This window comes from Shewanella gaetbuli (assembly GCF_023284065.1).
Taxonomy (GTDB): domain Bacteria; phylum Pseudomonadota; class Gammaproteobacteria; order Enterobacterales; family Shewanellaceae; genus Shewanella; species Shewanella gaetbuli.
Genome location: NZ_JAKIKP010000006.1, coordinates 1 through 57,671, shown reverse-complemented (window position 1 = coordinate 57,671; position 57,671 = coordinate 1). Strand labels below are relative to the sequence as shown.

Annotated in this window: 43 protein-coding genes and 1 tRNA gene (1 of these 44 running past the window's edge); 36 read left to right on the top strand and 8 right to left on the bottom strand. The window is 41.5% G+C overall.

All coding sequences use genetic code 11. From position 1 onward, the window contains the following. The 18 genes from L2672_RS09650 to astB form a co-directional block, all read left to right on the top strand. Window positions 1-563, top strand: the 3' portion of a protein-coding gene (locus L2672_RS09650; RefSeq protein ID WP_248995642.1) for a coiled-coil domain-containing protein. Its footprint begins 136 nt before the window's first position; the window shows 563 of its 699 coding nt (coding positions 137-699); its start codon lies beyond the left edge, outside the window; its stop codon occupies window positions 561-563. A gap of 68 nt (window positions 564-631) precedes the next feature. Then, a complete protein-coding gene (locus tag L2672_RS09645; protein ID WP_248995641.1) occupies window positions 632-928 on the top strand; it encodes a hypothetical protein in 297 nt (98 codons plus the stop codon). Continuing rightward, window positions 928-1,257, top strand: coding sequence for a hypothetical protein (locus L2672_RS09640; RefSeq protein ID WP_248995640.1), 330 nt, complete (start codon window positions 928-930; stop codon window positions 1,255-1,257). The genes L2672_RS09645 and L2672_RS09640 overlap by 1 nt, the downstream gene beginning before the upstream one ends. After that, window positions 1,226-2,119, top strand: coding sequence for a DUF932 domain-containing protein (locus L2672_RS09635; RefSeq protein WP_248995639.1), 894 nt, complete (start codon window positions 1,226-1,228; stop codon window positions 2,117-2,119). Before L2672_RS09640 ends, L2672_RS09635 begins: the two co-directional genes overlap by 32 nt. Window positions 2,120-2,256: 137 nt before the next feature. Next, window positions 2,257-3,408, top strand: a complete 1,152-nt coding sequence (locus L2672_RS09630) for an ATP-dependent DNA ligase (RefSeq protein ID WP_248995638.1) — start codon at window positions 2,257-2,259, stop codon at window positions 3,406-3,408. A 261-nt stretch (window positions 3,409-3,669) separates the two neighbouring features. Next, window positions 3,670-6,300 carry a primase-helicase family protein gene (locus L2672_RS09625; protein WP_248995637.1) on the top strand — a complete coding sequence of 877 codons (2,631 nt, stop codon included), beginning with the start codon at window positions 3,670-3,672 and terminating at the stop codon, window positions 6,298-6,300. A gap of 3 nt (window positions 6,301-6,303) precedes the next feature. Continuing rightward, window positions 6,304-7,410, top strand: a complete 1,107-nt coding sequence (locus L2672_RS09620; protein WP_248995636.1) for a PD-(D/E)XK nuclease family protein — start codon at window positions 6,304-6,306, stop codon at window positions 7,408-7,410. Further along, a complete protein-coding gene (locus L2672_RS09615) occupies window positions 7,394-7,606 on the top strand; it encodes a hypothetical protein (protein ID WP_248995635.1) in 213 nt (70 codons plus the stop codon). Before L2672_RS09620 ends, L2672_RS09615 begins: the two co-directional genes overlap by 17 nt. Continuing rightward, window positions 7,590-8,978, top strand: coding sequence for an SNF2-related protein (locus tag L2672_RS09610; protein ID WP_248995634.1), 1,389 nt, complete (start codon window positions 7,590-7,592; stop codon window positions 8,976-8,978). The genes L2672_RS09615 and L2672_RS09610 overlap by 17 nt, the downstream gene beginning before the upstream one ends. Before the next feature lie 51 nt (window positions 8,979-9,029). Then, complete coding sequence (locus L2672_RS09605) at window positions 9,030-9,419, top strand: hypothetical protein (RefSeq protein ID WP_248995633.1); 390 nt, start codon at window positions 9,030-9,032, stop codon at window positions 9,417-9,419. Window positions 9,420-9,421: 2 nt separating this feature from the next. Beyond that, window positions 9,422-9,829, top strand: a complete 408-nt coding sequence (locus L2672_RS09600; protein WP_248995632.1) for a hypothetical protein — start codon at window positions 9,422-9,424, stop codon at window positions 9,827-9,829. Window positions 9,830-10,030: 201 nt separating this feature from the next. Then, a complete protein-coding gene (locus L2672_RS09595) occupies window positions 10,031-10,771 on the top strand; it encodes a hypothetical protein (protein ID WP_248995631.1) in 741 nt (246 codons plus the stop codon). Between the two features lie 61 nt (window positions 10,772-10,832). Beyond that, entirely contained in the window at window positions 10,833-11,258 is a 426-nt protein-coding gene (locus tag L2672_RS09590) for a hypothetical protein (protein ID WP_248995630.1), read from the top strand. Window positions 11,259-11,625: 367 nt separating this feature from the next. Further along, window positions 11,626-12,249: a hypothetical protein gene (locus tag L2672_RS09585; RefSeq protein ID WP_248995629.1), complete on the top strand. Its 624-nt coding sequence runs from the start codon at window positions 11,626-11,628 to the stop codon at window positions 12,247-12,249. 40 nt (window positions 12,250-12,289) lie between these two features. After that, window positions 12,290-12,751, top strand: a complete 462-nt coding sequence (locus L2672_RS09580) for a DUF3310 domain-containing protein (RefSeq protein ID WP_248995628.1) — start codon at window positions 12,290-12,292, stop codon at window positions 12,749-12,751. Window positions 12,752-12,767: 16 nt separating this feature from the next. Further along, the gene (locus L2672_RS09575) at window positions 12,768-12,938 is read left to right on the top strand and encodes a hypothetical protein (protein ID WP_248995627.1); all 171 of its coding nucleotides are present in this window, start codon (window positions 12,768-12,770) and stop codon (window positions 12,936-12,938) included. Between the two features lie 261 nt (window positions 12,939-13,199). Beyond that, window positions 13,200-14,381, top strand: a complete 1,182-nt coding sequence (locus tag L2672_RS09570; RefSeq protein WP_248995626.1) for an Arm DNA-binding domain-containing protein — start codon at window positions 13,200-13,202, stop codon at window positions 14,379-14,381. Between the two features lie 260 nt (window positions 14,382-14,641). Continuing rightward, window positions 14,642-15,976 carry an N-succinylarginine dihydrolase gene (astB, locus tag L2672_RS09565; RefSeq protein ID WP_248995625.1) on the top strand — a complete coding sequence of 445 codons (1,335 nt, stop codon included), beginning with the start codon at window positions 14,642-14,644 and terminating at the stop codon, window positions 15,974-15,976. A gap of 108 nt (window positions 15,977-16,084) precedes the next feature. Here astB and L2672_RS09560 read toward each other — a convergent pair whose 3' ends face one another. Next, a complete protein-coding gene (locus L2672_RS09560; protein ID WP_248995624.1) occupies window positions 16,085-18,562 on the bottom strand; it encodes an Ig-like domain-containing protein in 2,478 nt (825 codons plus the stop codon). Between the two features lie 222 nt (window positions 18,563-18,784). On the opposite strand from L2672_RS09560, the gene L2672_RS09555 reads away from it, so the two are divergent. From L2672_RS09555 to L2672_RS09540, 4 genes are all read left to right on the top strand, one after another. Then, window positions 18,785-20,098: a dicarboxylate/amino acid:cation symporter gene (locus tag L2672_RS09555; RefSeq protein WP_338055589.1), complete on the top strand. Its 1,314-nt coding sequence runs from the start codon at window positions 18,785-18,787 to the stop codon at window positions 20,096-20,098. A gap of 108 nt (window positions 20,099-20,206) precedes the next feature. Further along, window positions 20,207-20,890, top strand: a complete 684-nt coding sequence (locus tag L2672_RS09550) for a LysE family translocator (RefSeq protein WP_248995623.1) — start codon at window positions 20,207-20,209, stop codon at window positions 20,888-20,890. A 74-nt stretch (window positions 20,891-20,964) separates the two neighbouring features. Next, entirely contained in the window at window positions 20,965-21,639 is a 675-nt protein-coding gene (locus L2672_RS09545) for a response regulator (protein ID WP_248995622.1), read from the top strand. After that, window positions 21,630-23,000, top strand: a complete 1,371-nt coding sequence (locus tag L2672_RS09540; protein ID WP_248995621.1) for an ATP-binding protein — start codon at window positions 21,630-21,632, stop codon at window positions 22,998-23,000. Before L2672_RS09545 ends, L2672_RS09540 begins: the two co-directional genes overlap by 10 nt. Before the next feature lie 56 nt (window positions 23,001-23,056). Here the strand turns inward: L2672_RS09540 and L2672_RS09535 are convergent, their stop codons facing one another. Further along, window positions 23,057-23,743: a 2OG-Fe(II) oxygenase gene (locus L2672_RS09535; RefSeq protein WP_248995620.1), complete on the bottom strand. Its 687-nt coding sequence runs from the start codon at window positions 23,741-23,743 to the stop codon at window positions 23,057-23,059. Between the two features lie 141 nt (window positions 23,744-23,884). Here L2672_RS09535 and L2672_RS09530 point away from each other — a divergent pair, with 141 nt between their 5' ends. After that, the gene (locus tag L2672_RS09530; RefSeq protein WP_248995619.1) at window positions 23,885-25,132 is read left to right on the top strand and encodes a cyclic di-GMP phosphodiesterase; all 1,248 of its coding nucleotides are present in this window, start codon (window positions 23,885-23,887) and stop codon (window positions 25,130-25,132) included. 91 nt (window positions 25,133-25,223) lie between these two features. Here L2672_RS09530 and corA read toward each other — a convergent pair whose 3' ends face one another. Together corA and yejK are read right to left on the bottom strand one after the other, a co-directional pair. Further along, the gene (corA, locus tag L2672_RS09525; RefSeq protein ID WP_248995618.1) at window positions 25,224-26,171 is read right to left on the bottom strand and encodes a magnesium/cobalt transporter CorA; all 948 of its coding nucleotides are present in this window, start codon (window positions 26,169-26,171) and stop codon (window positions 25,224-25,226) included. A gap of 228 nt (window positions 26,172-26,399) precedes the next feature. Next, window positions 26,400-27,428: a nucleoid-associated protein YejK gene (yejK, locus tag L2672_RS09520; RefSeq protein ID WP_248995617.1), complete on the bottom strand. Its 1,029-nt coding sequence runs from the start codon at window positions 27,426-27,428 to the stop codon at window positions 26,400-26,402. A 154-nt stretch (window positions 27,429-27,582) separates the two neighbouring features. Between yejK and L2672_RS09515 the strand changes: the two genes are divergently transcribed. From L2672_RS09515 to L2672_RS09505, 3 genes are all read left to right on the top strand, one after another. Next, window positions 27,583-27,795 carry a YejL family protein gene (locus L2672_RS09515; RefSeq protein ID WP_248995616.1) on the top strand — a complete coding sequence of 71 codons (213 nt, stop codon included), beginning with the start codon at window positions 27,583-27,585 and terminating at the stop codon, window positions 27,793-27,795. 51 nt (window positions 27,796-27,846) lie between these two features. Then, window positions 27,847-29,640 carry a DUF3413 domain-containing protein gene (locus L2672_RS09510; protein WP_248995615.1) on the top strand — a complete coding sequence of 598 codons (1,794 nt, stop codon included), beginning with the start codon at window positions 27,847-27,849 and terminating at the stop codon, window positions 29,638-29,640. A 162-nt stretch (window positions 29,641-29,802) separates the two neighbouring features. Further along, window positions 29,803-29,879, top strand: a tRNA-Pro gene (locus L2672_RS09505). Between the two features lie 648 nt (window positions 29,880-30,527). Here the strand turns inward: L2672_RS09505 and L2672_RS09500 are convergent. Then, on the bottom strand, window positions 30,528-33,167 hold the full coding sequence (locus L2672_RS09500; RefSeq protein ID WP_248995614.1) for a TonB-dependent receptor: 2,640 nt from the start codon (window positions 33,165-33,167) through the stop codon (window positions 30,528-30,530). 471 nt (window positions 33,168-33,638) lie between these two features. Here L2672_RS09500 and L2672_RS09495 point away from each other — a divergent pair, with 471 nt between their 5' ends. Further along, on the top strand, window positions 33,639-35,195 hold the full coding sequence (locus L2672_RS09495) for a sulfatase family protein (RefSeq protein ID WP_248995613.1): 1,557 nt from the start codon (window positions 33,639-33,641) through the stop codon (window positions 35,193-35,195). Between the two features lie 129 nt (window positions 35,196-35,324). Here the strand turns inward: L2672_RS09495 and L2672_RS09490 are convergent, their stop codons facing one another. Then, on the bottom strand, window positions 35,325-37,259 hold the full coding sequence (locus L2672_RS09490) for a B12-binding domain-containing radical SAM protein (protein ID WP_248995612.1): 1,935 nt from the start codon (window positions 37,257-37,259) through the stop codon (window positions 35,325-35,327). A gap of 233 nt (window positions 37,260-37,492) precedes the next feature. Between L2672_RS09490 and L2672_RS09485 the strand changes: the two genes are divergently transcribed. Continuing rightward, window positions 37,493-37,837 carry a hypothetical protein gene (locus L2672_RS09485; protein ID WP_248995611.1) on the top strand — a complete coding sequence of 115 codons (345 nt, stop codon included), beginning with the start codon at window positions 37,493-37,495 and terminating at the stop codon, window positions 37,835-37,837. A 78-nt stretch (window positions 37,838-37,915) separates the two neighbouring features. Here the strand turns inward: L2672_RS09485 and msrQ are convergent, their stop codons facing one another. Continuing rightward, window positions 37,916-38,509: a protein-methionine-sulfoxide reductase heme-binding subunit MsrQ gene (gene msrQ, locus L2672_RS09480; protein WP_248995610.1), complete on the bottom strand. Its 594-nt coding sequence runs from the start codon at window positions 38,507-38,509 to the stop codon at window positions 37,916-37,918. Then, on the bottom strand, window positions 38,509-39,543 hold the full coding sequence (gene msrP / locus L2672_RS09475; RefSeq protein ID WP_248995609.1) for a protein-methionine-sulfoxide reductase catalytic subunit MsrP: 1,035 nt from the start codon (window positions 39,541-39,543) through the stop codon (window positions 38,509-38,511). The genes msrQ and msrP overlap by 1 nt, the downstream gene beginning before the upstream one ends. Before the next feature lie 218 nt (window positions 39,544-39,761). Here msrP and rmuC point away from each other — a divergent pair, with 218 nt between their 5' ends. From rmuC to recD, 8 genes are all read left to right on the top strand, one after another. Next, entirely contained in the window at window positions 39,762-41,246 is a 1,485-nt protein-coding gene (rmuC, locus tag L2672_RS09470) for a DNA recombination protein RmuC (protein WP_248995608.1), read from the top strand. A gap of 140 nt (window positions 41,247-41,386) precedes the next feature. Further along, on the top strand, window positions 41,387-43,303 hold the full coding sequence (locus L2672_RS09465; RefSeq protein WP_248995607.1) for a transglycosylase SLT domain-containing protein: 1,917 nt from the start codon (window positions 41,387-41,389) through the stop codon (window positions 43,301-43,303). Between the two features lie 44 nt (window positions 43,304-43,347). Beyond that, a complete protein-coding gene (locus L2672_RS09460) occupies window positions 43,348-44,259 on the top strand; it encodes an AAA family ATPase (RefSeq protein ID WP_248995606.1) in 912 nt (303 codons plus the stop codon). Window positions 44,260-44,271: 12 nt separating this feature from the next. Continuing rightward, on the top strand, window positions 44,272-45,399 hold the full coding sequence (locus tag L2672_RS09455) for a DUF58 domain-containing protein (protein WP_248995605.1): 1,128 nt from the start codon (window positions 44,272-44,274) through the stop codon (window positions 45,397-45,399). After that, the gene (locus L2672_RS09450; protein ID WP_248995604.1) at window positions 45,389-47,479 is read left to right on the top strand and encodes a transglutaminase TgpA family protein; all 2,091 of its coding nucleotides are present in this window, start codon (window positions 45,389-45,391) and stop codon (window positions 47,477-47,479) included. Before L2672_RS09455 ends, L2672_RS09450 begins: the two co-directional genes overlap by 11 nt. A gap of 245 nt (window positions 47,480-47,724) precedes the next feature. Further along, window positions 47,725-51,357 (top strand): exodeoxyribonuclease V subunit gamma, encoded by a 3,633-nt coding sequence (recC, locus tag L2672_RS09445; protein WP_248995603.1) that lies wholly within the window; start codon window positions 47,725-47,727, stop codon window positions 51,355-51,357. 62 nt (window positions 51,358-51,419) lie between these two features. Continuing rightward, window positions 51,420-55,127 carry an exodeoxyribonuclease V subunit beta gene (gene recB / locus L2672_RS09440; RefSeq protein ID WP_248995602.1) on the top strand — a complete coding sequence of 1,236 codons (3,708 nt, stop codon included), beginning with the start codon at window positions 51,420-51,422 and terminating at the stop codon, window positions 55,125-55,127. A gap of 1 nt (window position 55,128) precedes the next feature. After that, complete coding sequence (gene recD, locus L2672_RS09435; RefSeq protein WP_248995601.1) at window positions 55,129-57,237, top strand: exodeoxyribonuclease V subunit alpha; 2,109 nt, start codon at window positions 55,129-55,131, stop codon at window positions 57,235-57,237. Window positions 57,238-57,671 lie beyond the last annotated feature (434 nt).

Sequence of the window (57,671 nt, the reverse complement as noted above, 5' to 3'; positions counted from 1 at the left end):
AACAAGAGTCCTTGTTGAGTAAGCAGGATGTTGTGATCAACACAGCCATCACCACAAAACAAAAAGATGATGCCGAACTGAAACAATTACGTGCCGAGGTGCGAGAGCTACGCGCCCTTGACCCGAAACGCTTAGAACGAGTCAACAAAGAGCAGAAAGCCCGTATTGCCAAACTCAAAGCGGATTTGGAAATCAGTGAACGTGGCCGTAAAGCCTCTGATAAAGAGCTACGTGATATACGCAGCGAAGTGAGAAAGACAGGCACATTGCCGTTTTACTCAGACCCGAAATCCAAGAACACCATTCGTTTCATTAACCACTTTATGACACCTGACAATGACTACGAAGCTGTCCCAAACTCGCCCGTAGTTGAGTTTTTCCATGCCGACCGAGGCATTACCCGCCAAGGATTCCTCGGCACTGACGGGGAAATTGTATGGTGTGATGCCCGAAATAGTCTGCCAAACGCCACAGAATCCAATATCGCCAAGACGGAGATTTTAGATTACTGCAGGCAGCACAAAATTAAGACCAAATTCAAATCAAAGAGAGCAGCCGCATGAGCAACAATTACGCGAAGAACCAACCCACTGTCGTGTTTTACTGGGACGAGCACGGTGATGATGAACCCATGATACTGAACAACGACTCAGGCGAACCACATGTATTCGCTAACTTTACCGAGGCTGCTAAACACGTAGCCAATTTTGTTGAGCCAGAAAAGCACCGCCACATCCTGTATGCCAATGAAACCCCTGTCATGGGCGCAGGTGATGTTGAGGACACTAATGGAGCTAAATGCCTCAAGTGTGGCGGTCAACTTGTGCTGTCTAACAAGCAATGCGTTTCCGAAGTACCTGGCATGGGACGCTTGGCTGTTGACCTGCATGAGTGCCCCACCTGTGACCCCAAAGAAAGGAGACATTAATGCAACCTATTTTGAAATCCATGCGGTCGCTCAAGGCCGCTATGACACTTGGCTCTCGTTGGAGAACCACCTACTACCCAGCTTTTGGTGAGTTCAAACCAACAAGAACCATAGAACGTGCTGTTCAGCATGTACAAAGTAACGCAGTGCAGTTTGAGCCTGAAAATGAGCAGAGCCAAGGTTCATGGCTGTACTTTGAGAAAGCCGCCAACTTCCGATTCCCAAGCCCAGATAAAGCACAACTTTTGCTTGGTAACCGTGTTGTTGCCACCTATGAATATCTAGGAGAAAGCCAACATGACAGTAGTTCAATTAAACAGTGCGCGTAATGTTCGCACCTTACACAATCGCAATGTCACCGCCCTTTCGGATGACATTTTCTTTCCCGTTGAACAAGTGCCACTGGCTCAGTTAACAGGGCTGAGTGACAGAGGCCAAACCGCCATTGTGCGCAGAGACACCAACACTGTGTTAGCTGTACACGGTAAGACCTACAAGCTAACCACGAATGAAAGTATTTATAACGGCATCAATCAAATCATTGAACGCTGCCCAACCCTCGATACCAACGGGTTGATAATACGTGATCAAACCGCCTACGCAGGTGGACGAACAGTGCGCTCATACATTTTCCCGGAGCACAAAATCAACATAGGTACAGGCGACGTAACCAACCTACGCATCAACGTACTGAATAGCTATGACGGCTCATGCAACCTGCAAGTATTAGTTGGCGGTTACCGCATAGTCTGTGCAAACGGAATGGTTGTTGGGGAGCACCTAACCAAGACCAGTAAACGCCATACCTCAGTGCTAGACATACCACGAGTAGGTATTCAAATCGCAGCCGCGCTTAACAACTTCGAGAAAGAGGGAGAACGTTGGCGCATCTGGGCACAAACAAGCATCACAGAAAAACAGGCCATTGACCTCATTGAACAACACGTTGGCTTTGATAAGCATGGCGAGTGTAAATCAGAGTCGATGCGTCAAGACCTGATTAACTTCTGGACGGACGAACGTGGCGAAATAGGCCGCAACCTTTGGGCACTGTTCAATGCCCTAACCTACTGGTCAACCCATGCTGATATTAAAGGGGCAAGTGAGCCGAACCGAGCAGCCGTGATTGTTGAACGGGAACGTAAGGTAGCCAAAACCCTTAACCAACCATTATTCGCTGTCGCTGCATGATTTACCTAATGGATAACGGCAACGAGTTGTACTTCCCCTCACTTGGAAGCGCACTCGAATACGCCCACGAACACGGCCTAAAAGTGGTTCGCTGTTTAGGCCGAACTGTATAACAACTAATAAAGAGAGAAAGCATTATGTCTGCTGCAATTGCATATGAAAAACGATTATTCAAAGTTCACTCAAATGGCAAGGTTGGGGATTGGTTGATCCAAGTTGCTGCCAATGATGATGGAACAGCAACCCTTAAACGTCTATCTACCAAGGTGATTGGTGGTAAACCAGTAGAAACAGTCACTAACATCACCAAAGGCAAAAACATTGGCCGTGCCAATGAAACCAGCCCTATTGAACAAGCTCTAAGCGAGGCCAAGAGCAAAGTATCTAAACAGCTTGATAAAGGTTACGTAGAAGAAATCCCTGCTGAGGGCAGTCAAGTCAGTAACAGCTTAGGGCTTGCCATGCCAATGCTGGCAAAACCAATCGAAAAGGTAAAAAGCTGGGCATTCCCTATTATCGCCCAACCGAAGCTGGATGGTCACCGCATGTTAGCGACAGTAAACGAGCAGCAAGAAGTGGTGCTGTACAGTCGCAAAGGTAAACCAATGAATATTCCCCATATTGCCGCAGAGTTAGCCGAGCTATACGAATCTGGGCGCTGGGATGGGCAAACCCTAGATGGTGAGTTATATCACCACGGCACAGCATTACAGACCATTTCATCATGGGCTAAACGCTTACAGCCAGACACCGCCAAATTACGTTATCACGTTTATGACATAGTGCTGCGCAACATTCCCTATGCAGAGCGTGACGGGTTGCTAACTAATATTTTTGCTGGGGCAAACACCAAGGCCATTACCCTAGTCTATGGGTACGTCCTACATAACCAAGAGCAGCTTAACCATCTCCACCAGACCAATATCAATGACGGTTATGAGGGCACAATGGTTCGCTGGGGTGATGCGGGTTATGAGGACGGTAAACGTTCATCTTCGCTACTTAAAGTTAAAGACTTTCAGGACGCGGAGTTTACGATTACAGGTTACGCCCTTGGCAAGCCCTACATTCGACCTGAACGTGAATACCAAGTCCCCGTGTTCCAATGCACAACAGAAAATGGGAAGACATTTGATGTGACTGCACATGGCACGATGGAAGAAAAAGACCAGATAGCACAAGACATTGAGCGTTATATTGGTCGAAAATTAACAGTGAAATTCTTCAACTTAACACCTGATGGAATCCCTTTCTTACCTGTTGCATTGCGTTTTTATGATGAATTATAGTAGTAATACTGTTATATTTTTATAACTAATTACTACTAAATAAGGGTGAATGTTAACTATGCCTGATTTTATTGATTCCAGTGTTGAGAAAGAAAGTTTAATCCTCCGCTCTCAAATACAGAGGGCACGGCACATCAATAAGAACGAAAGGCTGAACCCAAAGGGGCTTTGCTACTACTGCGAAGCCCCGCTGACCAATGAGGGACAGTTGTTTTGTGACCTTGATTGTAGTTCCGACTATGAGAAATATGTGAGGCGAGCATGAAGTTACAGTTTATAGCTGCTCACCATAAAGTTGGCCCACTCCGAAAGGAACTGGGTCTTTCTGATGGTGGCACTAGGTCTTACCCACTGGCTGCAAAAGTAACCTCTTACACCGAAGAATTTGATGCAAACTTAGGTGTCAAAGCTTACAGGGATTTGTTAGCAAAACACGCAATGCACGGACGTGCGCTATATCGTGGTGTATTCACTAAAGACTTAGTTAATGAATCGCGCAGAGACAAAACAGACAAAAGCGCAAAAACCGAGTTTTTAGTATTAGATATTGATGGCCTTAAAGTGGAGGACGGCTTACGTCAAAACGCAACCGCGACCCATGTTAAGGCCGAGGCAGAGCGGGTTATCGCAATGCTGCCCCAAGCACTACACAACGTTTCTTACGTAGCCGTAGCAAGCAGCAGCTTTGGCTTGAAAGAAAAATCGTTAAGCGTTCATATCCACTTTCTATTAGATAAGCCTTATGACTTTAGACTTATCAAAGATTGGACAACCTCGCTTAATTATACCCAACAAGATATTTATGAGTGCTTAGGGTTAACGGCTTCAAAAATGCGGATAAGTTCAGTTGTTGACCCCTGTCTAGCTGAACCTGCGCGAGTGGTTTATATCGCCCCGCCTCTTTTTGGGCCAAGACTGAAAAACCCATTCAATGATGATTCTCAGCGTTTCGTAGCCGTTGAAAAAGATAAACCCCTATTCAACCTTGGTGACGAGTTAACTGAGCTTGATTCAAAAATGGACATTGTGGCTGGCAGACGAGACAGCTTGTTGCGTGAACTCCAACAAGCCGCAGGGATTCCAGCGCGCAAGGTTAAGTTCCAACGGATGCGTATCAATGGCCGTGAGCAAAGTGTGGCTATCAACCCGCCCGAAGCTCGTATGTCATTGGCCTATGAGGACAACGAATTTGTCCGATACAACATAGGCGCGGGGTCAAATAACGCCTACTGGGTATTCAAAAGCAACCCAGAAATCGTACACAGCTTTATCCCAGACGAGCCACCATTCTTATTCAAAGAGGCCGATGCCGAAGCCTACGCCAGACACGTAGAGCAGTTTGGTGGTGGTTTTGAGAAAGTGGTCGATGCTGAGGCAGGTGTAACACGTAAAATCCAACGCTCAGTGTTCATTGACCAAACCACAGATTCCTATACCACGCTGGAAGTGGATATTGAGAACAATGAGATTGTTGAGCTAAACCCACGCCAGAACGCTAAGGTCGCTGAGGAATGGCTATCTTATTACGGTGTGGTTGTTCCAGACCCTGTTCCCCCTAAATACGTAGTGATGGAGCCGCAACGCGAAGAAGTTCAATTTCGCATCGGTGACAAAGAGTACGTGAACCGATTCAAGCCAACAAAGTACATGGCAGCCAAAGAGGAACACCCCTACTCAGACACACTACGCTACGGGAGCGGTTGGCTACTGACTGTGGAATGTCCAATCATTTCAGAAGTCATTTTGCACATGCTAGGTGACGATTTTGAGTGTTTCGAGCACTTTGTTAATTGGCTAGCGTTCATATTCCAAACCAAAGACAAAGCTGGCACAGCATGGCTAGTCCACGGTGAGGAGGGAACAGGTAAAGGTTTATTCTTCCATCAAGTCCTATCCAAGCTGTTCGGTACTGACTACGCAGTACAGAACACCCTACAAGGGATTGCAGATGACCAATTCAACGGATGGATGGAAGATGCAATGGTACTCATGGTTGACGAGTTCAACATGAAAGGCGCATCAGTCGGTAACCGCAGAGCCGCAGCCTTGTTACGTAACCTTATCACTGAGCCAATGTTCATGGTAAGGCGTATGCAGCAAATGCAACGCAGAGCGCGACAAAGACTGAATTTCATCTTTGGTACTAACGATTTTGACGCAATGCAAACCAGCGATAAAAGACGCTACAACATTGCCGTTCGCCAAAGTCGAATGCTGAAAATGCGCATACCCGCAATTGCCCAAGATTGGGACGGTTTCATTGCCGCCCTAGAGCCAGAACTCCCCCGCTTCGCTCGTTTCCTCAAAGCATTCAATGTGAATAAACAGATGGTCAGCACCATCTTGGATAACGAGGCCAAACACGAAATGCAAGCTGCTGGTATGTCAGCCGCAGAGCGTTTCTTCGACCACATCAAACGTGGCGACTTTGGTGCGTTCATCGGCATCTTGGATAAGCCAGCCGCAGGGTTAGAAGCCAAAGAATTACTCGCACTTAACCGGGTAAAAACTTTTGTTACCGCCTGTTTGGAGTACGTCAACACAGGTGAACCCTGCTACATACTCAAGGATGACCTACGCATGGTCTACAGCTACTTGGCAAGTAAAGAGGTCAGTGACAACGCCTTTGGACGCATGATGCCGACCACTGAACTGAAAGTTAAACGCCATGAGCGACCAGTGGGTTCGATGAAGCCACTACATACTCGACCACGCTGTATTGAAGTCTACTGGACTTACGATGACAAAGAAGTGCTCGAGCTAATCCGCAGAGCAAATGCACCACTCCCCACCAATGTTTCACCATTCGGTCAGCCCCAACAAGCTGACGAAATTGCTATGGCTGAAGAACGCATAAAAGCAGAAGCCAAAGCAGCGTTAGAAAGAGGTTAATCTATGAATTTTGCTAGTCAACTCCAAGCCGCAAAGGAAAAGGATGACACAGCCAAAGGCGGTGCTATCCAGAAGGCAGAGGTTAAAGGAGTCGAGGCCAAATCGACTACGGCCTTTGCCGCCACTTTAAAGGCAGCCAATAGTGCAGAGGCCAAACTTCCCCCAAAGCTACCCACTTTGCCAAACAAGCAAGAGGTAGAAATTGGCGAGGATATGGAACTTGGCCCAGTCGATAACTGGTCTTTCTCAGCACTAAAAACGTTCGAGAATTGCCAATGGGCTATCAAACTCCAACGGGTAGATAAAATCCCACAACAAGATGGTGAAGCCGCAGTTCGTGGCTCACTAATCCATGACGGTTGTGAGGAATGGGTACGCTTCAATCGAGAACACTTACCTGCCGACAATAAAACCAAATTTGAAGTGTTTAACACTGAATTTGAACGGTTACGACAGTCTTTCCGTGAGCATCGTTTACTCATGGAAGAAAACTGGGGCATTCGCCAAGATTGGTCGCCCTGCAATTGGAATCCCAAAAAGCCAGAGGAGAACGACCCTGAACTATGGGGCAAAGCCAAGCTGGATGCGTTTGAGATTGTCGCTACCCCGTTGCACAAAGATGACGATGGCCAAGTGGTCTTTGGCGAAGATAACAAGCTTTACCTACATAGAGGTGATGACGTTCTTGAATGGGACAGCCTCGACCTTGAAGAACGTCAACGCTATTCGCTCACAGCCAAGATCATAGATTACAAAACAGGCCGCAAATTCAAAAACGAAATGAAGCATCGAGACCAAGGGCTAAGTTATGCGCTACACGCCATGCACCGATACCCAGACATCAACACGTTCCACGTTGAGTTTTGGTACTTAGACCAAGGCGAAAAGATGCAAATGTTATTCAACCGTCGCCAGTTAGTCATTCTTCTGCGCATGTACCACAACCGTGCAATGAAGATGACGACCTGCAAAGACTTCATGCCCAACCCAAATGCCTTTTCATGCCAATACTGCCCATACGGGGCAAACGTGAACCGTAAAGGTGTTGCTTACGGTGTTGGGGTTTGTGAGTACGACCATTACAGAGGGATAGATGATGCCGATATTTAGCCATGAAAGACCTTGCCCAGAATGTGATACCCCAACAACAAGTTACTGGCGTGGTCAAATAGAACGTACTGGGGATGCAGAGTTCAGCTTTGATTGTGATAAATGCGGGACGATGTGGGATGAATTATTAGAATGTGATAATGACGGTGCGTTTGGTGCGACACCAGAGGAGGACGCTTATGACCTCGCTGGCTAAAGTGTTCAAGCCGTTTGCACACCAAGAGAAATTCGCCTCTTTATGGGGCGACAAACAACGGGTATTAAACTTCGATGGCTGCGGGACAGGTAAAACCCTGTCTTGCGTCCATGCAGTTAAAACCCATTGGCCTAAAGCCAGAGTCTTGGTGCTCGCTCCCCTATCCATTCTTGAATGTGCTTGGGTGAAAGATTTAAACCTTGGGTGGCCTGAAGCGCAAGTGGGTGTCGCCTCAGTATCGAAAGCGAAAAAGATTAAGGTATTCGAGGACAAGGACAATGATTGGGTGATAACCAATCACGATACTGTAAAGTTGATCAGCGAAATGGACTATGCCAAAGACTTTGATGTGCTTATCGTTGACGAGGGTGACGCATTCCGAAACCGCACTACCCAGCGAAGTAAAGCCATTCAAAAAGTGGCTGCGACCATTCCCGTAATGACATTAATGACAGGCACACCAAGCCCTAAGTCAATCACTGACGTTTGGCACTTAGCCTTTCTCATAGACAGAGGCCAACGCCTAGGCCGCAACTTCTTTGACTTCCGTTCACAAGTTTGTACCCCATCACCTGTCTTTGGTGTGCCAAATGCAATGAAATGGGACGATAAGCCAGAGGCCAATCAGATGGTCACACTGGCCTTGGCCGACATTTGCAGCCGTGTGTCACTTCAAGATGTGCAAGAACTCCCAGAGACTATTTTCCGCGACATATTGGTGGCTATCCCACCTAAGCTGCGCAGAGAATATGAGTCGTTACGCCATGATGCAATGATGATGTTGCAATCAGGCCAACTAATCAATGCTGTCCATGCAGGGGCTAAATTCCAAAAGTTACTGCAAACCGTGTCGGGTGCTATCTATGACGAACGTGGTAACGCGCACGACATTCACAAAGACCGCCATGAGTTAGTTATTGACCTTGCATCAGAAACCGACCACTGCCTAGTGGCGTTTAATTGGACGCATCAACGTGATGGACTCATTGCAGCCGCTAAGAAACGAGGGCTTTCATACGCTGTCATTGATGGTGAAGTCTCAGCCAAAGAGCGAACAGACATTGTTAACCGATTCCAAAAAGGTTTGATTAACGTGTTATTTGCCCATCCTCAATCTGCTGGGCACGGGTTAACTCTAACCAAAGCTAATCGGGTTATATGGGCATCCCCAACCTATCGAGCCGACCTATACGAGCAATTCAATCATCGTATCGTTCGTACTGGCCAAAAACGCAAGACCGAAATCATAAACATCACTGCTGAGGAAACAGTGGAAACCGATGTTTATGCCAAGTTAATGACCAAGAAAACCCGCATGGGTGACTTGCTTGACACCTTTAAGGGCTTATTCGATGCCCAAGAAGCTGCTTAAAATCGAATACATTGAAAAACCATTAACCATTAATCAAGAGAGAGTAAAACTATGGAACACATTAACCCACTAAACAACATCAGTGCTGCACAATTCAACATGGAGCAATTCAACGAGGTAGTAAAAGCTTTACGCCTTGCCCATAAGAACTTAGCGGAATTTGGCAAGGACTTGCCAGAAGTTCGAGTGCGCTATGCAGAGAACAAGGAAGAACTGCAAGCTGCACTCGACATTTCAGATATTGCTGCCATGCAGAAGTTAACCCAAGAACGTAAACGCCTAGAAGCGAAGCTAAACGAAAAGCCAACAGAGCGTATTGTCGCCTTTGACGCTGCTATTCGTAATTTCCACAGCTTTGTGAATGGTGGCTACCTTTTGGAGAACATGGACGAAGACACCGACAATGTTGTTGAACTCGCAAACGATAAAGAGGCTGCGTAACTATGAGTGCTGCTGAAAAGTTAGAAATGTACGAAGAAACCCAAGTTGACCGCAAAGAGCTAATGCGTGAGTTGTTTGAAGTGCGCACTAAAATAGCGGAAATCGAAGCTAGAGAGCTTAAATCGCTCAAAGCGCGTAAAACGGCCTTGGAGAACCAACTTCTATCACTATTAGAGGTTGGAGAAAAACTATCCTTTGCTGACATTGGCACGGTTAGCTGTAAGGAGGAAGTTGTCCCCAATGTATCGAACTGGGATGCCGTTTATGAACATGTAATGTCCAACAAAGCATTCTATCTTCTACCAAGAAAGGTGAACGCTGCGGCCTACCGTGAATCTTTACAGATTGGGGACAAAATTGAGGGAATTGAGTCTGTTGCAATAAGAAAACTTAGTGTTCGCAAAGCGTAATAATTTTCTATTGCAAAATATTAGTAGTAACACTAATATTCACTAAGTAGCTTTACTGTTACAGTCTAGAACTCAAAAACCTCTCGAACCCACTTTGATTCGCCCCAAAGTGGGTTCATCCAACAGTCAGCCTTGGCTGGCATTCGCAATAACCATTAACCATTAACTACTAACTATCGAACCATTAAAAGGTAACAACTAATGAGCAAAAATACAAAAACTGAAATCGCAACCGTTAATGCCAACTTAACTGCTTATGCTGGTGATTTATCAGAGCGCCAAGGAGCGGTTGGCCTAGGTTCAGAGAACGTTTCTGCTGATGACTTAGCTATTCCTCGCCTAAAGTTACTGCAAGCTATCTCTGACGAGGTACAAATGGGGCATCCTAAGCAAGTTGAGGGTGCAACGGCTGGCATGATCATCAATAACCTCACCGAAGAATTGTCAAACAGCATCTTTGTGGTGAACTTACACTTCACTAAGAAAGTGGTTGTATGGCGTAAGCGTAAAGCTGGCGGTGGAATCTACGACACCTTTGACACTGAACAAGAGGCTCGCGTTGCCTTGCAAGAGGCTGGCGAAGATGAAAAGAACTTTGATATTTCTGAGAACCCCACTCACCTTGTTCTTATCATTGACCCAGAAACAGGCGCACCTAAAGGCGTGGCACTATTAGACATGCCAGGGACTAAAATCAAAGTTTCAAAACGTTGGAACTCTATGATTGCCGAAGCAGAAGCCAAAGGTCATCCACGATTCGGTTGCGTATGGCAGTTGGGTGTTAAAGGCGAAAGCAACACTCAAGGTAGCTACTTCAACTTTGACCTGTTGGACATTACAGATGGCGCGAAATACATTGCCGCACCACAAGAAATCTATGATGCCGCAACAGCCGCATTTGAGTCTTTCTTCCCAAGTGCAAGAGTTGACGAAGCCGCTTAATCCTCTGAAAGCAGTACAGGCCACCTATTAGGTGGCCTTTTTTCGTATAGGACAGACCGCAATGATTGAATCTAAGTACACCTCAAATATTCATCAACGATTACCCGCAAACGTCTACCACTGGAAGATTAATGACAATTTCGCTGGCGGTGTGCCAGATGCGTTCTACCGAGTATTAGACAACCCTGACGCTAAACCCATGTGGGTTGAGTACAAGTTAATTAAAGCACTACCTAAACGGGCAAGCACACGGGTTATACCCGACCTATCACCTCAGCAATTAGTTTGGCTAAAACAAACAGTAAATAACAGTGAAATTGTGCGTGTTGTGGTCGGTGTAGAGTCCGAAAAGGTGGATAGGCAGGTTACGGGGATCATACTCGAACCTAACAAATGGGAAACAGGTTTTACCTCGGAGGAGTACCACAGTAACAAACTAACATACAGTGAAATGGCAAAAATCTTTGTGGAATTAATGAGCGGTTAAAAAACAAGCAAACGAACAGCCTTTTAAATTTTTTTCAATTATTTCAAGGGTCTTGCGATTCGCAATGATTGTAACAAGCCGATCTAGTAAACTCAAAGACTTACAAAAATAGCGTAACAATTTTAACGAGTTATTCAGGTGCATATCGTTGTTTGTAATGACATTTTAGTGACTTGTCGCACTTTATTTCTAAAATTTATGCGATTAGAATCTTTTCCGTGTCAAAACAAAGATCGCCCGATAACAACTTTTGTGGGTTATAAACGCAAAGTATGGCTAGTTATGGATACTTTTTAATTGACCTGTATTAGTAACACTGTTATCTTTAAATGGAGTTTTGACACACATACAATGGAGCTACAACAAAATGTCTAGGAGCGAAGAACTTTTGTTATCCAGAGTCCAAAAAGCATGGGCGAGCTTTAAGGGCGAAACTGGTACAAATCAGACGAACGCTGCGAAGCAAATGGGCATGAACCAAAGCGCATTTAGTCAGTACATTAGGGGGTCAATCCCTCTGAACACCGACTTTTTACTGCGGTTCGGGCAAATGACAGGCCAAAATTTAGGGGAAGAAGTTGCTGAACTTTCAGCAATCAAAATCCCAAATAGAACTGTTGTCATGCCTCTTAAATATACACTTTCTGGCGGTATTTGTGATGACCGTATTGCTGTTTCATCAGTGGTCGCCTCCAATGAGTGTTACTTGGTGGAGAACGATTATGATGGACTACCATATCGCAAAGGTGACTACTTTATTGTAGACCCTAAAGCTACGGTGACTTCAGGGGCGAGTGTTTTTGTCACATTCTGCAATGAGTCACCAGCTACGATATGTAGTATCGAACACAAACGGGGTGATTGGGAATTAGTCGAAGACAGAGCTTTAGGCGGTAAGCGTATACCGTTGACGACTGTCAAAGACATTCACTTAATCACAGGGATTTATTACAAACCACCAACGGGGAGAAAGTTTATTAGTCAGGGTTAGCTAGGAGGCTTCCCCATAAGCATTGAGAGAATTATTAAAAATGAAAATTGCTAAGAACTCTAATACGCAGCTAAACGCACAAAAGAAAAATAGAGATGTAGCAAGACAAGTAAACCCTGAACATTACACTTTTGGTTTGGTCGAGTGTATTACGTTTAACCGCTTTATGCCCTACTCCATAGGATGTGCGTTTAAGTACCTATGGCGGTTAGGAAGAAAAGATGACGAAACCATAGAGCTTGGGAAAATTAGTTGGTATGTAAGGGATAGCCTTAAATTCCGACCCCGCCCAACGATCAATGCGGAATTTGCTGACGTGCTAATCCGCGAACTTTCACTCATGGAAGATGAATTTGAGCACGAGGTCTACAAAATGCTCGTTGGGTTAATCTCAGCAGCCGCAGGCGACTTTGAGTTGCTAGAGTGTTTGGCCGAGGAGTACGGGTTTCTTAATGATGCTCCAATAGCAGCTAACCAAGAAGTTTACGTAAGCGAAGCTTAATATAGGGGGCAGTACGATGGAATGGATCACAATTCAACGTGCTGCCGCATTAACTGGTTACTCAGTTAATGCGCTACGGCACAAAATCAATCGCGGTCAATTAATCGAAGAAGAACACTGGCGCAAAGCACGGGACGGACGAATTTTGTTCCATGTTGCGAATTTTAATAACTGGCTTAAACAGTAACACTAATATTTATTAAATAACCTCAACTAATAATATATGGAGGTGTTATGGATATAACAGAGAAAGTTATTGGCACTATCACGGGCTTTGGGAGAAAGCGAAGTCCTGAAAAAGTGAAGCTTAAACCAAGAGCGCGGGGTTCTGGATCACCTCTGCCGCGATAGTAGGACGAAGCCCCGCTCAAGTAATAAACCTAATTACTACTGAGCGGGGCTTTCTTTTGCTTAATGATTAACAAGTAACAAGTAACGAGTACCAAAAATGAACAAATACGATGACATTCAATTGCCAAAGGGGATCACTTTACACCGTGGTAAATTACGTATTGCGTTTAGACCTGCGGGGTTCAAGAATCAAGTAAAGCGCGTCCTAGACATGGCAGTCACCAAATCCAATATTAAAGTTGCCGAGATTAAGCTAAACGCTATCCGACATGAAATCATGCTAGGTACATTCGATATTGGTAAGCACTTCCCCAATGACCCCTTATGTCGCAAACAGGGATACACAGTGACCCAAATGCTAGACGGGTATTTAGCAGACCTAAAGAACCGAGGTGTCAAACGAAGCACCCTACGCCAACGGGGGTTCGCTATTGACTTGCTAAAACGTTGTGCAGGTCAATTCGATATTCGACACGCAGAGAGGGCCGACATTTTAGAACTGCGTAAAACTATCAAAAATGCAAAGTCCCTTAGCCGAGGCCGAACAAACAAGACAAGGAGTAATGCAGAAGTAAACAAGCTAATCGCTATGTTGAAGCGTTCTGCCGATATTGCCGTTGAGCATCACTTGTTAGAGTCAAACCCTTTCATCACGTTACGCCCCTTGCCTACCACTAAGCAGACAGCGAAGAACACAGAGGCCAGCGAGGAAAAAGTACGAGTGTTGACCATTGAGCAAGCCACAGCGATAATTGCAGAATTACCAGAGGGGTTTGCCCGAAACATTATACAATTTTGTTTCTGGTCGGGCGCTAGGCACGGTGAAGCTCTTGCTTTAGAAAAACGAGATCTTGACCTGCCCTACGTCACCATAAGGCGAACTTTGACACTCAACTCAGGCATGACCCAGACACCAAAGACAGGTGCTGCACGTAGAATATTGTTACCCCGTTTAGCAGTTGAAGCTATCGAGGCACAATTACCCTTGGCCAAAAAAGACCGTATTTTTGAGACAGCAGGAAAACATCGTTCTCTAAGTACCAATTCGATGCCGAGGATTGCTTGGGCGAGAGCACTAAAAAAGTTAAATATTGATTTTGTGACTCCATATGTCACACGTCACTCGTTCGTAAGTTGGATGTTAATGGCTGGGGAATCTGAATGGAAAATTGCTCAACACGTTGGGCATAAAAATACACAGATGATCCAACGTACATATGGCCACTTTATACCAAAATCGGGACAAAAATGGTCACTGGATGACCCCAGCAATTTTTAAGTGTCTGATTTTTCATGTTGAAACATTAACTTACAAACTTTTTTAAAAGACAATATGCGTTTTTTAAAAGTAATATTTCACTTAATCAGATTTCAACAGGAGTTTATTGCATTTTTAGTCAAAACAGCCAAAAAGTTCAAAAATCAACCACTTTGTTAACGACTAATGCTTACGTATACTAGCAATAATTTAGCCATGCCTAACATGGTCGAATCACTGTTTATTTAAAAGAATATAGAACAACAATAAAGGGATTATAAATGAAGCAATTTGAAGCAAATTTTGACGGATTAGTTGGCCCAACTCACAACTATGCAGGATTATCATTTGGTAATGTGGCGTCATATTCTAATGCAGCGCAAGCTTCAAACCCTAAAGCGGCTGCGAAACAAGGCTTACAAAAAGCCAAAGCACTTGCTGACTTAGGAATGGTTCAAGGTGTATTAGCACCACAGGAGCGCCCAGACCTCTATACATTAAGACGAATTGGTTTTAGCGGCTCAGACGCTGAAATAATACAAAAAGCCGCTGTACAAGCTCCTGCGTTACTTAACGCATGTTGTAGTGCATCGAGCATGTGGACTGCTAACGCCGCCACAGTCTCACCGTCAGCTGACACCAGAGACGGCAAAGTGCATTTTACGCCAGCCAATTTAGTCGATAAGTTTCATCGTAGTATCGAGCCATTAACCACGGGTAATATTCTTAAATCGACCTTTAATAATGAGCGATACTTTCACCATCACTCACATTTACCTGAGCATAGCTACTTTGGTGATGAAGGTGCTGCCAATCATACTCGTTTATGCCACGACTATGGTGAAGCGGGTGTAGAGCTATTTGTCTACGGCCAAAGTGCAACAAACCCTAACACCCCTAAACCGACCAAGTTTCCTGCTAGGCAAACGCTAGAGGCATCTCAAGCGGTTGCAAGGCTGCACCAACTAGAAGATGAAAGCTGCGTGTTTATGCAACAAAACCCAGATGTGATTGATCAAGGTGTTTTCCATAACGACGTAATCTCAGTGGGAAATCAAAATGTGTTGTTTTACCATGAGCAAGCATTTTTAGACACTGACGCTAAATTTGCAGAAATTCGTCAAAAGATGAATGGTGATGTGCACTTTATTAAGGTAGCAACAGATCAAGTATCAATTAATGATGCTGTTAAAAGTTATTTATTTAATACCCAAATAATTACCTTACCTAATGGTGAAATGGCGATTATTGCGCCTACTGATTGCCAAGAAAACCCTGCAGTATTTGCGTATTTAAATGAGTTGCTCACCCTGAATACGCCAATTAAACAGGTTAAATATTTTGATGTGAAGCAAAGTATGCAAAACGGCGGTGGCCCTGCTTGTTTACGTTTAAGAGTTGCAATGAATGAAAATGAAATTGCGGCAGTTAACCAAAACACCTTAATGAATGATGCTTTATTCACTCGATTAAACCTGTGGGTTGATAAACATTACCGTGATCAGTTAACCGTAAATGATTTGGCTGACCCTCAATTGATTATTGAATCACGCACCGCATTAGACGAGCTAACTCAAATATTAAAACTAGGCAGCGTGTACCAGTTCCAAAAGTAGTATTGAATTCGATTAATCAGCACACCCCAATCATTAATGATGAATAAATAAAAAAGGCTATCAATTACTTGATAGCCTTTTTTGATTCAATTGTCCGCGGTAAAAACGTTATTCAATTATCACATTAATTGATACCACTTCCGTAGTGGTGCCGTTTGGTGTTTCAACTGTCACGATGAAAACACCAGAGTTTGGCTCATCTTCACCTTTTAAGGTCACACCAAAATCACGACCGCCATTATAGTTACTGCTTGGCCATGTATATTCACTGTTACTGACGACAGAACCGGCAGACGTGGTGAATCGTACAATTGAACCCGCTGGCATTTGTTGATTATGCAAGTCAGAAATCGTAAAGAATACAGACGCAGCGCCTTTACCCACAATAGTGATATTACCACCATAATGTGGACCATCTTTATCGTTAATCAAGATATCACTGTGTTGAGTAGCGTAAGCGGTACTGCCTGACATCACCATCACTAAACTGCGACGAACATAAAGTGATTTAGAGTCGTTAACACCATCGGCACAACCATCATGTGCTTCTGTTGAACAAAGCACACCATTATACTTACCATCTTTGGTATCAAATGTACCATTGAAATTGAAGTCAACTAGTTCTTCAAGTTTACCACCGTCTTGACCACCGGTTTGTTGCGGATTAAATACCGTATCTTCGTTATAATCGTTAAAGGCATCATCTAAATCAAATGACTGGCCTGTCACATCTACCCCGGTAGTAAATTCAGTATATTCTTCAGCATCAAAACGACCATTACCGTTAAGATCAGGGAATGACTCTTCACCAATAGCGGTAGCAGTAATAGTGGCACGTCCACCATATTTTTGGCCATAAATGTTGCCATAAACACCTAAAACAGAATCATAACTTAAAGATGAATCAGGATTACGAACCATGCCGCCTGTTCCATCAACAAGTAACTCCCCTTCCGGGCGAGGTAGTTGACTCGTCCAAGTCACTGAACATTTACCAGCAACAGTTTGACAAGCATCTTCAATCGAGCCACCTTCGGTAGTGAATGAAACCGTTGTTCCATCTGGTACAGGGTTGTTAAATGCATCCGCTAAACGCGCCGTTACCTTAACTTCGGTTCCATCAATGTCCCAACCTTCAGCATTAACGTACTCTGCTGAAAGCGAGAAACTGTCTTGATCAGGAATACCCGTAGACACAATAAGTTGTTTAGACTGACTTGAAATAGCCGGAACAGCGCCATTTTCGACCGTGGCAGTCACTCTTAAAGATGTTGCCACCGACCCAGTTGTCACAACCGTTTGCACAATACCTTGATTGTTTGTTGTAGCCAGTGTTGGCGTTATCGCTACACCGCCCACAAGTGTATTTAAAGCAAATGACACTTCTTGATTACTAACAGGGTTACCATTTTTATCAAGTACTTTAAATTTAACTACAGATGACTCAATTCCACCTGTACCTAAAATACCAATGTTTTCAGGGTCAGCAGAAACAAATGAAATACTGCCAACATCAGCTTGTAATACATTAATCGTCCCAACAGCAGATAAACTAATGCCACCGGCATTGGCGGTGACATTAATTTGATCTTCACCAACACAACCTTGTGCCAAGTAGGTTGACGTTGCTACGCCATTACTTGAAGAAACAGGAGAGCTTAACTCAGCTTGCGCAGGGTTTTTAGTTGCACAAGTTGAAGAGAAGTTAACATCAACAGGTTGATTAAATGGATTACCTAAATCATCTTGAATGCGAACAGTAATCGTTGCCGTACCGCCAGCAGATAAGTCTGTGGTGCTAACTTCAGCTTTACCCGCTTCAAAAGCAGTTCCGGTTCCACTGCCCATTACCACATTGGTTGCGCCAACCACCACAATGGTGGTGCCGACTTCATTAGTTGGTAATGTTGCTCTTACTTCACCAGCACCTAAAGCACTGCCTGCGTAGATATCAACAACCGCTTTACCTTCTGCATTGGTTACCGCGGTTTTAATGGGTAAATCACCAATATCAGCTTCAAAGGTGACAATAGTCGGTTTAGTGATACCGGTAACCGTTGCGGTTAATTTACCAGGAGAAAGCGTACTAATGCTTTCTGCGGCATTGCCGTCAACGTCAGTTAATACCAGAGAAACCTGAGCTCCACCGCCCGCTTCACCACCATCTCCCACCATAGTAAGGTTTACAGTCGCACTTTCACCTGATGAGATTGACGCCGTCACCGATGCACCAGTGTTTACCGAAGCGGTATTAAGGGTAATTGTTGCGATACCGGTATTAGGATCGGTCGAGACCTGCCCCGTGCCCGGAGAAAAGGTACCATAGCTTGCATCGTTAAGTTCAAATGTCACTAACGTGCTGATGGGATTCCCGTCAGAATCTGTTACGGTTGCTGTAATTTCTGCTGGTTCAGCAACAGAAACTTGAGTGTTATTGATAGATAAAGCGATTGAAATCGTCGTTGGTGTTCCACCATTACCACCGTCGCCACCATCGCCGCCATCACTAATGCTACCACCGCCACTACAGGCAAAAAGCAAAAATGAACAAATTAACGCAAAATAGACTTTAATTGCTGACCTCATTGTCAGGCTCCCTGTTACATTAAAATAATAATAATATTTAATAATAGCTACCTACTCTTTAATAATACACAAATATACGATAACTGCACCACAACACCACCACTTTAATCGGCACATTTGCATAAAAACTTTAACTTTTATGCCATTTCATCTGTGCTGCATTCCTGCTAGGCTTTATTAAATAAAAAACGCTTCATATAAAAATAATTGGAAGGATAGAACGTGAGCAATAACAAAACACTCGGACTAACGAGTAAAATTTTAATCGGTATGGGTGCCGGTATTTTAGTCGGCCTCTTACTCAGAAACCTGTTTCCAGAAAGCTTATTCGTCAAAGATTATTTAACTGAGGGATTGTTTAATGTTATTGGGGCGATCTTCATTTCCAGCTTAAAAATGCTGGTTGTGCCTTTAGTCTTTGTTTCTCTTGTTTGCGGTACAAGTTCGTTAAGCGACCCATCAAAACTTGGCCGACTCGGTGGTAAAACCATCGCATTTTATTTATTCACAACCGCTATTGCATTATCAGTTGCTATTTTACTCGCGGTGATAATTCATCCAGGAAGTGCAAGTTTAGCAAGCTCGACGATGGAATTTAGTGTCAAAGAAGCCCCAAGTTTATCTGAAGTCATTATTAACATTGTGCCAGACAACCCTGTTCAAGCGATGACTCAAGGTAATATGCTGCAAATTATCCTATTTGCGGTTATTTTCGGCTTCGCAATTTCACATATTGGTGAGCGTGGTGAACGTGTTGCAAGATTCTTCAACGATTTAAATGAAGTTATCATGCGTGTGGTTACCCTAGTCATGCAACTTGCACCATACGGTGTGTTTGCTCTAATGGCTAAACTGAGTTTAACCCTAGGATTAGAAACGTTTGGAAGTGTAGTTAAGTACTTCTTGTTAGTGGTATTGGTATTGCTTATTCAAGCATTAATCGTTTACCCAACTTTATTAAAAGTATTTTCTGGGCTAAGTCCATTCATGTTCTTGCGCAAAATACGTGATGTACAATTATTTGCCTTTAGTACTGCTAGTTCAAATGCAACCTTACCGGTAACGATTGAAACCTCTGAACATAGAATGGGTGTTGATAATAAAATTGCCTCGTTCACCCTACCTTTAGGTGCAACCATTAACATGGACGGTACGGCAATTATGCAAGGTGTTGCGACCGTATTTATTGCCCAAGTATTTGGTATCGATCTAAGTTTAACCGACTACGCAATGGTTGTTATTACCGCAACACTGGCATCAATTGGTACTGCAGGTGTTCCTGGTGTTGGGTTAATTATGCTAGCAATGGTACTTAACCAAGTTGGGTTACCTGTAGAAGGTATTGCACTCATTATTGGTGTCGACAGATTATTAGACATGATCCGTACCGCAGTTAACGTGACGGGTGATACTGTTGCCACCGTTGTAATTGCCAAATCAGAAAATGCGTTCAACGAAGACGTGTTTAATGATTCGCAAGCGGGTAAAGCAGCAACTAGTTTTGAAGAGCAAGTCTTTAATAGCAAAAATAAATAACTATTTACTAAATTAGTTAATTAAAAAGGCGCATTCATTGCGCCTTTTTGGTTTTTGCTTTATAACCCAATTGATATTAACAACATAGACTTCCAAAAAGGACGATAAATGGACTTCACCCTTCTCAGTGGTTTAGCAGTTATTCACATTATTGCGCTTATCAGCCCTGGGCCAGATTTTGCAATTATCATCAAAATGGCTACCCAACAGAAACGTCCGGTTGCAACCGCGTGTGCATTAGGGATTTCTGTGGCGATTTTGATCCATACTTTATTGTCATTGCTTGGAATCAGCCTAATGATTCGTCAATCAGAATTGGCCTATACTTTTGTGCAATGTATCGGAATTTCTTATTTAGCTTGGATGGGGTTTCAGGCGTTAAAATCGGCACTGAAACAGGTAAAAAACAAACCAATTAATGAGTCTTTAGCGCCAGTTAACACTAAAGAGCCGTTAAATACGTCACCCGCACAGACGGCCGTTATTTCAACATTTAAAGGGTTCAAAGTTGGCCTGTTCACCAATCTGCTTAACCCTAAAGCGCTGGTGTTCTTTATCACTCTTTTTACTGTTTTGATTACTCCTGAGGTCAATTTAGCCACCAAAACGGTGGCAACCACTCTACTCTTTATATTGTCGCTAGCCTGGTTTAGTTTATTGGCGGTATTTCTATCAAAAGCGAATATACAATCAAAGCTGTTAAGTATTAGCCACATTATTGATGGTTTAGTGGGTATTATATTTATCGGTGTAGCATTGACTATCGCTTTAAATTTAATCAATAGTTTTTGATGAGTGATACAGCTTCTATTCAACTTATAAACGATATAATCTTTTGCATTACCGCCTGATTTGGGAGAATTGCTATGCGGATTCTGGTCATAGAAGATGATCCGATTTTATCTCATCATTTAGAAGTTCAATTAACAGAAATGGGTAATCAAGTTCAAATAGCCTCTACCGCCAAAGAAGGCTTCTACCAAGCTTGTAATTACCCTATCGATGTTGCAATTGTCGATCTTGGTTTACCTGATCAAGACGGTATTAGCTTAATAAAATCTATTCGAGAAGCGGAAGTCACCGCGCCTATTCTTATTTTAACGGCTCGCATAAACTGGCAAGATAAAGTAGAAGGGCTCAATGCGGGCGCAGATGATTATTTAGTTAAGCCCTTTCAAAAAGAAGAATTGGTTGCCAGATTAGACGCATTAGTTAGGCGCAGCGCAGGGTTTGTCAAACCGGTTATTAATAGCGGTGCTTTATCATTAGATCTCTCTAGTAAACAGGTGACATTAAATAATGAACTCATGGAGATAACCGCATTTGAATATTTAATCCTTGAATATTTAATGCGTCACTGTAACGAAGTTGTGGCCAAACAGCGTTTACTGGATGTGGTTTATGCAGACAAAGAAGGCGATCCGAATACCATTGAAGTGATGGTGAGCCGTTTAAGAAAAAAGCTCTCACACGGTGGAATAGAAGAAGCGATTTTAACCATTCGTGGCCAAGGTTATAAATTTAATTTGCCATGCCAGTAATATTTAAGCCCAAAAAGCGGCTACTTACCCGCATGTTTGTGACCTCTTTAAGTATTATTGCTTTAGTGGGGTTCGGTTTTGCATGGCTAGTCACCGTATTAAATGAGCAAAATAGATACAATAAAATCACTGCTGATTATATTGCAGAACTACCTGTTATCGCTGCAGAATTTAGGGAAAACAATGTCGTGCCGATTACTCAGGCACAAGATAACGACAATATTGAAACCAGCTATATCATGGCGACTTGTGATAATAACTACCAAGATTTATGGCAATCAAATTTAGCTAAAGACCATGATTTAAATAATATTTGTCAGAAATACCGTAAGATTAAGGATAACTTTAAAAATTACTTTATCGACTTTGAAAACCAACAAAGCTACCTCGTTTTCAAGCTCAGTACTGAAATTGATAATAAACCTTTCCACCTGCTGATATTACACAATGCTAGTGAACTCCAAAAAGAGATTAACCGCTTTAATCAGCTCACGTATTTCAGGCTAGCGTTAGTTTTAGGCGCAGCAACATTTTTATTAATGAGTACAGCGTATTGGAGCTTGTTACCACTCAACCAACTGAAACAAGAAATTCTTAAATTAAAACAAGGAAAGCAACAATCGTTATCAAAAGACTACCCTGTTGAATTGACCGAAGTCACTGACGCTTTGAATCAATTGTTAGATCAAAATCAGCAGCGACAACAACAATATCAAAATGCGATGAATGACTTAGCTCATAGTTTAAAAACCCGTTTAGCCGCCAGTATCGCTATTCTGGATGAGCCTTCAATGCAAATCAAAGACAAAGATGCGCAAATATTAAAGCAAATTGAAGATATGGATCACTTGGTAAAGTACCAATTAAAGCGTGCGATGATGGGAAGGCAAGGTTTATTGAAACAATACACCCCAGTAAAACCCATTATTGAGCAGCTAGTACAAATGCTGTCCAAGCTGTACCAAAGTAAATCAATCACTTTTACTGTCAATTGCGCTCAAGATATAAGCTTCCCAATCAGTAAGGGCGACTTAATGGAGCTTTGCGGTAATTTGATGGAGAATGCGGCTAAATACTGTATCTCGACAATTGAGATCAGCGCCCTACAGCACCCTAATGGTAATTTGTGTTTAAAAATTGAAGATGACGGACCCGGTGTTGATGAACAATACCGACAAAAGATTATCCAACGTGGCGTAAGAGCTGATACCCAATACACAGGGCAAGGAATAGGCTTAGCCGTCTGTGTTGAAATAGTGAATAGTTATCACGGAACCTTCGAGATTGCGACAAGTCATTTGCAAGGCGCCGCCTTCATCATTACATTCAATAAAGATGGAGCTCACTCAAAGGTGACCTAAACTGCATAATGATATCAAGATATTTAATCTTGAATGATCAATGTATTCTTTAAATACTAGCGATATAATTGCTCAGCACGATTAAACATAATCCATGACGTCGCAATAAACTTATCATCGCTTATCGGCACATTGCCCCTATGGCTATGTGTAAAAGCAGCTGGGGCAATGACCATTGTTCCCTTTGTCGGCTTAATCTTTCGTTGTTGATAATAAAACTCAGTCTCGCCCCCTTCTTCAACATCATTTAAATAGAACATGTATAACACCACTCGATGTAACGCTTCATTGTGGCCTATTTGAGGAAACTGTTCTGAATGCCAATGAGGGTAGCCCCCTATTGCTTTTTGATAATGCTGAATATTAATCGTGCCACTTCTAAACAAGTACTTCACAATCGCATCCACTTTTCCATCAGCCAACTGTTCAAAGTTATCAGGCTGTAATGTCACAGTATTTCCATGCTCGTCTTTCACTCCAACCGAAACCGCTCCCATAAGCGCTAAAGCATGTTGTTTAAAATAGTCTACACTTTTAGCAAGGGTAATTTGCAGCAACTCTTTGCGTAATTCAGCTAAATCAGGATGCTCATCTAACATCAAATCTCGACTGAGCTTTTTGGTTTTATCAACACCACTTCCGGTTGCCCCTTGAACGACACCGGGATGATTTTTTACCGCTTGAATGAGCTTTTGACATAACTCATCATTCAATGCATTGGGATAAACTTCAATAAAGTCCATTTTACGCCTTGTTTTGTATTGTTTATGTTAATATGCTGCATGTTCAAGAGGTATTTGTAAAGTGTCCAAGATATTTGGCTTAAGCCTATAAATTGATTCATAATGTCCATGCGATTGACAAGAGATTACTAAAAATTTTTTATGAAAAATAATGTCAAAATTGCAGTTTCAGAGCTCAAAGTCGGTATATTTGTTAATCTGCCTATTTCATGGAAAGATCATCCGTTCATTTTCAGTAAATTCAAGATTAACTCTCAAACTCAAATTGAGTTAATCAAAAGTCTTGGGGTAAAAAACGTTTTTTATGACCCTCAAAGAAGTGACGTAACGGTTGATGATGCAGCAGACGAGTCAGAGCCTCAACCTGTGGATTCATTAGAAAACGTAAAACAGCAAATGCAAGATTACAAATCTGAGCGCATTGAACAGCAACAAAAACTCAAACGAAATATCAAAAAAACTGAAAAACAATTCCAACGTTCAGTCTCTATGATGCGTTCAATGGTGAGTAAAATTGCAGGCCGACCACTCAATGCCGTTAACGATGCCAAAGATTTAATTAGTAATTTGACGAATATGCTGCTTGATGAAGATAATTTATCACTTCATCTCATGGCTGATGCCCCCCCTGCTGACGTGCTTTATCATCATTCTTTAAATGTTTCGATGATGTGCATGCTAATGGCCAAAGAGCTTGGTTGGGAACGAGAAGAAATTGAACTAGTCGGTATAGGCGCATTATTTCATGATGTAGGTAAGCTAAAAATACCTTCAAACATTCTCAATAAAATCGTGCCCCTTTCAACTCCGGAAGAAAACCTTATTAAACAGCACCCTTTAATGAGTATTAACTTCCTTAAGTTGGCAGACTCGTTTCCTGAACAAGCGAAACCCATGATAGCTAACCATCATGAATATCTTGACGGCAGTGGCAGCCCTCAAGGTCTAGAGCAAGATAAACTGGACAAATTTTCTCAGCTGATTGCGGTCATTAATCAATACGATAACTTATGTAATGGTAATCAACTCGTTAAAGCAAAAACGCCCAGTGTTGCGCTTGGGTTACTCTATAAGAATTATCACAAAAAGCTTAATCAAGAATATGTCCAAAAACTGATTAAAATGTTAGGGATATATCCTCCAGGTAGTGTCATTGAGTTATCAAATGGTCAATTTGCTATGGTGATGTCTGTAAATATCAAGAACATTTTATACCCCAGCATTATTAGCTACGACCCACTAGTCCCTGTTGCTCAGGCTCCTATCGTCGAGCTAGAAAAAGAAGGCGTATCGATTGTTAGAAGTTTACCTGCAGCGGCATTACCAGAAAAAATTCATAAATATTTAAGCCCAAGAGATAGAATTAGTTATTCATTTGCCAAAACATAGCTATTTAAAATCAATATAAAAAAGGATAACTGAATAAGTTATCCTTTTTATCACTTAGCCTCAGCTCAGGTTGATAAGTCGAATTAAATAATTATAACCAGCCTTTGCGTTTAAAGAACAAATATGTACCCGCCGCACTTGCAAACATTAACCCCACCGCCATTGGGTAACCATAACGCCAATCAAGCTCAGGCATTAAGGCAAAGTTCATCCCATAACTGCTGGCAATTAATGTGGGAGGTAAAAAGACTACTGCCGATACTGAGAAGATTTTGATAATTTTATTCTGTTGTAAACCACTAAAACCCATCGCAGCATCCAGTAAAAACTTTAATTTATCAAAAATAAACTGGCTATGAGGCATTAGTGATTCAATATCAGATAACATTTCACGGATATCTTTCAAATTTTCATCAGCCAAATTTTGACGATAATAACGCTGCATATAACGCAATGATCGCTGGGTATCGAGTAGGCTTAAACGAATTTTACCATTTGAATCTTCTTGCAAAGTAATTTGCTTAAATACCGCATCTAACTCTTCATCGTTAAACACTTGCTCACTTAAATTATCTAGCACAGTGTAAACATCTTCAATTAAATCAGATAGGTAGTCTACTTTTAAGTTAAACAGTTCCAGCAATAGCGTTTGCGGAGTATCAATATCGATTCGGCCTAATCGTAAATAATTACGTAGTAAACGAATTAACCCCACATCTTCTTCACGCATCGTCAGTAAGAAGTTTTCACGTAAGTTAAATGAAACGTTAACAGCACGCACATCAGCGCCTACACGTTGAGGGAATAACGAGTTAATATGTAAACCGTCTTGGTTTTGGAAGAAACGAGCAGAAGCCTCAATTTCCTTAATATCTTCTTCGTCTGGAACATCTTCAGATGAAAACCGGCTGAGCCAATCACGCTCTTCATCATTAGGCTTAAAGAGATCAAGCCATAAAGTATTTTCAGGTAAACTGTCCGTAGCAGACAATTCAGTTATGGTGAGTTTACGGTTTTGATAAGCGTAAGCGGTGATCATAATACTCTCCCATGTAAAACTGATTCAAATAAGCAGGTTAAACCTTACAAAAACTGGCGCTAGTGTACTAATTTTAAAATGATTGAAAAGTAAAAAATGCAATTATTTCATTTTTTGTTAACTTTCATCACCAACCAGACATTTGTTACATTTAACTTCATAAAAAAACGCCCTCAAGCAGACGTTTTTTTGAAATAGAACAAATAACAGCCAAAGAAAATTGCCGTATTACTCACCTTTTAATCGTCTATCTAATTGATCTTTCAAATTAGCAGGAACACCTTTAATTAAAATGGTATCCGAAATAGGATCATAAATGACTCGCTCTCCTAAATGACCACCATCAAAGCTTAATGTGACTCCGCCACCGGTACCTGAAAACTTCTTCAAACAGCGTAAACTGGCTTTATCTGCAGGAAACTCTTCATCAAGCTCATAACTGCCACCACAGGCAAAATCATAAAACGAGTCCATCCCTTGATCAGCCAGCTCATCAGCAAGATCTTTAACTTCAATGTCCGCACCCACATCGGCTCTTTCGGAACAATACTCAAAGACTTTATCTCGGCATTGTTGGCGCTCATCTTTGGTGAGTTCACTGCTGGCAACAAAATCTTCAACGGCATGGATTAACGTTTTATTTTGTGCCTTAGTGTTAACACCTTCAACACAGCCCATAAAATCGAGGAAAAAGTCAGCCACTTTACGTCCTGCTCGGCCTCGAATAAACGAAATATACTTTTTAGATGCGCTATCAGCTTGAAGTTCGGTTAAATCAATTCTTGCTGCTAACTGAATATTATTTAAATCTAGATGATTGTTTTGTGAAAGTTCCATATCATCTAACACGGTCATTGATGATTTTGCACTCAGCAGCGCAACAAACAAATAATCCGTTGCCATAGCTGAATAACAAGACATCAATAAAAAGCCACCTTGAGTGAAATCGTATTTAGCCAACTCACTTTGTAAAAGCTGGCTCGCCTTTACTGTAAAATCAACAAAACCTGACTCACCGTCACGATAAGCTTTTAATGCAGTCGCAAACTCTTCATTAGCTTCACCATCTTCATCTGGTACACCAAAGTAGCCAAAGCCTTTACCCGCTTTGCTTGAATAGGTTTGGTGTAACTCCTCTAGCATCGCTTCAACAGCTTGACTATTTAATAAGGGTTGAGGCCTTAATCGGCATGCCATTTGCCCTTGGCTGTCGAGTGAAATCTCATGAATAATGGCTTGTTCGATATTGATGGTCATAAATTCGCTAACCTTTAAATGACAGAGTTACAGTATAGATAGTCGAACATGATATAACGATTTAGCTATACAGGTATAGAAAACATGAGGCGAGTTTCAATGAAATCCGTTATCATATGCACAATTGTTAACTCTTTTAGATTCAAAAATTAATATGGCCATTCAATCAAAATACACTAATGCTCAAGTAGAAGCGCTTATCGCTGAATTATTAGCCGTGCTTAACAAACATCAATCACCTACCGACCTAAGCTTAATGGTTTTAGGCAATTGTGTGACTCACTTGCTAGAAAAAAAGGTTCCAGCGGAATCTCGTCAAGCGGTTGCAGAGCAATTTGCCAAAGCACTGACACAATCGGTTAAATAATACCGAAAGTTTTTCAACGTTAGCTTAAACAATTAAGGGGCCAAATATTCAATGATCGAGCGTAGAAAACAAATGGCACGAGACAAAGTCTCTCGCCTTGTGAATTGGGGGCATTGGTTTGCCTTCTTCAATGGCATGCTCGCTATGATTATTGGCTCCAGATACATTAGCAGTATTGGTCAACCCGATTCTTTCATTAGTTGGGGATACCTTATCCTCAGCACTATTGGCCATTTTACTTTTCTGGCGTTTATTACTTACGTTGTTTTTATCTTTCCTGTCACATTACTGCTGCCTTATTCGAAAATATTACGCGGTTATTCAGCTTTTGTAGCATCAATAGCGCTATACATTTTACTTTATGACACGGTTATTTACGATGACTATGGCATACATTTAAGTCCTTTCGCTTTTGACTTAGCCTGGCAAGATTTAAACGCTTTATTACACAGTACATCCTATATTATCACCCCTGTTGCCATTGTATTCATTGAGCTTATTGCGGCCAATTTTTTGTGGAAAAGAATTGAGAAAATTCAGAAGAAACAATGGGGTTATAAAGTGGTAATGTTTGTCGGCACTTGTTTTGTCAGCAGTCATTTAATTCATATTTGGGCCGACGCTGCTGACGTCACTGACATCACCCGTTTTGACGATGCTTATCCGGTGTCCTACCCTGCAACAGCTAAAACCTTTATGGAAAGTCATGGCGTTGATAGTTCAACGGTTGTTAGTGATATACCGCCACATTCAAGTTCTAATTTAAGTTACCCATTAGCGGCATTACAATGCCAACCTGAAACATCCCCTAATGTACTAATAGTCACTATTGACGGCTTACGAGCTGACATGGTGGATGAAAACACCATGCCATACCTTAACCAATATGGACAAAAAGCATTAAACTTTAAACAGCATTATACTGGCGCAACTCAGTTTAGTAGCAGCATGTTTACCATAATGTATGGTTTACAAGGTAATTACAGCGACAAAAAAGATTTTGAACATATTCAGCCAGTACTTAACACTGAACTAGAAAAACAGCATTATAACTTAGCGCTATTTACGTCTAGAACGCCAGCAGAACTCAGCCTTTCTGGGGCAACATTTAACGGTTTTAAAGTTAATATTAGTGAACATAATGAGGGACGTGCAGCTGCAGACCAGACAAATATTGCGCACTTCCAGCAATGGCAACAGTCTCAAAACCAACCATGGTTTAGTATCGTCAATTTATCTGCACCACAAGATTATGACACGCCCGTCGGTTTTTTGGGTATAGAAACGGTCAAGCCCCCAATGGACTTAAAACCGGCTGAAAAAGTATTATTTAACCAATACCGCCAGTCATTACACTTTATTGATCAACAGTTGAGTCAATTATTTCCAACCATTGACGACCAAACTCTGTTAATTATTACAGGCACTTATGGTCAAGTATTTACCAGTAATATTGATGATGCCAGACGCGACTTATCACCAGCAAACGTTAAAGTGCCCTTAATCATATCTTGGCCTCAACAGGTTCAATCAAAGGTTATTAATTATCGTACTAGCCACTATGGTATTGCACCTACATTACTGAGTCGAGTGCTAGGGTGCACGACCCCAAGTGAGCAATACAGTTCAGGCAGAAGTTTACTTGAGCCCAATAGTGAACCTTGGATATATATTGGTAACAGTCGTGAATTTGCCATTTATCAAGAAAATGAAATTACCGTACTCGGCCGCTACGGAAAATATCGCATTTACGATAAAGAATATAAAACGAGGCTAAAGAAAAAAATGAGTGCGCCAGAGTTAATTCAAGTCATGCGTGAAGGTCGCCGACTGTACCATAATTAACTATCGTCACATTTGATTCATTATAATTGTTAGTTTTTTGAGCATTATCTAATCAGTCAATAAATGCTGATTAACGAAGTACTTGCGCACCGCCCTAGCAATTGCTAAAGTGCTTTCTCGCTCAGCAATCACCTCATTTTTATTGTGAAGCGATTTAAAACTCGGTATGTAGCGCAGCCCGGTAGCGCACTGTCATGGGGTGTCAGGGGTCGGAGGTTCGAATCCTCTCATACCGACCAAATTAAAATCAAAAAAGCCTGTAATCATTCAATGATTACAGGCTTTTTTGTTAATTCATCTGCACTAATTGTATTAATCGCTAAATACTTTTCTATCCTGACTAGCGGATTAGTTAATTCTCACACCTAAACCTAATGATATTAGCGCACCTACCAACATCGTTATCACCACAGATAACATAGAGCCTATTAATACCAATCGTGATACATAATTGCTCACCCTAGCTTGTTAAAATACTCGATAACAGCGTTAGATTTTTTAATTGTAGAATAACTACTTATCGAAAAAATCTGCCTTGCTCTCAAGTATTTTTCCTACGCTAAAAACATAAGTTTAGCCAAAAAAAGCTAACAAAAAATAGAAAGTCTTACACAAAAAATCGCGATTTAATTTAGAATAGTTCCATTTAAAATAGTACTGCGGTTTAAAGGATCGTTCGATGTAAACACATCAAACCTTTCGAACTTTAACAAGCAAGATGAGAGTTAGAACCAAGAAGTAGTGCTGTTTACAAAACCATGCTAACTAACATAGCAAACGACAAGTAAACTTATTTAACGAGAAATCCTAACCCACTTTAACTTTTAGTGCTTAAAAAAACATACTAGAAATAAAGTAAGCTAGAATTTAGTTTGTTCTAGAAAATATTAATATTTATAAGTAAATCCTGCCAAAACCTGCCTTTCAGTTGCTATCCAATGATACGGGTCTTGAGAGTCACCAGCACGGAACTCGTGATGCTCTCTACGTAACAAGTTAAGTGCATCTAAACTAATGCGGAAGTTATCATTTATTGTATAAGAGAGTGATGCATCAAGTTGGCCGAATCCCTCTTGCTCAACCTCAGTACTCACTAAAAAGTCTGAACGGTAATTATAAGATAAGCGACCAGAGAAAAAATCATTTTCATATATGGCTACTAAGTTATAACTATTGTCTGATAAGCCTTCTAAAGAAATATTAGGCAGTTCAGGGTTCGGAGACGGTACATCAGAATCAACATAGGTATAGTTTGCTTGAACACCTAAACCATCAAAAGGACTCGGTAAAAAGTCAAAAAATTGTTGATAAGACAACTCAACCCCTTGAACTTTACCTGATTCGCCATTACTTTTGCGTAAAATAACAAAATCTGTCCCACTTATATTTTCAACATTTTCAGTTGTTTGTAAAAACCCATCAACATTTTTATAAAAAATCGCTGATGACAACAAACCACCTTGGCCGAAGTAATATTCTAGCGATAAATCTAAACTATCTGCAGTAAACGGTTCTAAATCTGGGTTACCACCTGTGCCACGGCCTTGCTCATAGTTTAAGTTGAGCGAAGGTGCCATATCACCAAAATGCGGCCTTGCTATAGTGCTTGACCCCGCAAGTCTTAACATTAGCTCGTCAGTTAACTCAAAGTTTATATTAAAGGATGGCAAAACTTCATCATAATCTTTACTACTATTCGTTGTTTCATAAATATCGCTACCACTACTGTCTTGATTACCCGTATTAAAAAAGTAATCCGCTAATGTATCTGCTCGCACATATCTTAGGCCAAAGTTACCACTAACAAAAATACCACCAAATTCATCATTAAAATTGGCTTTTAAATAAATCGCACTCGTTTCTTCACTATAGTCAAAATAATCTCTAGGATTCTCTATTTCAGATTGCAAACCAATGCCATATTGACTACGAATTTGTGAATCTTTTGACAATAAATACTTTGGATTGATAGCGAGATAATTATTGGGGAAGTTTCCACCATTATAATTATCCATAAAGTTATTCCAGACACTAGGTTCAACTAAATTAAGAGGGTCATCACTACCGTATGTATTACCCGAAGCATCAAAAACATGGTTATTTTGAATATTCTTAAGTGTATTCAAACGAGCGTAACGCACTCCGGTTTCAATTGATGTAAAAAAGCTATCATCAATAAAAAAGTCGGCATCAAACTTTATTGCAGATTCATCAGCGGTTAACTGACGACTTTCATGTCGCCACTGTACTTGGTTAAAGTTATTTGCATTGGTGTAATCGAAACTTTTAAAATCAACTGAAGGAGGTTGACTCGGTGAACCAGCATTACTCACAACGACAGGTAAGGCATTCCAATTATCTCTAATTCTTGAATTTCGAAATGCGGTATCGTTATCAGTGTCGACATAACTTATTTCACCACTTAAAGCCCAAGAGTCATTTACATTTTCAAAACCTATTGCGGCATCATAGGTTGTGGTGTATCGATCATCAATCATACTTAAAACATCAAAATTCATATCACTAAGGTCGACGCTTTTAGGATATCGATTGCCACCGTTAACATTGCTAAAATCAGCGTCGGTTACATTTTTACCATCAAATCCCCATACAAACTCTTGCCTATATTGGGTTGTTGAATAATCTGTGTAGCCTGCATCAAAATAAAAAGAAGTATTTTTGCTTGCTTCAAAATCAACACCTACAGAATAAACGGTTCTTTCTCGATCTCCCCATGCTGGCGATGCATTGATAGATGCAGACGCAATGGTATCAGCAGGAGCTGTACCACTAGGGAAAGTCCCTGCAATACTTGTAGGTTTTGAATTTCGAACTAAATCTTCTCTAAAAGCTCTTTCTAAATATGAAAAACCAAAAATGACCCCAATCCTTTGGTCATTATCTAAATCCCAATTATTACCGGTTACAATTGAGCCTCGTGGCGACCAGTCTTGTGCTAAATCTCCATAGTGACCTTTTACACTACCGACTAATGTAAAACCATCTAAGCTAAGTGAATTGGTTCTTTCAATATCGACAACACCACCAATTCCTCCTTCAAGTAAATCAGCTGAAATAGACTTATATACCTTAACTGAACCCACTAACTCAGCCGGAATATCTTCGAAACTTGCAAAGCGATTAATGCTTAAATCTGATGCTCCCCCAAAATAATTACGGCCATTTAACAGAGTTGCCACCTCATCTAATCCACGAATTGCAATGCCTGATGCTTCGCCGCGAGAGCGTGAGATTTGTATTCCAGATATCCGTTGTAATGACTCTGCCACATTCAAATCAGGAAATTTACCAATATCTTCAGCTGTAATGCTGTCTGAAATTTCTTGAGAACTTCTTTTTTGATCCACTGAATTAATCGTACTGGTTCTAATACCCAGTACAGCAATTTTTTCTATTGGCTCTTCTATATTAGTGTTATTAACTTGCTCATTGGCCAAAGCAATTTTTGGCCCTATTAACGCTGTCACCGCTGAAGCGATTATAGTCAACTTTTTTAAAGTAAACATTTGCTTCTCCCCATAATTAAAATAATTATTATTAATAAATAAATAAATAATGTGTAAGCATAATCAAATAGTTCATAACCAATCATTAAAAACAATGATGACAGGTTATCTAAGAACAACATTTGAAAACACCCAAGAACAACATTTGAAAAATTGCGAAATATTTATTTCAAAACATTTATTTAAAAAATATCCCACATCTTAATATTTATCATATGAAAAAACCTGCAACAATATCAAAAATGAAAACGTTTACCTGACAATAACAACGTACTATTAGAAAAAATAAAATCTAAACAATCAATCTATTATCATTATCAAAAAATAGAACTGATAAATAATTGAACCTACCATTACTTTGATGTAGCTTAATTAAAAACACCAAAAAATTTAAATACCCAGCAGATTAAAAACCTTGTTTATTGGACTTTTAACTTTTCATATTTAATTTAAAACACAATTACTAAAGGAATGAAAATGTTTAAAAAAACATCCCTAACTATCTTATTAACAACGTTTTGTTTTTCTGCTTGCAGTGAAACAAAGCATTTAGAAAAAACAGCCACAAATAATAAAAGTCCCAACATCGTTATTTTCTATGTTGATGATTTAGGCTACGGCGATTTAAGCTCATATGGCGCTACCTCAGTTAGCACTCCAAACATCGACAAATTAGCCAATAAAGGTATTAAATTTACCGATGCTCATAGTCCAGCAGCCACCTGTACCCCTTCACGCTACTCATTATTAACTGGCAAGTATGCATTTAGAAATAAAGCTGCAATATTACCAGGGGATGCTCCGCTGATTATTGATCCTAATATTGAGACGTTGCCTAAAATGCTCAAAAAGGCCAGTTATACAACAGGTGTTGTAGGCAAATGGCATTTAGGCCTTGGCAATGGAGATGTGAACTGGAATGGACAAGTAAAACCTGGACCACTGGAAATAGGATTTGATTATAGTTTTTTGATTCCTGCTACAGGCGATAGAGTCCCCACCGTCTATCTTGAAAATCATCAGATAGTGAATTTAGACCCCAATGACCCTATTGCGATTAGTTATGCCGAAAACATTAGCGATAGACCCATTGGAACTGAAAACCCGCAATTATTAAAGCAGCAAGCTGATACTCAACATAGTGCAACAATAATCAACGGTATCAGCCGAATCGGTTGGATGTCTGGTGGTAAATCTGCCGAGTGGGTAGATGAGGAGTTTCCGGACGTATTAACTGGTAAGGCCATTGATTTTATTCAAGAAAACAAACACTCTCCCTTTTTATTATATTTTCCGTTTCATGATATTCACGTTCCTAGAATCCCGAACCCAAGATTTGTGGGGCAAACAGAAATGGGCCCAAGAGGTGATGCAATTGTGCAAATGGATTGGATGACGGGAAAAATCCTGAACTTTCTTGAAGCTAATGGTTTAATGGAAAACACATTAGTCATTTTTTCTAGTGACAATGGGCCCGTTTTAGATGATGGCTATGAAGATAAGGCTGTTGAGCTTGTAGGCAACCATAAGCCTGCAGGCCCTTATTCAGGAGGAAAATACAGTGCCTTAGAAGGTGGTACACGTGTTCCAATGATTACTTATCTAAAAAACAGAACCAAACAAGGGGTAAGTAATGCCATGATGACCCATATTGACCTTTATGCCTCATTAGCGGCTTTAGCAGGAGTAGAATTGGCCGATGCAGAAGCCGTTGACAGTGATAATGTATTAGATGCACTTTTAGACCCCAATGCTGAAGGACGAACCGAAATGTTAGAAGAGTCTTTCACATTATCGTTACGTCAAAAGCAATGGAAATACATTGCACCAGCTAAAAATAGCACACCTAATTGGTTAGCAAATAAAGATGTGCGGACTGGGTTACAAACCAAGGGGCAACTATATAATTTAGCCGACGATACAGGCGAAATGAACAACCTTGCACAACGTTATCCTGAACGCTTAGCGGCTATGGAAAAACGCATGCAAGAAATTATCAATCAAGGTCATGATTTTTCAGCAAACTAATAATCGAAATATGTCATTAAATTGATTCAATTATATAAGTTTAAAAGAAACCTAAAATAACACTAAGGTCTGTTGATGTTTGCTGCAAAAACAAGCATGCAAGATCAACAGCCCTATGCCTTGCCCTGCTTATTCATCATTACTCATAATCAATTGACTAACAGCGTTAGAAATAAGGTTTTTCTTCACCGACGTTTTTGCCACTGATTGCTCAAACCAGAAACTCATAGGCTGCTCAAAACCGATACCATGCATGTAATTATAAATAGCTTTACGAAGCCCCTCACCTAACATTTCGTGGTCGGTGCCTGTTGGGTCGGTAAAATCAACATCATTTTCTGCAAACGTGATATTAGGGCGTTCAGCAAGCGTAATCCCAAACTGTTCTGGATTCATCCCAATCGGGCTATGAACCGTTGCCACAAAGCGGTGCCAATAAGCAGATTGAAAGCAGCCTTGCTGCATCATTTGACGCACCATTTCTAAAGAATCCACGGTTTCTTGCTCAGTTTGAGTCGGAAAGCCATACATCAAATAAGCGTGTACAAGAATGCCGGCATCACTAAAGGCTTTTGTAACCTGCGCAACACGCTCAACACTAACGCCTTTTTTCATTAGTTTTAATAGTCTATCGGATGCCACTTCAAGCCCGCCACTAACTGCAATACAGCCAGAGTCTGCTAATAATTGGCAACGAGCTGGGCTAAAGGTTCTTTCAAAGCGAATGTTGCCCCACCAGCTAATGACCACACCGCGTTCAATTAAGCACTTTGCTAACGTAAACAATAACTTTGGCGGTAATGCTTCATCAACAAAGTGAAAACCACTCTGGCCGGTTTCTTCAATTAACTGTTCAATCCTATCCACTAAGGCATCAGCACTGGCTGAATCAAAACGATCAATATAATCTAAGCTGACATCGCAAAAGCTACACTTACGCCAATAACAACCGTGGGCAATGGTCAATTTGTTCCAACGGCCATCACTCCAAATACGGTGCATAGGATTAAGCATTTCACACAGAGATAAATATTCAGTTAATGGCAAGCCATCATAAATTGGCGCGCCAACGTCTGATTGAGGGATATCCCCAAGCTCTTGGTTTTCATTTAAATGTACATATAACTGCCCTTGCTCATCTTGGGCAAGAAAATAAGTTCTCACTAAATCGTCTATTTCCCTTTCACCGGCAAAATATTCCAGTAAAGTGAGTAATGGACGTTCGCCATCATCAAGACAAATAAAATCAACAAATTCAAACACTCTAGGGTCTTTTAATGCACGCAACTCGGTATTAATAAATCCACCGCCCATGACAATGGGGATATTGGGATTAATTGACTTACAGGTTTGCGCAATACGCAATGCACCTAACATGTTGCCCGGAAAAGGCACGGTTAACGCCACTACATTAGGCTGTGTTTCTTCTAGATAATGCTCGACAAGTTGCGACAGAATATCTGAGCTAAAACTTGGCTCATCCATTAAGGTGTTATATAAATCATCAAAGCTTGGGTTCGCTGCGGCTAACTTCTCTCCATAACGACTGACTTCAAAATAAGGGTCTACGCCTTGAGTGATAACTGCCGATAAATCGTTGATAAACAGGGTCGCTAAATACTTTGCTTTATCTTGCACACCTAGGTTACCAAAAGCGGCCTGTAACACATCACCCGATACGGCCTCCATTTGTGCAATAGCATCAAATGCAGGGCCTTCAGGTAAAAAACGACGTGAATTAATACGTAAAGCTAAACTTGGGTCTTTATCTTGTAAAAAGCGAATAGCGCTTTCAACCGTCAATTGGTAACGGTCGAACTCGGCTAAAAAATGATAAATAACCTCTGGTAATTCATCATCTTCAAAATGTTCATAGTTTTGCTCTACATGCTGACGAATCACCTCTAAGGCAGGCGCGGTCATCATTTCAAGAAATAGCTCAATTGCAGGATCCCGCTGAACAGCCTCATACCCTTGAGAACGTAAAAATCCCGTTAGATACGCAGTAGCCGGGTAAGGCGTATTCAATTGGGTCATAGGTGGAATCATTAAAAGAACTGTCATAGCCTGCCTTTACATAATAAAAACTGAATAATTAGTCTTAACATCCTTATTCAGCATGGCAGCTTACATAGATGCCAGAAAATTGCAGCGATTCTAACAAAGCAGCCATAGGTGTTCTACTGAAATAATCCTAGCAACAAGTTCAAATAGTTAAACTGAATTGTGTGAACAATCAGACAAAATACTTGTTTCAACCCGCGTAAAATAGGCAAAAACATTTTTAGGAGTTAACCATGTGGTGGCGATTCATTATTATCACCTTAGCTTATTTACTGATAGGTGCGCACTTTTTACGCTTTAACCATATTGAATTAGCAGCGATTAGCGCTTTATTACCCGTGATGCTATTGTTCAAAAAGCCCATTATTAACCGATTTTTACAAGCAGGATTACTAATAGGCAGTATTGTTGTTTGGGGAGTGTCGACCATTGAGTTAATTACCATGCGTATAAGTATGGATGCACCATGGATAAGACTAGCTTGTATTATGGGGGCCGTTATTGCATTCACTCTATTTGCAGCCTATTTATGCTCACAGTTAAAAAATCAATATAGAGGACTAAGGCTGTACCATTAGCCTAAAACCTAAAAGCCTAGTTGAATTAACTAGGCTTTTATTTAGATTTTCGCAAGAGGTCTTAGTTTTGCTAACTTATTAATGTTGCTTAAGAAATTTAGCTTTTCTGAGGTATAACAGACCGCAACATATCAATATATAAATACTGGGTTCGATAATTTCAGATTTCACTGACCAATAAAAATGTATCGGCGCTAATAACGCGGCTAAATAAACCCAATTATGTAATTTTTGCCAACTACGGCCCATTTTCTTTTTTAACCTGTTAAACGATGTCACCGCCAGCAATAACAATATGATGTAAGTCAACGCCCCAACAAGAATATAAGGCCGTTTGACGACTTCTTCTAATAAAAATCCCCATGCAAATAGCAAATCTAAGCTGACAAAAGCAAAAATGTGCAAACTGGCATAAACAAATACATATAACCCAATCATTCGCCGAGTTTGCATTAAAAAACCAAGTTTTAGGCGCTTAGCAAGAGGCGATATTACTAATGTAACCACAAGAGCATTAAGCGCTCCCATCCCCGTGTAGTGAATAATATACTGCACTGGGTCACCACCGGCATTATCGGTTAACACCTTCGCGGCTAAAAAAGCAATTGGCGTTAAAAACATTAAGTGCATCAGCACCTTAAACCACCACACACCTCGGGGAGTTAAACGCATTAATAAAATTTCCTCAAATCAAGGTTCTTATATAGGTCTGCCACATAATCCCCATAGCCGTTAAACATTTCAGTTGGAATACGTTTAGCTGAAAACAGCCCTCCTTCACCAATGCTGCGTTCAGAGGCTTGCGACCATCTAGGGTGATCTACTTGCGGATTTACATTGGCATAAAAACCATACTCATGAGGCGCTAATTGATTCCAGCTCGTAGGAGGCTGCTTATCCATTACTCGAATTTTCACAATTGACTTAATACTTTTAAAGCCATATTTCCACGGTACAACCAGTCGTATGGGTGCGCCATTTTGTGGTGGAAGTGTTTTACCGTATAACCCCACCGCCATAAAAGAAAGCGGATTCATTGCTTCAGCAATCGTTAATCCCTCAACATATGGATAGTGGATACCCCCACCCATTAAACGACTTTTTTGCCCCGGCATTTGGTCTGGATCAAATAAAGTTTCAAACGCAACATGGGTGGCTGATGATTTAACCCCGGCCTCTTTTAATAAGCTAGCGAGTGAAAAGCCCACCCACGGGATCACCATAGACCATGCCTCAACACAACGTAAGCGGTAAGTGCGTTCTTCTAAAGCAAAGCGCTTATAAAGGGCGTCATAATCTAGTTTGATAGGCTTATCAACTAACCCTTCTATGGTTAATGACCAGGGCTCAGTTTGAAAACTTTGTGCATTCTCAAAAGGGTCTTGTTTACTGGTGCCGAATTCATAAAAGTTATTATGCCTAGTGACTTTGTCTTCTGGCGTTAACGCTTGCGATAATTGAAAGTTACTGTTGCGCTGAAAGGCTAATTCACTCGATTGAAATACATTTTTTGGGGTTTCCTCACCAAATAAATCAAATAAGCCCGCTTGAACATATCCGGGAATACTGGCACCAAGCGCCCCTAAACCTAAGGCTTTAACAATACTTCGACGCTCTTTAAACACCGTTTCAGGTGTCACCTCATTATCAGGTAAATCCCATAATTTTTGGCGTTTAACCCCTTTAGTAAAAGTGTTTTTACTCACCTGATATCCCCTTATTTTTATGTCACAAGTCCTCTATAAGACACAGATATACGCACAAAAATTTCATTATGATTCAAAAATAGCCTGATAAATTAAAAATAATTAAATTCGCCCGCTAAACACTTGCAGGCATATCACCGGCATGCGACCCTAATTATGCTCACAGATAACAATCGAGCTAATCATTTAATTTGTGCTCTATTACAAAAGGTTATGTTATGCCGTTCACCATTGATTTCACCCCTCCCCAAATTGCTGCCATGATAGCCATTGCCTTGTTAAGCATTCTTATTGGCGCTTTATTAAATCAAAGGCTGACACGCCAACGATGGGAACAATTAAAACAACAATATGAGCATACCGCCGAGCAAACCATAGCTGAATTGCACAATAAACTAAATCAACTACAAGATAGCCTAGACGATAAAACAGACAGCTTTAATCATCTACAAACTAAACTAGAAACTTACATAGGTGAACTTGCCAGAGCCCAGTCACACGTTGAGCGAATTCCCATCTTAGAGCAACAATTAGCTGACTCTCAACGCAAAGTATTAGAGTCGCAATTGAATTTATCCAAATCTAACGCGATGCAGCAAACTATCATGGCCAAATGTGAGGCTGAAAATAATGCCCTTCAAGATAAAGTCACTTTGTTAGAAACCGCAGAAGAAAGGCTTAAAATCCAATTTGAAAATTTAGCCAACAAAATTTTTGAAGAAAAATCAGCCAGCTTTAAACAACAAAACGTCACCCAAATGGATGGCGTATTAGGCCCACTAAAGCAACAGTTAGACGGTTTTAGAAAACAGATTCAAGAATCATACAATCATGAACAGTCTGAGCGAAGCGCCCTGAAACACCAATTAGACCATTTGCGCGACCTCAACTTAAAAATGAGTCAAGATGCCATTAACCTCACCAAGGCACTTAAAGGTGACAATAAACAACAGGGAAATTGGGGTGAAGTGATACTTGAGCGGGTATTACAAGAAAGTGGTTTACGAGAAGGCCATGAATACGACACCCAACAAGATTTAAAAAATGACGAGGGTAAGCGTTTTAAACCAGATGTAATTGTACATTTACCAGAAGATAAAGATGTCGTTATTGATGCAAAAATGTCACTTGTGGCATACGAAAGATACTTCAACAGTGAAGATAAAGATGTGCAAGAGCAAGCATTAAAAGAACATGCCTTGTCAATTCGCCAACATATCAAGGGCCTCAGTCAAAAGGACTATCATAGGTTGCATGGCCTAAAAAGCTTAGATTATGTGCTAATGTTTATACCTGTTGAACCTGCATTTTTACTCGCGATTGAGTATGACCCAAGTTTAATTAATTTTGCTTTAGAGCAAAATATCATGTTGGTTAGCCCGACTAATTTATTGGTGGCACTGCGCACCATTAATAACATTTGGCGCTACGAGTATCAAAATCAACACGCGCAATCAATTGCCAAGCAGGCGGCTAAAATTCACGACAAATTATGCGCCTACGTCGATGATATGGAAAAATTAGGTCGCGCTATCGACACAGCTGATAAAGCCTATCAACAAGCGATGGGTAAATTGTCGTCAGGCAAAGGTAATTTAATTAGACAAGCACACCAATTACAGCGCTTAGGTGTCGACACTAACAAACAGATAAGTAAACCAATATTAAACCAAGCTTTAGATGAATCACTTGACGCACAGTAATAGGAACCTGCATATTTAATATCCACTTAATACTGCTAGGGTAATACTGAAGTAAGGTTTACATTAACTAACAAGCTTTATCGCACATGACGTTCTGAGCGGAGACTCTTATTAAAATGCGTACATCACAGCTTACAAACATGTTAAAAAATGGATTTATAACTGGGGTTAAAGCCAGTGTGTTATTAGTCATGTTTATGAGTGTCTCCCACGCCTATACCACTCAACAGCAGCAATATTTGGATGCCAAAAAGGCACTGGATAAAAAGCAAATAACTCAATACCAAAAATTACGCAAACAACTAGACGATTATCCGTTAACTATCTATTTAGACTATCACGCCAACATCAACGACATCATAAACTTACCTGGTGATAAAGCCCACACAGAAATAGAGAAGTTTAACCAAACCCCATTATACAACTCATTACGCTTTCGTTATTTAATGAACGCAGGCCAACAACAACATTGGCAAGACTTTTTAACCATATCGCCCGACACGCCAAAAGACGTGCGGCTGCAATGTTTTCACTTAAGTGCTTTACTGGATACTGGCAAAAAAGAACAAGCTTTTAAAGGTACGGAGCAAATATGGTTACACGGTTATTCTCGTCCCAAAGAATGTGACTCTATATTGTCGAAATGGGCCAATGCTGGGCACCGAACCCAACCGCTCATTTGGAGCCGCATGCTGTTGAGCTTTAATGCAAGACAGTCAAGCCTGCTTAATTACCTTAGCACTAAGGTGACTTCACACCGCAAAGAAGCAGAAATCTTGTTGCAGGTGTATAAAGATCCCAACAGATTGAGACACACTAAGCGCTTTATGGGCTCACAGCCTATAATGGCTGACATTGTTGACGCTGGCCTTAGAAAGCTCGCCAGAAAAGACTTAAAGCAAGCCGTCAAACTTTATGTCAAATATCAAAAAGCAGATCGTTTCAGCGATTTTAAAGGGCGCCAGCTCAATCGTTATTTAGTCAGACGAGCACTAATAGCACAAGAAGATGGTTTAAAAAGCCATGTAGACAACATGCTACCTTTACTTGATTCAGACGATTTATATGAAATGCGTATGCGCTGGGCGATTCGCCAGCAAGATTTCGATACCGTAAAAAACTATCTTGAACGGCTAAGCGACAAAGGTAAAAACCATTCTCGTTGGCAATATTGGTCTTCTCGTATCCTCGAAAATAACGCTCCAGAGTCAGCTAAGTCGGTACTGAGTACATTGGCAGGCAAACGAGATTTTTATGGTTTTAATGCCGCTGAAGCGCTAAGTCAATCGATTGCATTAAACAACGCCAATTTAGTCTCAAACACGGATTTACGTAAAAAACTATTTGATGACCCCGCAATGGCTAGAGTGGTTGAACTTAGAGCAATCAACAAAACCATTGACGCCCGCGCTGAGTGGGTTCAAATGATGCGACGCCATGATAATGCAATGACCGCCGAATATGGCCTATACGCCCTTGAGCAAGATTGGTTTGACTTAAGTGTAGAATCAAGCATTCAAGGTAAACAATGGGATGCGCTTAATTTACGTTTTCCTGCAGCAGCAAATGAGCAATTTGTTAAAGCCAGTAAAAAATATCAAGTTAACATTAATGAAATAAGGTCAATTGCCCGTCGTGAAAGTGCCTTTAATTATTATGCTACTTCAGGTGTGGGGGCTCGTGGGCTAATGCAGTTGATGCCTGCTACTGCTAAGCAAACCGCTAGAAAAAACAACATCCGTTACTCGAACGTAAAAGACTTATACAACCCGAGCACTAATGTCATGTTAGGCAGCGCGTATTATGCAGAGTTATTGCGCCAATTTGATAATAATCGCGTACTGGCTACTGCGGCTTACAATGCTGGCCCCAGTAACGTAAAACGCTGGTTAAAAGTATCTGACGGAAAACTAGACGTGATGAGTTTTATTGAATCGATACCCTTCACCGAAACCCGTGAGTACGTTCAAGCCGTGTTTAGTTACCGTATGATATTTGAACACCCTAAAAAAGACGCCAGTATGTTTTCCGAACTAGAATTAAATTATCACTACTAGTGAATCTATTAAAAACAATACAATAAAAACAACAAGGAAGAACTGTGTCAGATAACGCCATTGCAAAATTAATTGCACAACTCGAAACCGTATTATTGGGTAAGCCTCAACAAATTAAACTTGCTGTCGCGTGTATTTTGGCGAAAGGTCACTTGTTGATAGAAGATTTACCCGGTATGGGCAAAACTAGCCTATCTCATGCACTGGCAACCGGCCTAGGGATGAGCTATCAACGCATTCAATTTACCAGCGATATGTTACCAGCCGATATTTTAGGGGTAAGCATATTCGATAAAAACTTACAGCAGTTTGAGTTTCACAAAGGCCCCGTGTTCAACCAAATGTTGCTGGCCGATGAAATTAACCGAGCCAGCCCTAAAACCCAAAGCGCTTTGCTAGAGGCTATGGCCGAACAACAAATTACTCAAGATGGTTCAACCTACGCTTTACCAAATCCATTTTTTGTTATCGCCACCCAGAATCCGCAAGATCAATCAGGGACTTTTCCGCTACCCGAGTCGCAACTTGACCGTTTTATGATGAGAATATCAATTGGTTATCCCAGTGCCGAAGCTGAAATGACAATGCTTAAACAGCAACAGCATGGCCAATATCAAACTCAACTGGCACAATGTTTATCACCACAAGAGTTAACCACCTTACAACAGCAGGTTGCGCAAATTTCAGCCTCTGACGCAGTATTAAAATACTTAATTGCTTTAGTGGAGTTTTCACGAGAACAAAACCAAGCCAACGGCCTGTCACCTCGCGCTAGCCTAGCATTATTACAAGCCGCCAAAGCGTGGGCATTTATCGAACAACGCAATTATGTGGTTCCTGAAGATATTCAAGCAGTATTCCACTCGGTTGCTGAGCACCGAATAAGCAGTCATGGGCTGTTTCAAGGTAAAGCGTTATCAGACACCATTATCGCTAGCGTTAACCCCATTCGATAACGGTTGATTGAGATGTTTAAAGGTAAACAAAACTCAACTGAAAGCTCGGCATTAAATAATGACTTTGTACAGGTTAAAAACTCCTGGCTAGTCAAATTAATCCCACCATCTGCTAAAAAAAGATGGTCACGCTGGATAGGACGACGCTTACCTCCACAAGCAAAAGTCACCTTAAGCCATAAAGGCATTTTCATTCTCCCTACCGCATTTGGAATAGCGTGGATAGCGCTTATTATATTGCTGTATTTATTCGGCACCAATTACCAAAACAACTTAGTAATTGGGTTAAGCTTATTACTGGCCAGCGTGTTTCATACCTGCATTATTTATAGTTACAAAAACCTAGCTGGGTTGACCTTTAATGCGGTAAAACCCGCTGATGCCTATGCCGGAAAACTGCACACATTTCCGGTAATGTTAACCGGGCATACAAAACAAAAGCATCATGACACCACCCATCAACAAATATGTATGCAATTTGCAGGTCAACGCCATGTCCGGCTTGCACAAACCGAAGAGCAATCTATTGCCACAGTGCAATATCATAACCCTCGTCGAGGATTATTAACCCCCGGCCGAATAAAGGTGTGGTCTAACTTTCCCTTAGGATTATTTAAAGCCTGGTCTTATGTTGATCTCAATTTACATCAAGTGGTATTTGCCAAACCTATTGAAAGCGACATTCAATTAGTGAGCGAAAACTACAGCGAACAAAATGAAATTAGCCACGGAAAAGTGCGCCCAGGTGTTGATGAATATACCGGCTTAAGAAGTTACGTAACGGGTGAGTCGTTAAAACAAGTGGCTTGGAAACAATGGGCGCAAGATAAAGGCATGTTAACGAAAGAGTTTAATGAGCCTGAAGGGACTCCTGTATGGCTATCATTAGCGCAAACCTCGGGTGTCGACCTTGAGGAAAAGTTAAGTAAGCTCAGCTGGCAGGTCAATTATTTAACCAATAAAAAGCAAATCTTTGGCTTAATATTGACAGATAAAGTCATCTCTCAAAATACCGGAGATGCTCATCGTATTGAATGTCAAAAAGCCATTGCCCTATTTAAACCCCAATTCTCAATGACCCAAGACTCAAACCGCCAACAACAATCAGAACAAAACCAAGGAGCCAATGATGCAAGATAACTTTGACAGCATCATTAGCCGTAACACCCTGTTTTGGTTACTGGTCACCAATGTAGCGGTATTAACGCCTCAATTTGAACACGCTACTGCTTGGACTTTAGCCATCTGCGCCATTTGTTTTGTGTGGCGAGTGGGGATTTATTTTGGCAAGGTTGCCGCACCGCCAAAATTATTAGTGACCCTGCTGGCCATTGGCGCTGCAATAACGTTGGGGTTAGTCTCTAGTCAAATTGGGCTACTGAATGCGTTAATTAATCTATTGTTATTGGGCTATGCGCTCAAATATATTGAAATGCGCCAAATAAGAGATGTCAAAGCCGTAGTCTTAGTGGGTTACTTCATCATTGCGCTGACACTTCTTGACCAACAAACCATTATTAATACCCTGCATCTAACCCTAGTGGTGGTGATAAACACCTGCGTACTTATTAGTATTTACCAAGATAAACGCAAGCCTATGGCCAATGCACTTTTCAGTTTTAAACTGATTTTACACAGCATTCCTTTAGCCATATTGCTGTTTGTGGTCTTCCCAAGGCTGGGGCCGCTATGGCTGGTTCCCAGTATGAAAACCGCCAAAACAGGGCTGTCAAATGAACTGTCATTTGGCGACATTACCAATTTAACTCGCTCAGCCGAGTTAGCCTTTCGAGTCGGGTTTGAAAACCCTGATGGCTCAACAACTGGCCCCGCCAACACTGACTTATATTGGCGAACCTTGGTGATGGAAAATTATGACGGCACAACTTGGCGTCAAGATGACAGTATTATCAACCTGCAACGGCAAGCTTTTTTTCAGAATATTCAACGTAAGATGCCAACTACAACTGATGAGACAGCCAAGGTTTATCAATATACGGTCATTTCAGAGCCCAGCCATCAAAAATGGTTATACGGGCTAGATGAGGCATTTTCACAAGACAAAGGGATAGTTGAATTACCCGATTACCGGATATTTTCTATTCGTCCGGTAGACCAACGTCAAAGCTATCGGGTTAGCTCTTTCCCGAATAGTATTATGGATGCCCATTTAAGTGATGAAATCCGCCAAATAAATACCCGTCTGCCAGCAGAAACTAACCCGCAAACTTGGCAATTAGCCCAACAGTTTAAACGCAATTACCCTGAGCCTAAAGCACGGGTAAGTGCCATGATGAATCACTTTGCTGAACAACAGTATTTTTACACCTTAACTCCACAGATTCTCGGCGAACAACAAATTGATGATTTTTTGTTTAACACTCAAGCAGGTTTTTGTGCTCATTACGCCTCAGCATTGGTGTTTCTTGCTCGGGCAAGTGGCTTACCAGCACGTATGGTGACAGGTTATCAAGGTGGAGAATATAATCCTAAAGCAGGTTATTACAGTGTTTACCAATATATGGCCCATGCTTGGACAGAGGTATGGATAGAAGGCGAAGGTTGGCAACGCTTTGACCCTACCGCCATGATCGCCCCTGAGCGAATTTTAGATGGTTTCGATGCAACATTTGACAGCCAAACAAGCTACCTACAAGACAGCCCATTTAGCACCCTACGTTTGAAGCAATATCCGTGGTTGAATGAATTACGCAACCAAATTGCTAGCCTAGACTACTACTGGAGCGTATGGGTTTTAGGCTTTGACGAAGAGCACAAACAGCAACTATTACAAAAACTGTTAGGCGAAGTGAACACCACCAAGATTGCCATTATGATGTTGGTGTCAATTATAGTGATATTGCTATTTATTGCCTATTTTGCCGGTTTACTGCAATTTCGCCCCAAGCAAGACCCCATTAATCGAAAATATCATTCAATCTTGCAACGCTTTAGCCAAAAAGGATTGCCAAATAATCAGCAGCTTCCTCCAGTATCGTACCTGCAACTTGTTGAGCAACATGCACAGTCGTCTCAACCGGGTTTAGTGAAATTATTTACTCAATTTACGACTTTATATGTGATGCTTAAATATCAACCACTAACGTCGCAAGAACGAGTTGATAACCTTAAAAAATACAACAGATTATATCAAAAATTAACATTAAAACTGTTCACAATTAAACAAATAAGCGATAGTAATAGTCATTCATTTTTGTGATGATTTTATCATTCGAGTTTGCCCTATATTGCAGACATTTTTTGGCCATAAACCCAATCACAATTACAAAGTGATAAAAAAATTGCGTAGGAAAACACGTGATAACAACACAGATTTTTAGATACGTAGTTATTCTACAATTAAAGAATCTAACGCTGTTAGTGAGTGTTTAACCCGCTAGAGTGGGCAGTTTTTTATTACGATTGGTATAACATGGCATAACGCATTTTGTATTCGAGTAATTTATGCTGTCTTTAATTCAATCAAATCAAATGGAAGTCTTATCGGCACAGCTAGCAAAAATGCTGGCCACGCCACTCTCCAATCAACATTTACTTGATACAGAACAAGTGCTGGTACAAAGCCCCGGCATGTCCACTTGGTTACGCTTAGAAGTGGCCAAACATAACAATATTGCCGCAGCGTTAAACTTTCCACTGCCATCAAGCTTTATTTGGCAACTATGCCACCAGCTATTACCTAATGTGCCCAAAGAAAATGCCTTCACTAAAGCGGCCATGACATGGAAGTTAATGGACTTATTGCCTCATTTACTCCATGACAGCGAGTACCAACCGTTAAAAGATTATTTAATTAACCAGCAAACAGATATTACTGAAATAAATGTCATTGAGCCGTCCTCCAATAGCGAATACAGCCACAATGAAGCGGTAAACACTCCACACAGCAACCAAGACCCACTCCGGCTTTATCAGCTATGTAATCGCATTGCCGATATTTTCGACCAATATTTAGTTTATCGGCCAGAATGGATCAGTGCGTGGGAAAACAACCAGCCTTTAACGGAATTAGATTCAAAGTTAACCTTAGATAACAATCAATTATGGCAGCCTAAGTTATGGCGAGCATTAATCGACTATAACCATAATCAATTAAACGCTAGCCGGTATCACCGCGCCAATTTACATCAATCATTGTTAGCGGCCTTGGCTAATCCTGCCACAGATATCAGCCAGTTACCCAGCCGACTATTTGTATTTGGTATTTCCTCAATGCCACCGCAAACCCTTGAAGTATTACATAGTTTAGCCGCACGAATTGACGTGGTCATGTTGGCCTTGAGCCCTTGCCAACATTATTGGGGTGATATTGTTGACCCAAAAGTCCGCGCCCGAATGGCATTGAAATACAGCGACAAAAAACAATTATCTGCTGCATGGGAAGAAACCCTAGAAGTGGGTAACCCTATTTTAGCCAATAACGGTAAAATGGGCCGTGAACTACTGGATTTGTTACTCAGCCTACCGCCTGAAAACACCAACTTTAATTACGACTGTTATGTCGAACCACAGCCAGACACTCTGTTGCACGGCGTACAGTACGATATATTACAAATGGAGACCCTAGGGCAAACTCTCGGGCCAGACCCAAGTTTATATCAGCAAATCGACACTCGACGCGTGCTAGAGCCCTTGGATGAATCAATCACCTTAAAAAGCTGCCACAGCCCATTAAGAGAAGTAGAAACCCTGCACGACCACATCACAGGTTTACTTGACCAAAACCCAGATTTATCACCTAAAGATATTGTGGTGATGATGCCTGACGTGGCGTCCTACGCGCCCTTTATTGACGCGGTTTTTGGCACCATTAACAGCCAGTATTACACTAAGGGTAGCAGCCAAACCCAACGCAGCAAACAATTTGCTATTCCTTATGCCATTGCCGACAGAGGTCCTGCACAAGAGTCTCCGCTAATTAATAGTTTTCTTACCTTGCTGAATATCAACCAAAGCCGTTTTGGCTTAACTGAAATATTGTCAATTTTAGAAGTACCCGCCATTCTAAGGCGTTTCGAACTTGAACAAGATGACTTTGATATTATTAAACGCTGGCTTGAACACGCTAATGTTCGCTGGGGACGAGATGCCAATAGTCGTAAACAACTGGGGCTACCCGCCTTCAGCGAAAACTCATGGTCATTTGGCATTAAAAGAATCATTTTAGGATATGCCTTAGCTGATGGTTCATCAATGTATCAAGGCACCCTACCCGTCAGCGGCATTGAAGGCCAGTCAGCGCAAGCTTTAGGTAAACTTCTGAACTTTTTAGAAGCGATTGATATCTATGCCACCGCCTTTGCCCAGCCTAATAAAACCCATGAAAAACTAGCCACACTCAGCCAGTTGGTAGATGATTTTTATCTCACCGAAGACGATGAACAGCAGCAAATTAATACCGTAAGAGAAGCGTTAAGCAGCTTAGGGGAAGAACTCGAAAGCGCAGGCCATCAGGGTGAATTGTCTATAGAAGTGTTGAAACAATGGTTTAATCAAACCTTAAACGACTCTCGTGTTGGCCAACGTTACTTAGCCGGTAGCGTCAACTTTTGTACCTTAATGCCCATGCGTTCTATTCCCTTTAAAGTGGTGTGTTTACTGGGGATGAATGACGGTGTTTATCCGCGAGTGCAGCATCCTGTTGGGTTTGATTTAATGGCCCATTTTGGGGCGAAAAAAGGCGATAGATCTAGAAGGCTCGATGACAGATACCTGTTTTTAGAAGCACTATTATCTGCTAGACAGCAACTATACGTTAGCTACATTGGTCATAGTGAACGAGATAACGCCGAGCGCATTCCATCAATGCTTATTTCAGAGCTAATAGAGTTTTGCCAGATGAGCTATTTACCAAAGCATCTAGCCAATAACGCGCTGAGCATAGAAGATATAGCCACAATCGAGCAAGCCGTATGTGAACAGTTAATTCAACAGCAACCTTTGCAGCCGTTCGATAGTGCCTTGTTCACCCCAAACAGCAAATTACAAAGTTACCATCAAAGTTGGTGCCCACCCGCTGAATCACACACAGTTGATAACCCATTTATCGCGCCAGAACAGCAGGTCATCGACCCAGAGTTATTTGATCTAACGGCCCTTAACGAGCAACAAGCCGTTGAAGTGGAAGTGTCTTCGTTGCTCAGGTTCTACCGTAACCCAGCGCAATACTTTTTTAATCGCAGTTTAAAAGTCGACCTGAATTTACACCTATCAGCCGACAACAATGATGAGCCCTTTGCCCTAGATGGCCTTGATAGATACAAATTACAGTCAAATTTAATCGAATCTGCTTTAAAACTAAAGCCTGATGAGCAAGACACCGAGTTATTAGCCCGCCTAAAAACCAGTGGCAGCCTGCCTATGGCGCCTTTTAACGATATTATTTTATCTCAATATCAACATGATATAGCCCCATTAGTAGAAAGACTTGCTTATCTTCGGGACGACAATATTAGCCAGTCAAAAGACATCGATTTAATACTCGACGCCGAATATCAATCACAAGCGATAAAAATTAATCTTGTTGGCCGGATTGACGAAGTCTGTACAAAAGGGATGCTGAATTATCGCCCCGGCACCGCCCATGGCCGGGACTTAATTCAGTGCTATATCAGGCATTTATGCTTAAATGCTCAGGGAGTGAATAAATTTAGTTATCTATTAGATATGGGACACTTCCATAGTTTTGCCCCCATAACGCAAGCATCTGCAACCGCGTTATTAAGCCAATTTATCGACCTTTTTATTCAAGGGCAAAGCCAACCACTATTACTTGCACCTCGCACAGCTTGGGCTTATGTTCAAACCGACGGTGACCACAGCGAAAAAATAGCTGCCGCACAAAAACAGTGGCATGACGAACAAGCCAATACAGGTGAAGGGCTTGACCCACATTATCAACGACTATTTGTGTTCCCCGATGATTTTAACCAGCACACATTCGGCCAATTGGTTGAAGAATTATTACAACCCATGCTGAGCATTTATCATAAAGATAAACTAAAAACGTTAGAGAGCTTTGTGGAGCAAGAGGCTATGGCAATTCAAGCAAGCCATATTGGAAAAACATTAGCCTAGTTAGACTGTTAAGCACGTATATCACCAACTTATAGCGACGATAAATTAAAAGAGTTTGCCAAATGAATAACCCTAACTCAGACCACATACAGGTAAAACCGCTAGACGCCCTTAACCTGCCATTTGCAGGTACTAGCCTTATTGAGGCCAGTGCGGGTACCGGTAAAACCTACACTATTTCAGGTCTTTACTTGCGCTTGTTATTAGGTCATGGCAATCAAGCGCCATTATTATGCGAACAAATACTGGTGGTAACTTTCACCAATGCCGCCACTGAGGAATTAAGAGACCGAATTCGTAAACGCATTCAGCTAGCCTATAAACGATTTTTAGGGGTGGCATGTGATGATGAGTTTATCGAGGCGTTATACCAGCAAATTCCCCAAGCAGATCGACACACAGCCTTAAAGCGGCTCGATTTAGCGTTAAAGTCATTGGATGAAGGCGCTATTTTTACCATTCATGGCTTTTGTCAGCGAATTCTAGCCGATATGGCATTTGAATCATCATTACTATTCGAGTCAGAATTTACCTTAGACGACAGCGAATATTTGCACCACGCTTTACGCGACTTTTGGCGTGAAGCATGTTACCCGCTATCTCCATTATTGGCACAAAAAATTAACGATGCCTTTGGCTCTCCTGATAAATTAGGCCAAAAAGTCAAAGCGCTGCTTGGGGCAACTCAAGCTGAACCCTCAGAGCAAATAAGCGACTTTGTAGGACTATCGCAAAATTTAGTCCAAAGCATTCAACGCTTTAAAATGCGCTGGCCAGCTGAGCAAGCCAGCACGTTTGAATTGCTAAATGAGCTACCATTAAACGGCACTCGATTTGGCAAAAAAGTTGATGGCAGCTTTCCAAAACTGGTAGCGTTATTTGATGAGCTAGGCCATTGGGTCAGCTATGGTCAAGGGTTACCCCCCATTAAACCAATGGAGCATTTAGCCTTATCTGATTTAAGGCTCAATAAAGGTGGCCAAGTACCTACTGCGCAACAAGCGCCTTTACTGGACCACATTGAGCGTTTATTAGTGCAAATTAATGACATCATTCCGTCATTTTTAGTCCGGGCGCAACAAGGCATAAAACAGCGATTTGTACAGCAAAAGTCTGATCGCAACCTTATGACGCCAGACGACTTACTTACCAGTTTAGCCAGTGCCCTTGAAAACAACCCAGACACCTTGCCCCAAGCCATTGCTAAACGTTTTCCCATTGCATTAATTGATGAGTTTCAAGACACAGACCCACTGCAATTTAACATCTTTAATCAGGTCTATCAGACCAAACAAGACTTGGCACACTTATTACCTCAGGAGCAAGCCAGCAGCCAATATGCCATCGGGATGTTGATGATTGGCGATCCTAAACAAGCAATTTATGCGTTTCGTGGCGCAGATATTTTCACCTATATTAATGCCAGAAATAATACCCAAGCTCACTATAATCTAGACACTAACTATCGCTCGTCGACTCACTTAGTCAATGGGGTTAACCAGTTATTTAGCCAACACCCCGACCCATTTATTAATGCCGCTATTCCGTTTGACTTAGTGAACACCCCCGCACATTCAGTCAATAAAGTGCTAACTGAAGCAGAACCCAACCCAGCAGCGCTAAGAATAAAATATTTAGCGGAACACCCCGAAAGTGGCTTAAATAAAACCACCGCAAGGCAAACCTTAGCCCAAGATGTCGCGGCTGAAATTACTCGGCTATTAAATCAAGCTCAGCAAGGGCAATGTTCTATTAAAAATTCCCCAATTTTGGCTAAAGATATTGCGGTATTAGTGCGTGATAGAAACGAAGCTGCAGTAATTAAAGCCGCACTTTCTGAGCGAAATATCGGCGCGGTATTTTTAAGCCGAGACAGCGTATTTAACACCGTTGAAGCCAAAGAAATTGCGTTAATTTTACGAGCATTGGCTAACCCAAAAGATGAACGAGCTATACGAGCAGCACTGGCCACGGGGTTAATGGGCTACAACGCATTAAAAATTCATCAATTTAATCAAGATGAAGTGCTACGTCAAAAAGTGTTAGATCTATTTAACCATTGGCATCAACTGTGGTTATTCAGTGGCATCATGCCAGCATTAGTATCGTTAGCCAACGACACTAACCTTGTACACCGTTTGCTGGCTAAAAGCCCTCAACAAACAGATTCTGCTGAATCAATTCACACTGACAATATTAATGACGCGGCAAATGATGATGAGCAAACTAGCATTAGCGCTTCAGGCGAGCGTCGCTTAACTGACTTCAGACATTTAAGTGAATTACTGCAACAAAAAGCCACCGAACTAGACGGCACCAGCGCACTCATTAACTGGTTTGAACAACAACTGTTAGATGACCAAGCTAAAGACGAGCAACAACTGCGCTTAGAAAGCGAGCAAAACTTAGTGCAAATTGTCACTATTCATAAATCAAAAGGTCTTGAATACCCTATTTGTTTTGTGCCATTTGTCAGCCTAGCCCGAGGCGGTAATCGTCGCCCAGAGCCCATGCTTTATCACCAAGGTGAAAAGCTAGTGTGGGATGTTCGTGCCTCCGACGAGGGATGGCAACAGCTTAAAAAAGAAACCTTAGCCGAAGATTTACGTTTATTGTATGTGGCCTTAACCCGCCCTGTTTATGCTTGTTATTTATATGTCGCTAATCAATCAAAGCAGCTGAAAAATGGCATTAAATCTCAGTTACACGAAACCGGTATCGGTTATCTATTAGGGATTGAAAGTAATGATTGCGATGAAACAAAGCTGGTTAATGCTTTACAAAAACTCAATATCATCGACGCCATCAGTATTGAACCGTTAGCTGAATCAATTAGTCAGCAAACGCTTCAAATTCCATTAGATAACAGCCTGCAACTTGAAGCAAAAAAAGCCAGTCGAACCATAGGTACACCATGGCGAGTAGGCAGTTATTCAGGCTTAGTTAAACACTTGCCCCATGAAAAAACCTTACCCGGAGCCGATGATGAAGACTTTAGTCAAGATATCGCCATTATTGACCAAGATGAACAACAGATATTTGACCGTTTCACCTTTGAGCGAGGTGCAAACGCCGGTAGCTTTATGCACTTGGTGTTAGAGCTATTTGATTTCACCCAAGCTGAAAGCGAGTTACAACCGGCACTGGTTAAAGCCATGGAGCTGTATGGATTTGATCAACAAACTTGGCTAGCGCCTTTAACCTTATGGTACCAACAAATTTTAGCCACACCACTGATAAAGTCCGACAATACTCAATTGTGCCTACAAGAGTTGACGCCAAAGCAAACCCTAGTAGAAATGGAGTTTTATTTACCCATAGGTCAATTGGAGGCCGACAAACTTAACTTATTACTCGGCCAATACGGTTACACAAATGAATTCAACTTCGATACCTTAAAAGGCATGCTAAAAGGCTTTATCGATTTAACCTTCGAACACAACGGCCAATTTTATATTGCCGATTACAAATCGAATCACTTAGGCAACCACATTGAACACTACCACCACAATGCGCTGAGTCATGCCATCAACAGTCACAGATATAATTTACAGTACTTAATTTATACCGTGGCATTGCACCGCTATTTAACGTTACGAATGCCTAATTACCAATATCAACAGCATATTGGTGGCTGTTTTTATTTGTTTTTACGCGGTATGACACCAGAGCAACCTGGTGCGGGCGTATTTTTTGATAAACCTGAGCAGCAGTTAATTGAACAGTTAGATCAACTATTTAGCACAAATGAACATCAAGAGGCTTGCTAGCATGTTAAACCATAGTCAACCGATAGAAGCCTTATTAAAACAGTGGCAACAAGAAAAACTGCTCACACCATTAGACCGGCATTTTGCGCTTGAACTGACACAAATAGAAGCCCGAGCAGGCCACTTCGCTAGCCCAAATCCGGCTGAAAATCATCAACGTCAACAACTGTTTTTATTGATTTGTGCCCTGCTCAGCCAGCAACTTTCTAATCAACATAGTTGCTTGGTGCTGGATCAAATTGATCTCGCTAACCCGATGGCTGAAAATGTATCTACCGCGCCATATAGCAAATTAACCCAAGCGTCTTGCCAAATTGCACTTGACCATCAAAGCCTCACAAAAGTATTAAGTGAGTTCAATGCAATAGGCCAGCCCGGTGAAAATACGCCCATTATTCTTGACCATAACCGATTGTATTTGAATAAGTATTACTTTTTTGAAACCCAAGTTGCGCAAAAGCTTACAACATTAGCCAATACCAATATTGATATCGATTCAAAAGACAATGTTAACGCCATAAAATTGCCGCAATACATTAATGCTTTGTACCCCAGAGAAATAAATGACCCACAATTTAACTGGCAAAAAATTGCCACAGCCACAGCATTAACAAAAGCATTAGCCGTCATCACCGGAGGCCCCGGTACCGGCAAAACCACCACGGTAACCAAGTTACTGTTACTCTTATTGACTCAAAAAACCTTAAAAATTCGGTTAGTGGCTCCTACAGGTAAAGCCGCCGCGCGGTTAAGTGAGTCAATTAAAGCTTCAAAGCAAAGGTTGTTGCACAGTTTAACCGACACCAGCATGCACAATGTGTCGCAAGAAGGTACGTCTTTAAATAGCAGTGATTTACAAGTGCTTCAAGACGCATTACACGCTATACCAGAAGAGGCCTCGACCCTGCATCGCTTATTAGGTGTGGTGCCACATTCACATCAATTTAGACACAATAAAGACAACCCATTAAGATTAGATTTGCTGGTAATTGACGAAGCCTCAATGGTCGATTTACCCATGATGTATAAGATATTAAGCGCCCTCCCCAATAATGCTAGGTTGATATTATTAGGCGACCAAGACCAACTAGCCTCAGTTGAAGCCGGTGCAGTGTTAGCAGATATTTGCCAAGGGCTAAAAGTGGCCACAGACTCCGGCTGGCAAATGCGCTACAGCGCCGAACAAGCCGCCACAATTAATCGTTTAACCCAAGATGATGTCAGTGAGTTTATTGAACCTACAAACGTGCAAGCTAATCATTTTGGCGACAGTTTATGCATGTTAATGCACAGCCACAGATTTAAAGGTGATGCGGGGATAGGCCAATTAGCAAAGGCGGTAAACTATTCAAATATCGCTAAAATTCGTCAAGTATGGCGTAAAGACTACCAAGAGCTGCACTGGTTTGAGCATCAAATTAGCGCACAACAGGATAACCTAGGTAAACAGGCTTTATTAACCTTATCGGTTGCAGCTTACCAACCTTATTTGCAAATGATTCAGCATAATCAGCAAGTATTCGCCCAAAGACAAGTTAATACCGCGATATATAGTGCTGAGCAAATCATTGAACAATATAATCAGTACCGAATGCTGTGTGCCATGCGTGCCTCAGAATACGGGGTAGAAGGAATGAACCAAGCGGTTACTGACAGCCTTCGACAAGCAGAGTTAATTGCTCCAAAACAAGAGTTTTACCTTGGTCGACCGATTATCATTCAAAGTAATGATTACAACTTGGGGCTATTTAACGGTGATATTGGTTTGATTCTTCAAGATAGTCGTAATCCAAGACAATTAATGGCGCACTTTGTCCAAGCCGATGGTAGCTTGTTAAAAGTTCTGCCGGCAAGATTACCCACACATGACACCTGCTTCGCCATGACGGTTCATAAATCACAAGGTAGTGAGTTTGATCAGGTTAGTTTAGTATTACCACCAAAACCCAGTGTATCCCAGTGGCAACTACTCACTAAAGAATTGGTTTATACCGCCATTACCCGAGCCAAAAACCACTTTTATTGTCTCGGCAGTGCGAATGTATTTGAAAAAGCAGCCAAACAAGTCACCCAACGTTCATCGGGTTTAGCACAAAGGTTGTGGGAATAACATAAGGCTGAGAAAACACCAGACTTGAGTACCCGAGCCCCGTCAGCCTCAAGCCAGCCTACCTCGTCACCCTTGAGATACCCCAAACAACCGTCACCCTCGAGATCTTTTATCGAGGGTCTGCTTTTAATTCTACAAACCAAAGCAGATTCCGGCTCAAAAGCATTGCCGGAATGACGATGGTTTAACCACTGCTGGAATGACAAATGAGATATGCGTTGCTGAAATGAGGAGCAAGCGGCCCTGCACCATCACCCTTGAGAAAACCCAAACACCGTCACCCTCGAGATCTTGTATCGAGGGTCCGCTGTTAATTCTACAAGCCAAAGCAGATTCCGGCTCAAAAGCATTGCCGGAATGACGATGGTTTAACCACTGCTGGAATGACAAATGAGATATGCGTTGCTGAAATGAGGAGCAAGCGGCCCTGCACC

Bases quoted from the DNA above. Each gene is read 5' to 3' on its own strand.
- L2672_RS09645 (WP_248995641.1), top strand. From the start codon at position 632: ATGATACTGAACAACGACTCAGGCGAACCACATGTATTCGCTAACTTT.
- L2672_RS09640 (WP_248995640.1), top strand. From the start codon at position 928: ATGCAACCTATTTTGAAATCCATGCGGTCGCTCAAGGCCGCTATGACA.
- L2672_RS09635 (WP_248995639.1), top strand. From the start codon at position 1,226: ATGACAGTAGTTCAATTAAACAGTGCGCGTAATGTTCGCACCTTACAC.
- L2672_RS09630 (WP_248995638.1), top strand. From the start codon at position 2,257: ATGTCTGCTGCAATTGCATATGAAAAACGATTATTCAAAGTTCACTCA.
- L2672_RS09625 (WP_248995637.1), top strand. From the start codon at position 3,670: ATGAAGTTACAGTTTATAGCTGCTCACCATAAAGTTGGCCCACTCCGA.
- L2672_RS09620 (WP_248995636.1), top strand. From the start codon at position 6,304: ATGAATTTTGCTAGTCAACTCCAAGCCGCAAAGGAAAAGGATGACACA.
- L2672_RS09615 (WP_248995635.1), top strand. From the start codon at position 7,394: ATGATGCCGATATTTAGCCATGAAAGACCTTGCCCAGAATGTGATACC.
- L2672_RS09610 (WP_248995634.1), top strand. From the start codon at position 7,590: ATGACCTCGCTGGCTAAAGTGTTCAAGCCGTTTGCACACCAAGAGAAA.
- L2672_RS09605 (WP_248995633.1), top strand. From the start codon at position 9,030: ATGGAACACATTAACCCACTAAACAACATCAGTGCTGCACAATTCAAC.
- L2672_RS09600 (WP_248995632.1), top strand. From the start codon at position 9,422: ATGAGTGCTGCTGAAAAGTTAGAAATGTACGAAGAAACCCAAGTTGAC.
- L2672_RS09595 (WP_248995631.1), top strand. From the start codon at position 10,031: ATGAGCAAAAATACAAAAACTGAAATCGCAACCGTTAATGCCAACTTA.
- L2672_RS09590 (WP_248995630.1), top strand. From the start codon at position 10,833: ATGATTGAATCTAAGTACACCTCAAATATTCATCAACGATTACCCGCA.
- L2672_RS09585 (WP_248995629.1), top strand. From the start codon at position 11,626: ATGTCTAGGAGCGAAGAACTTTTGTTATCCAGAGTCCAAAAAGCATGG.
- L2672_RS09580 (WP_248995628.1), top strand. From the start codon at position 12,290: ATGAAAATTGCTAAGAACTCTAATACGCAGCTAAACGCACAAAAGAAA.
- L2672_RS09575 (WP_248995627.1), top strand. From the start codon at position 12,768: ATGGAATGGATCACAATTCAACGTGCTGCCGCATTAACTGGTTACTCA.
- L2672_RS09570 (WP_248995626.1), top strand. From the start codon at position 13,200: ATGAACAAATACGATGACATTCAATTGCCAAAGGGGATCACTTTACAC.
- astB (WP_248995625.1), top strand. From the start codon at position 14,642: ATGAAGCAATTTGAAGCAAATTTTGACGGATTAGTTGGCCCAACTCAC.
- L2672_RS09560 (WP_248995624.1), bottom strand. From the start codon at position 18,562: ATGAGGTCAGCAATTAAAGTCTATTTTGCGTTAATTTGTTCATTTTTG.
- L2672_RS09550 (WP_248995623.1), top strand. From the start codon at position 20,207: ATGGACTTCACCCTTCTCAGTGGTTTAGCAGTTATTCACATTATTGCG.
- L2672_RS09545 (WP_248995622.1), top strand. From the start codon at position 20,965: ATGCGGATTCTGGTCATAGAAGATGATCCGATTTTATCTCATCATTTA.
- L2672_RS09540 (WP_248995621.1), top strand. From the start codon at position 21,630: ATGCCAGTAATATTTAAGCCCAAAAAGCGGCTACTTACCCGCATGTTT.
- L2672_RS09535 (WP_248995620.1), bottom strand. From the start codon at position 23,743: ATGGACTTTATTGAAGTTTATCCCAATGCATTGAATGATGAGTTATGT.
- L2672_RS09530 (WP_248995619.1), top strand. From the start codon at position 23,885: ATGAAAAATAATGTCAAAATTGCAGTTTCAGAGCTCAAAGTCGGTATA.
- corA (WP_248995618.1), bottom strand. From the start codon at position 26,171: ATGATCACCGCTTACGCTTATCAAAACCGTAAACTCACCATAACTGAA.
- yejK (WP_248995617.1), bottom strand. From the start codon at position 27,428: ATGACCATCAATATCGAACAAGCCATTATTCATGAGATTTCACTCGAC.
- L2672_RS09515 (WP_248995616.1), top strand. From the start codon at position 27,583: ATGGCCATTCAATCAAAATACACTAATGCTCAAGTAGAAGCGCTTATC.
- L2672_RS09510 (WP_248995615.1), top strand. From the start codon at position 27,847: ATGATCGAGCGTAGAAAACAAATGGCACGAGACAAAGTCTCTCGCCTT.
- L2672_RS09500 (WP_248995614.1), bottom strand. From the start codon at position 33,167: ATGTTTACTTTAAAAAAGTTGACTATAATCGCTTCAGCGGTGACAGCG.
- L2672_RS09495 (WP_248995613.1), top strand. From the start codon at position 33,639: ATGAAAATGTTTAAAAAAACATCCCTAACTATCTTATTAACAACGTTT.
- L2672_RS09490 (WP_248995612.1), bottom strand. From the start codon at position 37,259: ATGACAGTTCTTTTAATGATTCCACCTATGACCCAATTGAATACGCCT.
- L2672_RS09485 (WP_248995611.1), top strand. From the start codon at position 37,493: ATGTGGTGGCGATTCATTATTATCACCTTAGCTTATTTACTGATAGGT.
- msrQ (WP_248995610.1), bottom strand. From the start codon at position 38,509: ATGCGTTTAACTCCCCGAGGTGTGTGGTGGTTTAAGGTGCTGATGCAC.
- rmuC (WP_248995608.1), top strand. From the start codon at position 39,762: ATGCCGTTCACCATTGATTTCACCCCTCCCCAAATTGCTGCCATGATA.
- L2672_RS09465 (WP_248995607.1), top strand. From the start codon at position 41,387: ATGTTAAAAAATGGATTTATAACTGGGGTTAAAGCCAGTGTGTTATTA.
- L2672_RS09455 (WP_248995605.1), top strand. From the start codon at position 44,272: ATGTTTAAAGGTAAACAAAACTCAACTGAAAGCTCGGCATTAAATAAT.
- L2672_RS09450 (WP_248995604.1), top strand. From the start codon at position 45,389: ATGCAAGATAACTTTGACAGCATCATTAGCCGTAACACCCTGTTTTGG.
- recC (WP_248995603.1), top strand. From the start codon at position 47,725: ATGCTGTCTTTAATTCAATCAAATCAAATGGAAGTCTTATCGGCACAG.
- recB (WP_248995602.1), top strand. From the start codon at position 51,420: ATGAATAACCCTAACTCAGACCACATACAGGTAAAACCGCTAGACGCC.
- recD (WP_248995601.1), top strand. From the start codon at position 55,129: ATGTTAAACCATAGTCAACCGATAGAAGCCTTATTAAAACAGTGGCAA.